The organism is Vibrio sp. 1288, assembly GCF_033344475.1.
In genome coordinates, this window is the sequence record NZ_JAWPOX010000008.1 from 1 (window position 1) to 56,188 (window position 56,188).

The following is a 56,188-nucleotide window of genomic DNA, read 5'->3' on the forward strand; positions in this document are numbered from 1 at the left end:
AACTGTGACTGAAGCATAGGAGTTCCCTCCAATCGTTGCCTACTTTAAGTATAACAACAGTTAAAGGGAACATAGCCCCAACAAAAGGTAAGTAATCAGGAGTGGCAATGGTTGTTAAGTTAAACTTATCAACGGTATCGCCAAGAATCATTCTCGATTTAATTATTTCAATTTCTGTAGTTGCAGATGATTCGGCAGAAAAGAGTTCTCCCATGTCACCGACCATCGCCGAAATACCACCTGAACTTTTCTTTTCGATTTGTATTAACGAGTCGGCTTTGTAAATCGGAGTTGATAGCAACGCGACCGCGATACCTAATGTTGCAAAAAAGAGTGTAATACTGATGATAAACCATTTCGCGTCTATCAATATGCCGAAGAGCTTGCCTAGGTCGATCTCATCATCAGCAAGAGCAGATGGTTGTATTGTTTGGTTAGCCATTATTTTTTATTTCGCCAAGTGATCTGAATTTATATTTTTTTTGCCCATGCATGAGCAGCATTTTCAATCAGAGATAATGCATGCTCAAAGGCTTCTCTACTCTGTCTGTATGGATCTGGAATATCCACGGAACCTATCCAGTGACCAAATAACATTGCTTTACCTCTAGCCTCTGGTACCAGCTCCGTCAAAGCATCGATATGACCTTGTTCCATCACCAATATTAGGTCTTGTTTTGCGCACAACTTAGCGGTTAGCTGCTGCGCTTTGTGGTCTAGCAGGTAGATACCACGTTCTGACGCGACAAGTCTGGCGGTTTCATCTGCTGGCTTTCCGGTTAGGCGACTTTTTTCTACGGCAATACCCGCCGAAGAAATCTGTTTATCTGGGAGTAGTTGCTGTAGTAACCGCTCTCCTGTGGGAGAGCGACAAATATTACCTACACACACGACAAGAATGTTCGAAAACATGTTTTGCTCCTTATAGACAACGTTTGAATGACTTGTTTATGTTCAAACAAGCCCTTCAGAATGCTTTTTCTATGGCCAAGTCCTGACTCGAAGGACGCCTTCTGTAAGTTCATTGAAGCCTGAGATGGTAGGTACTAGTTGTGCAATAACGCGATTCCAACGACTGATAGGCGCCGCAGTGACATAAACGATGTCATACGGTTTCAGAGCAAATTCAGTACCAATAACGAGCGCTGCCGCATCGGAGACATCAAGTTGATATATGTCGCCCAGTGAACCTGCGTCTTGTGACCTCCTAATTACGAATACACCTGTCGCATCCGCTGATATCTGATTAATACCGCCAACGTTGCTCAAAGCTTCCGTAAGGCTCATGCCAGCGCGATCTATTTTCAGTAGTTTAGGATCGTTAACTTCACCCATAACGAAAACCTTTTGTGAATCATTTCTTGGCACATGGATGATATCACCTGGTTGAAGTAGCCTATTTTCAGTGAGGTCGCCTTCTTGCATCAGCGCATAAAGAGATATGTTTTCAACTATGCCGTTTCTTGTCAGTGTTACATTTTTCCAGTCGGCGTTTTCGGCTAATCCACCTGCACGGTTAATTGCATCTAACAAGGTGAGTGGGATGTTGGTGATTGGTTGTTGTCCAGGATTACTTACTTCACCAGTAATGTAGGATTTTTTCGAACGAAAAGCTGCTACGCTGACATCCACTTGAGGACTTTCTATGTACTTTGCTAATCGGCGAGAAATATCAGCACGAATTTGACGAACGTTTTTACCCGCAACTTCAACAATACCTATATATGGATAGAAGATAGTACCATCAGCATGTACCCAATTCCCCGCTTCAGCAGAGCTGCGATAAGAACCAGCAGGAATAGTTAGTTCTGGGTGATCCCAAATAGTAATGTTTAGTATATCTCCAGGGCCAACCTCATACTCATAAGCGCTAAGTTGGCGATCTAGTTCAGGGTTGGATTTGGCTTCTATCCCCAAACTTTTAAGTTGAGATACTTTATCAAGTGTAAGTGGAAAAACATTGAAATCAGAAGTGCGACTAACATTGCTGTCTTCGACGAAGTTTTTTCCATCTGTGGAAAGGTGACTACCGGGTACAGTACATCCAGAAAGAAGTACTGAGGAGAGCACTAAACTAGCTAGCTTTTTATGTTTGAAATTCATGTTTTTTCATTCATCTGACGTAAAGAGCGAGTTGCTGGTAGCAACATTCTTTTCCAGAAAAGACTTCACAACATAACCTTATAAGCACCACCTTCTTCTATTTATAAAGTGCTCAATAAGGGATTGATTGCATTTGGAGGCATGAACTCTAATGAATTTCAATGATTAGAGCAATAGACAATAATGCAGCAAGTGTCCAGATAAATATCGTATTTTTATGTTTTCACTTACAAGATTTCATATTTCGGATAAAAAACTTGTTCAATTAGCTCAAATTTTGTTTATTAGCTCTATATGTAGTGTTTTCTTTCTAAAATACAACCAAGAAAATCTACCGACTAATTATCTCGTTGTATTAAATAGGATTATCAAAAGTGTGACTCGGATCTCTTTTTTGTTTTGTTGTCTTTCGACATGGTCACTTCTTCGCTAGCCCCTTCCCATTCAAATACGGCAGGATGTGCGGACGTGATTCGCCAGCCAGTTTACTGGTGACTTCTTGCGACCAAGTACTCTGTTTTTGATTGCTCGAACGGTTTGCATAGTAGTTTTGCATAGTTTGGTCATACGTCTGAATATCATCCAAGTTTAGGTCTTGATACTGATTCTCATGCACCACGACATGCTTAGGTAGGCGAGGTTTTACTTCAGGGGCTTGATCTGGATGACCAAGACACATACCAAATAAAATGGCGGTATTTTTAGGTAAACCTAATAATTCGTCTACTTTTTGGGCATTGTTTCGTAAACCACCAATATACACACCTCCTAGTCCCATCGACTCCGCCGCAAGCAAGCAATTTTGTGCCATGATGCCCGAGTCTACAGCGCCTATTAGCGTTAACTCGGTAAAATCAGCTTGAACATCTGGGTTGATACTGGCGTGGCGTTGGTAATCAATGCAAAACACCAAAAACTCAGCCGCGCTTTCAACGTACCCTTGATTTCCGGCATATTGAGCTAATAGCGTACGTTTTTCTTTGTCGGTCACGCGAATAATTGAAACGACTTGCAACATGCTTGATGAGGACGCCGCAAGGCCGGCTTGAAGAATGGCATCTAATTGTTCGCTCTCAATCGGTTGTGAGGTGAATTTTCGAATTGAGCGGTGATTGAGAATTGTTTGAATCGTGCTGTTCATGGTGACTTAACATCCCCTGTTACGTTAAAGGCTGAAGACTCACCTTAGCGACATTTGATGAGTCGGTAAACTATCTCAAAAGAAAAACAATGCTTGGCGCATAAGTGTGAAGACGATTCGAGATTACACCACTCGTTCTGTTTGAGAGCGTATATACTGTTTTTAGAATCAATAATTTAAATGCAGTGGAATATATGAAAGAACTCATTGTTCATACAGTTACGGTGTTTATGGGCTTCTTTGCCATCATGAACCCTATCGCCAATATTCCCATCTTTTTGAGTTTAACTGCTGATGAAGATAAAGAAACCATCCGTTCCATTGCGCTCCGCTCGGTTTTTATTGCATTTATTATCATCGCGATATTTTCTATTGCCGGTAAGTTAATTTTTGATTTGTTTGGTATCACGCTTTATGCATTGCGAATAACAGGCGGTATTTTGGTGTTTTTGATAGGTTTTAACATGCTTCAAGGTGATTCGACGCATCAGAAAACCAAAGAGAAGGCGTATTCACCAGCTCAGCAACGGGCGGCATTGAGTATTGCAGTGTCTCCACTGGCGATGCCAATATTAGCTGGGCCTGGAACGATTGCTACCGCGATGAACTTTGCGACAGCGGGTGGTTTCGATCAAACCATTATTACTATCGTTTCTTTCGCTGTCCTCTGTGTGATCACCTATGTACTGTTTTTATTTGGAGACAAATTGGTCAAAGCGGTTGGACCAAGTGCTCTAAATGTTGTGACTAAAATGATGGGCTTAATTCTAGCGGTTATTGGTACTCAAATGTTCATTGATGGCGCGGGCGAAGCCTATAAAACGGTTTTCTCCTAGATTTCTCTTAGACCTTGCCACCTTGGTTAAGCCCGCAATTACATTTCTAACGGGTACGGATTTTTTGAACTTTAGTTTTCATTTTCTAAGAGAGAAATAAATAGACTTCACCTATTTCAATAATAAGAATATTCAATTGTTGTGATTGCACGAATTTCATTACTCTTTTGGCAAGGAGAATGGGGGAAATATGGCAACAAAAGCAATTGTAGTAGAAGGTGGCGCGATGCGAGGCGTCTTCGCAAGCGGAGTGTTAGATGCGTTTTTAGAGCAGAGTTATAAACCGTTTGATTTTGCAATCGGTGTATCTGCTGGTGCATCAAATTTGATTGGGTATTTGACCGACTACCCGCATCGCAGTATTAACGTCATTACTAAGCTGGCCACAAGCAAACGCTTTTTTGACCCGACTCGCTTCGTTAAAGGTGGAGACCTCATCGATGTGAAGTGGTTGTTTGAAGAATCTAATCGCTTGTATCCCGTCGATGAAAATAAACTGTTTAATGGCGTTCCTTTTCTCGCAGCGACAACAAATGTAGATACAGGGCAGGCAGATTACTATCGCGTGACACCTGATAATTTTCACCATGCGATTGAAGCGACAACAGCATTACCGATTGCCTACAAGCATACCCCTTGTTTTTCTGGTGGTTGTTATACCGATGGTGGGGTCGCGGACTCTATCCCAGTGCGTGAAGCTTATCGTCGAGGGGCTCGCGACATAACCGTAGTACTCTCTCACCCGCTGAATTATGCCAAAAAGCCAGTTAAGACCACATGGCTGATGAAGAAACTTTTTGCGGAGCACCCCAAAATGGCGGATGCGATGTTAAGACGTGCAGATAACTATAATCAATCATTAGAGTTTATTCGTAACCCTCCACCAGGAACACATGTTAGGGTAATTGCCCCACCAGATAATTTTCATGTTCAGCGCTTATCAATGCGACAATCCGTTTTACTAGAAGGGTATGAAATGGGACTGATTGAGGGGCGAGCGCATCTCACTAGTTTATCTGGTGTTCATGGTTTAGACCGGGAAAGCTGTCATTTTTGCGTTTGATTATAAAAGAGCCTCATCGTGAGGCTCTTTTTACTTAACGTTCAAAGGGTGATTTAGTTGACTTTATCCCAAGCCATCTCCCAGTGTGAACCTATTCCAGGCTCGTAATGATTTGCGCTTTCTTTCCACTGCATACAGTAACCAGAGTATGGGAAAGGTTTACATTGATAAATGCCCCCGTCGCTGGCAAGCACTTTTGTGCCCGCCGTGTAGCTAGATAGTCCTTCAGGGAAGACAAAATCGTACTCATCAGATGGTGGTGGAGTAACTGACTCTTCTTTTAAGTGAAAGTCGAGTGTTTGCTGATCCACCAAGTTGCCATCTTTATCCTTAATACGTGTTACGAGCATATGGTGACCCGGCTCCGATTTACTTAAAGCGAGCGATATCGCCTCTACCGAGCCGTCTTTCATTTCGTTTGCCCAACTTGCAAGTGGTTCGCGATGGTGATTGTAAACGGTGAGTTCTGCATTTAAATCGCCTTCAGCAGTTAGTGTCAGATCCAACGTTGTCGGTGTTGACTCAATGATATATTCGTCTGCTAAGCCATCTACTGTGAGTGAGTATTCTGGAACAGGAGTTTCAATGTTATAGCCGATCTCTACTCGCTCAAGGCCGCTATTTGCTTGCAGATACACCGGATTAGTACCATAAACAGGAGTGAATTTATCCTCTGCATACTGCCCGGCTTGCAGTTTTGCTTGTTCTTGGTTTAGCTTAGTCGCGAGTGCGTAAGACCAGTTTTTCGCTTGGCCCATTGCTGCATCGGTAATTTCTAGTTCAGTTCTATACGCTATGTTTTCACCTGCTTGATCAAATACGCGCGTATAAACCGAATCCCCAATATTTAAATCCATTGTAGGAATAATTTGACCGCCTTGCTTCCAATCTGGAATAACGGGACTGTCACCATCAAATTTCACATCGATCACGTTATAAAATGAGGCTGCAGTGTCGCCAACATCCCATACTGCCAGGATGACATGGTATCCCTCGCGAGTAGGCACATTACATTGATGGCTTACCTGTTTCGGGGGTTGAACCATATTGCCGTCGACGACACAGAAAGGAGTTAGATCAAAAGAGTCTCGTGATAGTGAAGCGTTTGGGTTCCAATCAGGCTTGGTGATGTAATATTTCCAGTCGCGCGTCACGTGGTTAGCGGTAAATGTCCATTCAAAAGTTTGTGTACCTGCTTGAATAGTGCGTTTTACCCAACGGTCGGCAGTTTGCTCATCAAGGGCAGCTGCTAAAGCGGTTTCGGCACTCGCTATTTTACCATCGCGAGGCCCTGTTTCGGGAAAGCCATCAGGGCCTTCAACGCTTTGCGGTTCATATTGAATCGCACCGCAGTTATTATTTTTTTCGTTAGTATCTGGCGTTGGATACTTACATAGTGCCGAGCGACTTGCAGCGACACCACCATTGGTTTCTGATACATAACCGTGAGCCGCAGCACCTGAGCTAATGCTTGCAAGTGCTAACGCGAGTACGGATTTGGTTGGAAATGATTTCATCACATGTCCTCTGTTATGGCTGACAAACTAGTGTCACACCCCGGCGCATGCTGAGCATAAAGCAACGCTACAGAAATTGGACTTCTGTAACACTGCGTCATGGTAACCCCGCTATCATGAGCATTCTTTTAGATTTTTAAATGCTGACAGACCGGAAGCTTTGCGTCCCACCCTTTCGAATGGTTTGCCGAAATGTGATTGAGCAGCCAAAATTTAGCTTAAGAATTTACATGTGGAAAAGTAAACGTCACTGACATGGAATCCTGTTCTCAAATTGAAAGATAACGATATCTTAACCTCGTCAATATTGTGCAGTGTTGTCTTGCAAGATATTGATTTTAATTTTGTCTTTATCTTTTTTTATAGTCATCGTGAATGAGTGGGGATTTGTTGGGGATAAGTGGAGAGGAATCGTGCTAAGGGTGGAAGAAGTTCTGTCTAAAGGGCGGAGTGTACCGCCCTTTGAATGGTGTTATTTCGGCATGATCACAGTATCAATCACGTGAATGACACCGTTTTTAGCTTTCACATCGGTTGCAATGACATTTGCATCGTTAACCATGACTTTATCGCCCATGGTTTTAATCATCACATCTTGCCCCTGAACCGTAGTCGCTTTGTCTAGCTTAACAACATCGGCAGCCATCACTTTCCCTGGGACGACGTGATAAGTCAAAACAGATACTAACTTGTCTTTGTTTTCCGGCATTAAGAGCATGTCGACTGTGCCGTCTGGCAGTTTTGCAAAAGCGTCATCCGTTGGTGCAAAAACAGTAAATGGGCCTTCCCCTTTGAGAGTGTCAACCAAGCCCGCTGCTTTTACCGCAGCAACAAGCGTATTGAAAGAGCCGTTTTCAGCGGCAACGTCGACAATATCGGCTTTCATCATGCCATGCTCATGAGCCTTGACGGGAAGCATAAAAGATAACGTCGCCATCAGTGTCGCCGCGATAACTAAGATACGTTTGAACATAATGTGTTCCTTACTAGTTGAGGGTACAACGGGTTCCCTGGAGTGTGTTTGCATTTGTACGCATTGTGATTGAGAGATGATCATCGCGTCCTACTTTCTTTTGAGGGTCTAACATGTCGCGCAAGAATTCGTCTGCCTTCTTGTTTCACATCGGCTCGTTTCCGCCACGTCCATAAGCGCTCTCTTGCTGCCTTAGCTGCGTTGTCTGGTGTGATAATAGGTGCAAGGTAACGGCTATCTGGCTGCAACTGATACATGACAGCTTCCATCTGGGTCATTGTCCAAGGCTCGAATAAAAGAGGGGGAGGAACCATTTGCAATTCAGGTACCCACTTGTAGATGAACGTGCCGTCAGGAGCATGTTCTTGGGCTTGCTTGATCGGATTATAAATACGGATTGTGTTAGTCCCGGTTACTCCTGCTTGCATTTGGAATTGTGGGTAATGAATTCCGGGCTCAAAGTCGAGAAACAGTTGCGCTAAATGCGTTACACCTACTCGCCAATTCATGTTCATGTGGTGAGTAAGAAAGCTAACCAGCATGGCACGCATGCGAAAGTTAATGTAACCAGTGTGGTGCAAACAGCGCATGCAGGCATCAATCAAAGGTACGCCAGTATGCCCGGATTTCCATGCTGCTAACTTTTCTTCATCGAAAGTACTACTTTGTTTAATCAATGGTTCGTAAGCCCGATTAACGCAGTAAAACTCCATGTCGTATTCCGATTCGAATTTTTGGATGAAGTGACAGTGCCAATGAAGCCGTGAAGACAATGCAATTAAGCTGCGACGAAACCCAGCCACTTGCCAGTGTTTCAAAAGGTATTGATAAACTTCACGCAAGGATATGTTACCCCAAGCGAGGTATGGAGAAAGGCGAGTACAGGCTGTACGTGAGGCAGTGGGACTAGAAATGCTTCGATAGTAATCACGACCTCGACGATGAAAAAAGTCCTCTAGTGTTTTCCAAGCGAGCCGGCTTCCTCCCGTTTGCATTCCTTTGCATTTTGATAGCCAGGATGATGGTGGCGAAAACGAACAGCCGAGAGTTTCTGCATCCAATGAATGCAATAAGTCGGTTTGGAGCTCAATAGGGCTTATTGAGGCTCTCATGACAGAGTCCCAATGTTTGTCCCAACCTTGCCGGTTTTTTGCACCTCTGATAACAGCACCGTGTTCGAACTCAAACCAGTCGATGTTCTGCTCATACAGCCAAGCGGCAACTTGTTTGTCGCGCTCAAAGGTGCAGTTGAGTCCTATTTCTTGGTGAGAAAAAACAGCGTTGATTTGATATTGCGCTTGAATTGATTGGAAACATGCTAAGGCATCGTCATACAGCACCGTGATTCGATGCCCATACGCTTTGAGCGTCTCATCCATGTCTTGCAGTGATTGCCAAACAAATCGCCAGTGGCGCTCAGAATAGTGTGGGTTGTTCAATAGCAATGGTTCAACAATATACAAAAGCACAGTTGGGTGCTTTGTTGATAATGCTTGAGTTAGTGGTTGATGGTCAGTCAGCCTTAAATCTCGTTTTAACCACACGACATTGATTGTTTGCATCGGAATCCTCTTTGTTTCCGATGTTGTACGCAAGTAAACCGAAGAAATCTCATCCAATGATCGGTTTTATTCCACAAAACGTAGAGGTAACTTTTAGGGAGGTGACACATGGCAATACCATTGAGTAAGTTACAAAAATACTTCTATGTAGACAAATTGGTCATTCATTCGCTTGATCTCGCATTGTACCAGGCATCTGTCGTGATTGATGGAGAAGCGCAATTTATCACTGATGACAACGGTATCTTTTTGAGGGCTCATTCCCTGATCGAGATGCAAAAGAAGTGCAGGAATATCAAGGCAAATAAGCAGGTTTTAGTGCATCAAAGTGCTTATGATGAAATGGTGGGGCTACCCGAAGGCAAAAGAGACAATAAACTAGAGGTATTGGTGAGGGATACAAAATTGTATTGAAAGAGTATTGGTGCGTAGTAAAAGCGAGCCACCTTACGGCAGCTCGCTAAATATAAGGAGAGTTGGGCTTAGTCTTGTTTACGCTGCGCTTCTTTTTGCGCGTACTTAGCGGCACGTCGGGCTTCTCTTTGCTTGGCACTTTCACCACCAACATGCTGCTCGCCTCGCTGCTCTGCAAGAACAATTTGTTTTTCACGCTCGCGGAATCGAGCAATTTGTTCTTCTGAGTGTGTGCCGTGACATTTTGGACAGCTCACGCCTTGCTCGAACAATTCTGACTGTTTGTCTTCTTCAGTGATCGGTAGACGACAAGCGTTACATAAATCGTAATCTGCTTTTTCTAGCTGGTGGTTCACTGCAACACGCCCGTCAAATACGTAACAATCGCCTTCCCACATGCTCTCTTCTTGAGGAACTTCTTCAAGATATTTAAGAATGCCGCCTTCTAAGTGGTAGACCTCATCAAAGCCCTGCTCTTTCATGTAAGCCGTTGATTTTTCGCAGCGGATACCACCGGTACAGAACATCGCAACTTTCTTGTGTTTTGCCGGGTCCATGTTTTCTTTTACATAGTCTGGGAATTCACGAAAGGTTTCAGTATTTGGGTTTACAGCGCCTTTGAATGTCCCGATCTCGATTTCGTAATCATTACGTGTATCGACAACAAACACTTCAGGATCAGCAATAAGATCGTTCCACTCTTGAGGTTTCACGTAAGTACCCACTACGTGGCGAGGGTCTATACCTTCAACACCTAATGTTACGATCTCTTTTTTCAATTTCACTTTGGTGCGATTGAATGGCTGGGTCTCAGAATACGACTCTTTGTATACGGTGCCAGTCAAACGAGGTTCGTTGTTTAGCCACTCCAGTAGCGTATCAATACCTGCACGATCAGATGCAACAGTACCGTTGATACCTTCACTTGCCAGTAGTAATGTTCCGCGAATATGGTGTTTTTCCATCAACGCAAGTAATGGCTCGCGTAGCTCTTGATAGTTATTCAGCTCAACAAACTTGTACAGCGCACAAACTACATACTGACTCATGAGGTTTCCTTTAAAAATACAGGTGGTCAACGACCTTAAAATTTTAGCGGCACGAAGTATACCTGACTAAACTAGTCGGAAATACGGACAAATTATACGGATATTATGAGTAGGCGGGGCCTGGCGGTCTTTGATAGGAGGAGCATGTCCGCAGGTGAAGCCGCTATGTGTTCAAATTATAAGCATTAATTATAGTGGGTTAGGTAGGTTGGAGCCGATACTTTTGGTTTAGATTTATGCTGTTATTCTGTTTTAGGCCCTTCAAAAAAGTTAGGCGCAAGAAGCACCAAATAATCACCGGAGTCATTGACAAGGAAAGGACATGTCGCAGTTTTATACATGAGGTGGTGAGGGATAAAGGTTTAGGGACAAAGAGTGAATGACTGATCGCCATTGTTCATAAACCGCTATAAAACGCCTTTTCACCACATACTGAAAAGGCGTTTTTCTAACGTCTGCCGTGCTTATTTCAACGTAGCTGCGGTCTGTTTACCCATGGCTATGAGCCTATCGAGAATACGTTCACCGTCGGCACGTAAACCGTTGTGCTCGTACTCATTGGTGATCCACGCTTTTGAATTTGGTATTAACGCGAGCGTCTCTCGACTGATATCCATTTCAACAAACATATCATCGGCGTAAACGGCGCAACTGACAGGCACTTTGTTTTGAGCCAGCTGTGTTTGATCGTACAGCGCAGCCCAATCTTCTTTCGCGGCTAATATTTCTGCGGCGTCTTTTAGTGGCTTGAGGTTAACGTATTGGTCGAACATCCATGGGAAGACCATTTCCCCCGTAAAGTAAAATGGCTTGCCAGATTCATAATTAAACTCTGATCGGGTTTGGCGAACGCGGTGCGCACTCCAATTCGACGCGAAGCTTTGACAGTAAATCGATTCATGCAAAATGGCGTAGATCGGGTTGGTTTGGAAGTTTTGCTGCGCCAACATATCGTTTAAGAACTCATAACGAAGTTGTGGTTTGCCGTTCACTTCAATCAACGCGCTTTCTAGCCAATAGTAAGTTGGTAAGAAAGTATCACTCACACCAAAGTTGATGCCGATTTGTTGAAATTGTTCCACCGTGAAGCGTTGACCATTTGGTAGGTACTCTTCATTTTCTAGCAAGTGATTCGCAATGTTTTGGCAAAGTTGCTGTGCATTGGGAAATTGTTGGAAGAACGCTTGGTTTTTCTCCATGGTGCGTTTGAAAGTGGCTTCATACACATCGTCGGCATGACGCGAGACTGATGGCACGCCACCTGTGATGTAGCTTTGTAGCAAGCTGTCTGGGAACAAAGACAAATAGGTGAGGGAGCAAAAACCACCAAAGCTTTGACCTAAGATCGCCCATTTTTCGACGCCAAATTGCTCACGAATGTATTCCGCATCACGAACAATGTTGTCTGCGCGGAAGTGGCTTAAGTAGTCTGCTTGTTGCTGCGGTGTGAAATGAGCCAGAGTCTGATGATTAATCACCGAACTATTGCCCGTACCGCGCTGGTCGAGGAGCAAAACTCGGTACTCTTGCAGCGCGCGTTTTACCCAGCCGTTATTGCCGTTTTGACGCGGAGAGGGAAAGCCAGGTCCGCCCTGAAAGTAAACCAACCAAGGTTTGGTCGATTCTTCATCGCCAACTAGGCAAACCGCACGGGCGAAGACTTCAATGGTGCCTTTGCTCGCGTCTTGGTAATCCAGAGGAACGGTAAAACTGTGGGGAGTGTAATGCAATCCTGCGTCGATAAATGATTGAGCGTTCATTGTTATCTTTATTTCCTTATTGAGGGGTAGCGCTACTTTACTGCGAATGGCATGAAGAACCAATGCTATTTCCCAATCGCCTCTTCAGTTCTATACCTTGGTCAAATCAATGTAAGTTCAAGAAAATGAAACGATTAGCGACTGGTGCAACTGGTTGAGTGAGCTATGCTCAATAGAGTTGCGACAAAGTAAGAGCATGGAGGAAGTCGGATGAAAGTGTCACTGGCTCGATGGACAATTGTGACTTGTTTAATAAGCGTACCTACTTTTGCCGTTGTTACGCCCAACCCACCTCAGTTACAGGCAAAAGGTTACGTATTAATGGACTTTCAATCCGGTGCCATTATTGCCGAGCATAACGGGCGAGCAGGCCTTGCTCCGGCGAGTTTAACCAAGTTGATGACCGCTTATGTCGTTGGACAAGAAATCAAAGCGGGGCGTTTGAAATGGGATGATGTTGTCACCGTGAGCGAAAACGCGTGGTCGGCCAAGTTTCCCGGTTCTTCTAAAATGTTCATCAAACCGAAAGATGAAATTAGTGTTGCGAACTTAATGCGCGGCGTGATCATCCAATCAGGAAATGATGCGTGTGTTGCACTGGCTGAGCATGTTGCAGGCAGTGAACGCGGCTTTGTCGCCTTGATGAATGGTTGGGCGGAGAAATTAGGACTGCAAGACACCTATTTTGTGAACTCCCATGGTCTTGATAGTGATGGCATCCAAACCTCACCAACCGATATGGCAAAACTCATGCAGTCGATCATCAGCGATGTTCCTGATGTGTATGCGCTATACAGTGAGAAAGTCTTCAAGTGGAACGACATTACACAGTACAACCGCAATAAATTGCTGTGGGACAATTCCATTGATGTCGACGGGGGCAAAACCGGCTACACCAGCAATGCGGGATACAGCTTGGTGAGTTCGGCCAAAGAAGGAAGAATGCGCCTTATCTCGGTGGTGATGGGCACGCCAAGTAAACAGGCTCGGATCAGCCAATCGAAGAATCTACTCAGCTATGGTTTTCGTTTTTATGACACCAAGCAAGTTGCTAAGCAAGGCCAAGTTGAGTCTAAAGTTCGCGTTTGGAAGGGAAATACCAATCAAGTTGAGGCGATCTTTGCTAAAGATGCCTATCTCACTCTGCCTCGTTCAATGACGGCTGGGCTTGATAAGAGTGTGGTGTTAAATGAACCGTTGATTGCGCCGATCGCGCAAGGAGATGAGATTGGTAAGGTCGTTTGGAAAAGTGATGACAGTACCGTGGCGAGTTATCCCTTGGTCAGCAGCCAAGCGGTAGAAGAGGGCTCGTGGTTCGCTCAGCTTTGGGACAGTCTGGTGCTGTGGGTGAAATCGTTCTTTAACTAGAATAAAAACGAGCAGAAGTGTCTTTCTGCATTTTTTTGTTGATGGCCGCCCTGCTATAACGCTGGGCGGTGTCTTATTTAACGGTTTATTCCGACAAGGTGATGATTGGTAAATCGTCCCAAATCTTACTTTCATCCGATGCGCCACCGGAGAAGTTCCAAGGGCCTTTGTCTTGCTCTAGCGGACGGTAAGTTGCCGAAAGGCCGTCTAAGTCCCAAGTCGTGACATAGAAGCGGATACCATCGAGCGAATCTGGGCGGCCTAGTGCATCGCTAGCAAAGTCCATTGAAATGGTGTTGTTGGCTTTGTCTACTGTCACTGTTGGTGCTGGCGTTACGGCTTCTCCCCATGTCGTCGCATTTGCTCCTTTGGTGTTGTAAATCGAGCTTTGCCAGCCAAAAACAACCGCATTGCGACTCCAGGTTCCGCTTGGCATAGAAGCGTTGATCTTCGGTAGCTCAGACAAGTTGGTTGCCGTTTCTTCCGGTAAATCCATAAAGATGGTGAAACCCACGTGGTCGAAGCCGTTTGGTGGTAACCAAGTGTCGGTGATTTTGTCCATAGTGAAGGTCAAACGTACGTTACTGCCAACGGTAAATACCTCAGCTTTGTTGATTGCGAGTTGGCTATTGTTTTTATCGAATGTTGGATCCGTTGGTAGCGAATAGTTACCGTTAGGACCGCCCATGCCATCTTGCGCATCACCCGCGTCATCAATAGTGTCGTCTGGCGTGTTTGACCAGCTTAAGTCCGACACAAAGTTAACATCTTCAATGCCAGCTTTTTTCTCAGTAGAATAAATCGCGAAGCGGTGTTGTTGTTCGCCAATTGCAAAGTGACGAGTCGACAGCGTGACACTAAACTGACCATCAGCGCCTGCAGTAATGGCTTGCGCTGTTTCTAAGTTACCATCGACGACAAGGTTCAACTTCTCGTTGGCGTTCGCACTACCCGCGATAACAATATCACCAGTGATGGTTTTTCCTTCCCAACCCTGCGCCAGTTGGATGTTGAGGTCTGGGGTATCTACCGATTGGGTATCGTTAGTTTTTGAGTAAATCACGGCAGATTTGGCTGGTAGCTCAAGGGTTACGTGACCGTTTTCATCTGCGATTAACTGCTCTGGAGCGTCTACCCAGTTCGACATGATTTGTTGTTTGAAGACGGTGCCACCAACTTGTTCTACATCGAGTTGGTTCATCAACATCGGCGAGTTGGATGTATTCATCACAACCAAGACTTCGTCGTTATCCAACGTTCGAGTAAAGGCGAACACGCCCGCGCCCGCTTTATCGCTGCCAATCACTTTCATTTCGCCGCGTGTCATGACTTTGTTTTCAGTGCGTAGCTTGGCAAGTTCTTGAATAAACAAGTACATCTCACTGTTTTGGTCGAATGAGTCTACGTAGTTGCCATCTTCACGATACCCTCCGGCGAACATCGCATCACGCGCCGCTGACATCGCTTGCTCTGTACCTTGGTAAATCACAGGGATGCCCGGCACTGCCATCATTGTGATCAGAGCTTGCTTCATATCGTTGACACTGCCTTGCGATAGAAAACGTGGCATATCGTGGTTATCAATGAAGTTCGGCATGATGTATGGATTTGGGAACATCTCCATCATTTTCTCAAGACGGAAGCGTAAGTAATCGGTCGGTTGCCCTGCTGCAAATACGCGCGTCATGGTCGCTTGCAATGGGAAGTTCAGTACCGAGGTTAACTGCTCCGGCGAGCCGCTTTCGCCGATGTAAGTCAGCATCTTCTCTTCGCCTTCTGTGTTGTAAGGCGTAGATGTTTCGAAGACTTCACCAAAGGTCAGGAAGTTATCGCGACCAGTATCAACCGCTTGAGTCATCACACCATCGTCGGCGTGCAGGAAGTCGTTCCAGAAATCGTGCTCAACAAACTTCACCGTATCGATACGGAATCCGTCGACGCCGACTTCGCGAATCCATTTTCGGTAGCTCTCTTTTAGATAAGCGCGTACTTCAGGATCGGACGTATTAAGGTCATCCAAATCAGAGAGCTGCCAGGTTTTTTCTTGTACCGGATCGTTGTGGTCGGTGATGCTTGGCGTCCAGTGGTAGCTGCCTGTGCCATCTTCTTTACACTCATTCTTGTTGAGCGGGTAAGGCAGTTCTTGCCCTGCTGGCAGCGCATTTTCAATCAAACGGAAACCTTGGCAAGGTAGGCTAGGGTCGTAATAGTATGGGTCATCGTAAGTGAAGAAGTTACCTACGTGGTTGGTCACGATGTCTTGAATCAAGAACATATTACGAGCGTGCACTTCTCGCGCTAACGCTTGGTAGCTTTCCATGTCACCAAAGTGCTCATCCACTTTTTGGAAATCACGCGCCCAGTAGCCATGGTAGCCGCCGTAGTTTTGCTCGGCATCCCACCATTGGTTTGCCACTGGCGGTGTAATCCAGATAGAGGTAGCGCCTAGGTCTTCGATGTAGCCCAGTTTGTCACTGACACCAACCAGGTCTCCACCACTGAATTTCTTGTCTGAGGTAGGATCGTATTCATTCTGACCTTGATCGTTAAGCGTGTTGTCGCCGTCGTTAAAACGGTCGATCATCAAGAAGTAAATGATCTGGTCTTGCCAATCAGGAGATGCCACGTGGCTTCCTGTATCGGTTGGCGTAGTTTCATCGCTACCACAGCCAGAAAGAGCTAGGGCGATCGCTATAGGGAGTATTTTTATTTTATTCATAGGGTTAGGTAAGGTTTCAAACACGGTTTTTGTCTCCGTTGTGCAGCAATGCGGAAACGATAAATCAAAGGTTTGAAATTGAGAGTGTCATTTCACGCCAAAAAAGACGTGAAATGATGTCACGAAGAGACGATTTTGATCTGACCGACAGTTTTAATTGAGCGGTTGCACAATAGGATATTGTATCGGGTAATGCTCTTTCGCGAGCTCGTTGCCGGATTCATCATAAAGGCGGAAACGGCACTGCTTTGTAGTTTGAGTGAGCGATAATTGCAGCACCCAACAAGCATAATGTAGCGAGTGTTTGGTTAAGCGCATTGCGTGAGGTGTGGGGTCATCATCGGCGTAACAGTCAATCCTCGCAACGTTTTCAAGTCGGCATGCCAGTTCGATAAAGAGCGTATATTGCGCCCCAATGTTAATAAGTTGCCGAGTCGGGACAATATATTCCGTTGCGCCAATTAAAAGCCCCTTAGAAACTACATAATCACGCTGGTGGTTATTCTCAATGTAACGCTCCCCATCGACTTCGTAACACAGGCGAAAGGTAAGGGGATGCGCCACCGGAAGTTCGGTCGTTGCCCAGAGTTCGGTGCCATGACTTAAAAAACGCTCGAAGAAGGCGGGGTAGCGCCGCCATGCGCCATCACGGTCACGGCATTCTACCGAGACCACTTTTTCAAACGCAATATTGTCCACTTCCATCCAGATTTTGCCGACAGGTTGGTCGATGTGGTTATCGTCGAAGGTATTGGCTTTGGCGTAGTACAAGCGGATCGGTTGCTGATTTAGCTGAGTTCGGTTATCCAAACATTGTTGGCGATACTGCATGGGTGAAAACGGATACCAACGACGAAAAGTGCGGTGAAAGTTCGATGGTTCTTCGTAACCAAGTTGATAGGCGATTTGCTGCGTTGTGAGTTGGGTGTCGGCAAGCAAAGTGAGTGCTTGCTTTCTTTTCGCGAAATCAACGCATTGAGAGTAGCTCATTTGCTTCTCTTGCAGTCGACGTTGCAAGGTGCGTTTGGAGACGCCCAGTTGCCTTGCCGCTTGCTCTAACTTGAGCGCGTAATTGCTGTTTTTGATGAACAAGGCGTTCAAAACACTCAGTAATTCTGGTTGCTCAATTGGCTGGTGAGAAAGCAGCAAATAAACATGTTTCACCAGGTCAAACACGCTTGAACTCGTTTTAGAATCTCGCGTTTCCCTTAGAAAAATATCGGCCGCGAGTGGATTGCTGGCTTGAATTTGTACCTGTATTGATTCGCTTAGCTCAAGCATTTCCAATTGCATTTTGAGCAAGCCAAACACCGACTCCGCCCAATTTGGCATATCGGCCGTTCTGCATTCGACTTGCAGATGGATTTGGGCATCACCATGTTGCAATGTGACGTACAAACGGCGGTCGAATAATGAAACACTTTTACTCCACCAAAGCAGCCCTTCTTGGAGGTTAGGCGCTTCTTTCAACATCATGCATTGCAAGGCAACCAACTTCTCAATGTGCCAATATTCGCCGGCAATTCGAAGGTGATTGTGACCGAGCTTTTTGCACAGAAAGGATGTAATAACGTTATCTTGAGGCAGCATGAGTTGAGTTTGGTTGCGAGCAAACATGCATTATTGCTAAAAAGATGAAGAAGTTCAGTGAGAACGCTCAAAGCCTTTCTTATCGTTTTATTTTCAAATTTATTTTGAAAATGTTTTTAATCGAAATCGGTTTTTCCCTTTATCTCATGAGGTTATGCTGTTACACAGCTTAAGTTCATTAATTGGAGAACCTCATGGATATCGTACAAGCTGCAAAATCTCGTTACTCAACGAAAGTGTTTGACCCAACGCGCAAGCTACCTCAAGAAAAAATCGACGCAGTTAAAGAGCTGATTCGTTTTAGTCCATCGAGTGTGAACTCTCAACCTTGGCATTTCATTCTGGCAAGCACAGAAGAAGGCAAACAGCGCATCGCTAAAGCGGCGCAAGAGAACTACGCGTTTAACGCGGCGAAGATTCTCAATGCTTCTCACGTATTGGTGTTTTGTGCAAAAACAGGCATCGATAACGACTACATTGAAGCGCTAATGGTGCAAGAAGAAAAAGATGGTCGATTCCCAACTGAAGAAGCGAAAGCGGCTGTGCGCGGTGGTCGTAGCTACTTTGTGAACATGCACCGTTTTGATCTGAAAGATGCGAACCATTGGATGGAGAAACAAGTTTACCTCAACGTGGGTACGTTGCTGCTGGGAGCTTCGACGCTAGAAATTGATGCAGTGCCAATTGAAGGGTTTGATCCCAAAGTGCTGGATGAAGAATTTGGCTTGCGTGAAAAAGGTTACACCAGCGTTGTGATCGTGCCGCTGGGCTACCACGCGGAAGATGACTTCAACGCGAAAACGCCAAAGTCTCGCTGGGACACAGAAACCGTATTCACCGAGATCTAATTCGAGCTTACTTACAGGTGACGTAGAACCCTGTAATCAATATATAAATCGCAAAAGAGTGATAAAACGATGATCCACTTAGTTGCAGAAGTGAAAGCCTACCCAGACAGCAAGGATCAGGTGGTGAATTTGCTTGCTGGTTTACTAGAGCCAACTCGTCAAGAAGAAGGCTGTTGCCAATACGAGTTGTATCTTGACGAGAAAGTTGAAGGCCTATTTATGTTCCAAGAAATCTGGGCGTCGCAAGAGGCCTTGGATAAGCATTTGCAAAGCCCGCATATGGCGACGTTTCTTGAAACATTGGAAGAGAATGATTGGGTTGAATATACCCAGATTCGTCCTCTTCGATTTATCGCCTAATGACAGAAGGTTGCCAGCACGTTGGCGCGTTGCTGGCAGCATTTTTGTTGGATAAAGTCGCGGAAAGTCCGAATCGTTGGCGTCAATAATCGACGATCGGCACATACCATGTAGAGCGGCACTGGGCCGCAATCCCATTCTGGTAACACTCGCACCAATCTTCCCTCGATTAAGTCTCGGCTAATGTCCATCAATGATTTATTCGCAATGCCTTTGCCTTTGATCGCTAACCGGTGTGGCAAGTCACTATCGTTGCTCAACAAGTTACCGCTGACCACGATTTGTTCTTTCTCGCTGCCACGAGTGAGCGTCCATTTGTTGTAGACCGAATCCGCAACCATGTAGCACAAGCAGTTGTGTTGCGTTAAATCGGCAGGAGAGGCGAGTTCTGGATGTGTAGCTACGTACTCTGGCGATGCACATAATATCCGTTCGTTTGACCCACACAATGCCAATACGACCAGATTGGAGTCGGCCGGTTCGCCGTAGCGAATCGCAATATCGACAGGCTTTGTGTACATATCCGTCAAGCTATCGGACAGCTCTAGTTTGATGGAAACATTTGGGTAGAGATCGATGAACTCATCCACCCAATCGAGCAACATATTGCGACCAAAATCGGAGGGTGCAGTAATGTGCAGCTGACCAGACAACTCCCCGCGCGCACTTGAGATCTGATCCAACCCCTCTTGCAATGTTGCCAACGCTTGCGTGGTTTTGTCTAAAAACAGTTCGCCCTCTGAGGTTAAACGCAGGCTTCGGGTGGAACGCACAAACAACGGGAAACCGATTTGCCCTTCAAGACGCTTAATCGATGCGCTAATGGCGGCAGGTGTCATGTCCATACTGTTAGCGGCTTTTGAAAAGCTGCCTTGGCGCGCGGTTTCGACAAAAATATTGAGGTCGTTGAGGGCTTTCATAATGAAAAGGGCTTTTAAGAAGTTTGGGCTACTATAGGGGAGAGTCGTAGGCCAATTCAAGGTTAAAACATTAGGTTGCACGGCGAGTTTGAGTTAGATTAGCGCGCAACTTCACTTTACCGGATCAATAGCATGAGCCAACAGCAGCCGAATAACCCACTTCACGGGTTGAGTTTAGAGAAAATCGTCACCCGACTAGTTGAACACTTTGGTTGGAATGGCATGTATGAGCGCGTTCGTGTGAACTGTTTCAAGAAAGATCCGTCGATCAAATCTTCTCTGAAGTTTTTGCGTAAAACGCAATGGGCAAGAGACAAAGTCGAAGCGCTGTACATCGAGACATTCTGCTAACCGCTCTATAGTCTGCAGCAAGCGGCAAGTAGATTCTTAGTCTCGCTATGGCTCGCTAGAATGACTCTAGTTTTCTTATTGCGTAAGTTGGAATGGTACCTCAGCATCATTCCCGATAGCGATGAAGAAGCGCTGTCGGGAACCTCGCCTTTAATCTCTCGTTTATTGCTACTCCAAATGATGCGTACTACCCACGGTTCCTTCCAAGTCTAAAATCGACTGGCGAACGTGATCTGGAATCGCAGCTTTAACGTTGTTCTTAAAATCAAACATCACACCAGTGGCGGTCGCGATGGTCGCAATTTTACCCCACTTCTTACTCAGCACTTGGTACTCCATCGTGATGCGATCTTCTTGCATGTCGATTACGCGAGAACCGACTAATAGCGTGTCTGGGTAAGTAACAGGCAATTTGTAGCGGCATTGAGTCTCGCTCAGTACTGGTCCAATTTGCGAGGTCTGCAGGTCGACCAGCAGGTTAATTTTGTTGAAGTAATCTAAACGTGCGGTCTCGAAGTAGCGAAAATAGACCACGTTATTAACGTGTTGCAGAGCATCCATTTCACCCCATGCGACTTTTATCTCTGTGATAACGGGAAAGTCCTTTAACAGTGTGTCCATTTTTATTGCTCCTTTTTCATCTGCTTTGCCACAAATTGCGACGCGACTTATCACTTTGAGCATTTATTCTAGATGTAATCATTTAATATGTAATAAAATTGTTTTTAAAATGTGAAATGAAATAGTGGTTTGATTATGTAAACTAGAAACTTTACATAATTGAGTTGAAGGCGTAAGTTTAACTAAGAGTAACCAGATAGGAGGTGTCTCATGATTGAACTCAAAGGTTTCAACCTCGCAAGAGTTGAGAAACGCATCGATTGGACAGGTGAGCTGTTCAGTTTGAGAATATCTGGCGCGCCTCTTTCCTTTAAAGCTGGCCAATTCACCAAGCTTGCTTTGCTTGATGATGAAGGTCAGCCGATCAGCCGCGCTTACTCTGTGGTTAATGCGCCAAGCGAGCAATTCGATTGGTTGGAGTTTCTAATAGTAGCCGACCCTCAAGGACAACTTTCTCCACGGCTCCAAAAGCTTAAATCTGGTGATAGCATTTATGTCGGTGCCACCGCACATGGCGATTTAATCCATGATTCTATTCCTAAACAGGCTCATGACCTGTGGCTGCTATCTACAGGTACGGGGATTGGACCGTTTTTATCGCTGCTGGATGATATAAACTTACCGCCTCACAATGAGCGCATTGTTCTGGTTCATGCCGTTCGTTTCGAAAAAGATCTGGTTTATAAATACCTAATTGAACAGCTTCAGCAACGATATGAAGGCAGATTAAAGTATATACCGATAGTCAGCAGGGAAGTGGTTGATGGTAAATTACAAGGCCGAATTCCTGAACTCATCGAATCGGGTTTACTGTCCAACGCCGCTGATGCGCCATTCTCAGCTCAGCGTAGCTTTGTCATGATGTGTGGGAATCCACAAATGATCAAAGATACCGTGCCCGTTTTACAAGAGCTAGGCTTGGAAAAGTATCGCCATCAAACTGGGGGAAATATCATTTACGAACGTTACTGGTAGCGTTTTGTTAAATTGATACGGTTATGCTCAAGATGTAATGATTACTTTTGAGATACGACCGCGATTTAGTATGTTCTTAGTTGAATATTATGTTGGCAATACCTAAACTGCGCTCACCATTGCGCGTCTGTACACTCAGTCATTCTCGCTTAACCAATTACATTGAGGTGACTGAAGTCCATGTATGCTTTTATCGCGAGCAAGCAACAGAGAATCATTGCTGGTTTTATCGACCTGCTCTTTACGATGGTGGTCGTGTTAATAATTGCATTGAGTATTAACTCTTTTCTTAACGACTTTCAGCTCTCTTTAGCAGATAACCTCACGCTTGTTCGTGAAACTCAGGCGTTTTACTTGCTTTCTTTACCAACGGTTTTAATGATCAACTGGAATGCATTGAGTCATGGGCAAACCATTGGTATGCGCATGATTGGTATTAAAGTTGTAATGAAAAATGATAGTAAGGCAACGAAAGTTACAGCAGGGTTAAGGCTTGTTATTAGCTACTTGCTGGAGATGCTCATTCCGGGGATCCCGTTGGTAAATTTGGCATTGTTGTTCTTTCATCCGGAGCGACGATTGTTGCATGACTTGATCGCCAATACTAAAGTTGTCCAAGCTTCCTAATTTTTGATCAAAAAAGCCACGTGAAGTGGCTTTTTTAATATCGATAAAGTTAACCAGATTTACTGTTGATTAACATATTTCTTAAAGCGAGCTTTGGTTTCTGCGTCTGCTTTTTGGTACCAGAAGTGCAGCATCTCTTCAGCTGTCGAATCCGCTTTAACCGCAGTTGCTCTCACTTGCTTCATATCCGCAGGAACCTTTGCAGGAAGCGTGACTGGCTGCATGGTTGCTGCGCCAGCAAAAGCCACGGCTGCTGCACCGCCAGCTTGGTTATAATCTTCGATTTCACGTACGTAATCACGACCGATTTGCATACCCGGTTTGAGCAACTTGTCTTGGTCAACCGCGATTGCGTTGCCAGAATCATCAACCAGTTTCCAATCTAAGTCTTTGATCTTCTCTTCCGCATCACGTAGGTTGCGGTATTCTGGCATTTGTAGAGTGAGTTCGGCATTGGTCGCGTCAAATCGTGTAACGATAACATCGCTTTCAACACTTAAACGGTCATTACCTTGGTTGAAGTAAGGGGCGAAACGAAATACGACTTGGTTAAGGCCATCAGGTAACGTCAGTGTTCTTTCAGAGGCGAAAAAACCACCCGAAAGATCTGCTTTTTCACCGTTAGCCGCTAATACTGAAACGTTGTCAGGAACACTCACGGTTACATCTGCGAATGCCATGCCACTCATTGCGAGAGCAAGCGCACAAGTTAAAGGCTTGATCAATTTCATTGTTTTTATCCTAAGCAAATTAGTGGTCATCGAGAGTGCATCGTTCATTGCCCGATTGCAACTCCCAAGTGTAATAAGTATGAAAATTTAACAAGAACGTCATTTTTATCGCATTTATTACGACGAAACTGTGATCCAAATAGAATCAAACCGCTGAAATGCAGCGGTTTGATATCATAAGTTATGGATTAAATTTCTTTCTAACTTATTGATTTATTAAATGCCAGCACCGTGTCCAGGTTCTGATTGGTCATCAGAAGCGTCTTGTTGTTCTGCCATTTCTTCTTGCTGTTGTGCTTTCTCAATGCTCAACCACCAAACAAATAACTCATACCAAATTGCTAGGATAACGGCACCTAAGAACAGACCAACGATGCCGTAGAAAAGCATACCACCGATGGCACCGAGCAGAATCACAGGCATTGGCACGTCGACGCCACGTCCCATTAACATTGGTTTGAACAGGTTTTCAGAAAGAGCAGCAACTACGACCCAAACAGTAAACATGGTTGCTGTTGAGGTGTCTTGGGTCATGTACATGAAGCCAATCACAGGTAGCACAGCGAGCAACGCCGGGAGCTGAGCGATACACAAGATCATTAGAAGCAGTGTGAGTAAACCTGCTGCGGGAACGCCAAATACGAAGAAACCAGCACCGATCAACAGTGCTTGAATCGCCGCTACACCGACTACGCCAAGCAGTACGCTTTTAATTGTCGCAGCGATAAGCGTGGTCCAGCTTTTTGCGTTTTCACCAGCGGTTCGAATCGCGATGGTTCTTAGGCCTGATGCTGCAGATTCAGAGTACGTCATGAAACCTGCTGCAATCGCAAGTGACAAGATTGAAAGCAGTAAACTTCCCAATACGCCCCCAAGTGTACCCAGTAAAGATGTGAGTCCTGCCTTTATTTGTGGCATAAAGGTTTGAATCGCTTGCTCAAGATTAGTAGCGAATAGGGTCCACACTTCGTAGAGCTTATCACCCACGATAGGCCAATCCGCTACGGAAGGTTTTGGCCCTGGTATTTTCACTTGTCCATTTTGTAGTACTTCAAGCGCGTGCGTTGCACCATCCACAATGGAGCCTGATACCATAACAAGTGGCGTGACAAGGAGGGCAATACCAAGTAAAGCAATGGTTGTGGCTGCCAGACCTCTGCGACCACCATATACACGCTGCAATTTTTGGGTAAGCGGCATTAAAGCGACGGCTATAATAGCGCCCCAAATAACCGGAAGGATGAAGGGTTTGATGATGTCGTACGTAAACATCAGCAAGACAAAGATCAAGCCAATGCGTATTGCCGATTCCACCATATTACTGATGAAAAGCTTACTGTCGATTTTTACCGATTGTTTATCCATTTTTGTTTACCTGATGATCAATGTTAGAACTGACGAGACTTGAAACAACAATCGCCATATAAAAAACACCTGTGATGGCCTCTAAATACACCACGACTTGAGCCAGTGGTGTTAGAGGACTAATGTCGCCATAACCGAGCGTGGTTAAGGTAACGAAACTGAAATACGCTGCATTGGAGAAGTTCTGCCCCCAAGAAATCGCTTCCATACCGGTAAAGGCTTCAGGCGAAAACTCAAGCAGAATGAGGTAGGCAATCGCCCACATCAGACCAAGCAGCAAGAAAAGCGCGACCGAGCCAATGACTTTGTTGCTGTTGACATGGCCGGTGAAAAGAATCTGTCTTGCGATGGATTTAAAAGTGCCGAAAAAGAACGCAAAGGTAAGGGCAAGCATCACCACATTCATCTCTCTGATGTCGAAAACGGTCTTGATCACAATCACAAGAACCCAAACACCAAACAGGCTGTAGAGGAAACGAGACCAGGTTTTGTCAAAGCGAAGGCTCGCAAAACAGACGATAAACGTCAGAACCGTGAAAGCCTGAAGTATGTGTTCAATCGTCCCTTCACCTACGACTTGTGCCATCGCACTTCCTAACAACAAAATCACTAGCGCTAAGGTTAGATAGAAGAAGTTGTTTTCTTCATTAATGTTTTTGAGGTTTTTACCAATGACCATGGCTCTTCTCACTTAGTTATTGTTTACTTTCTGCGGATGACTCTTTCATCACCATGATGGACGCAGAAAGCCCGAATCGAAGATCAACATCTTCAGGAAGTTCTTGTAGGGAGATTCGCACCGGAATACGTTGTGCTAAGCGAATCCACTGAAAAACAGGGTTTACGTTTGGAAGAAGGTTGTAGCCGACCGTGCCGTCTTTGGGCGCAATACCCCAACCAATCGAGTCAACCGTCGCGTCAATTGGCGTGTCTGGGTGAGACATCAAAGTGACACGCGCTTGGCTGCCAGGTTCGATTTGCGCAAGTTGGTTTTCACGGAAGAAACCAAATACCCAAAAGCTGTTTTTGTCGATCAGTGCGAGCAGTGGTTGGTTTGCGACCGCTTGCGTACCGTTTCTAATATCGAGGTTAGATACAAAACCATCGACGGTCGCATAAACTTTGGTAAAGCTGAGATTAAGGCGTGCTGATTTTAGTTGCTCTTCTGCAGATTTGATTTGCAGTAGCGACTCTTCGTAAGCGATTTCACGACGAATCAGATCCTTGTGAGAAACCGCGCCACGGTCTTTGGCACGAATGTCTTTTAAGCGGTCATATTCGATTTTTTTACCGCGAGAGCTAACAATGGAGCGCTCCAGTGCTACTTCGGCTTGAGATAACGCAACCTGGTAAGTCGCAGGGTCGATTTCAAACAGTAAATCCCCCGTTTTTACTTCTTGGTTGTCTTGCACCGCGACATTTACAATTGGGCCTGATACGCGAGGAGCCACTTTGATGACGTTAGCACGCACTTGCCCATCTCGTGTCCATGGGTTATTAAAGTATTCCTCAAACTTTTGATAGCCGAGCCAAGCTGCGCCACCAAGAATGACAAGATTGAGTGCGATTACTAATAGTTTTTTCATCTTGTTTGGCACCTAAAATTGAATATAAAAGCTGTCGATGGCCACCACATAACCGACCATGATGGCAATAAACGTCAGAGACGGAAAAGCGATGAAGCGAGACAAACGTGTCTTGTTCAATATCATCACCGTTATCCACGTGGCCGTGACGGCGAGAAAGAGCACGAGTAGCGTAGGAGAAAAGTAAACGTCTCCCCAAGAGAGTTCATGAGGCATTACCGATCCTCCGTTTTGTTTTCATCACTGGTCTCAGCCGGAGTTTCGAGTCGCAAAGGCGGCAATACGCGGTTTTCTTCATTTAAATAACCATCCCAGTCAGTTCGTTCTGTCATTTGCTTGGCAATAGATTCACTGATGAAAGGCTTGCCTGTTTGGGTTTGCCAGCCTCCACCGAGGGCTTTGTAGAGCGCGACAACTTGGTTCGCAACATTACCTTTGATCGTTGCGTAGCTGTCTTCTGCGCGGGTCATTTTTTCTACCGAGTTAAGCAGACGTTCGAATGAAATTTGTCCGTTTTCGTACTGTGTCATGGATATGTTGAACGCACGAATGGAAGAGTTGACCGATTGCAAGCGTAAATCTTTTTGCTGCAAATACAGGTCATATGCTTCGATTGCATTGGTGACTTCATTAACGGCTTGCAGTACCTTTTTGTTGTAGTTCGTCAGCGTTTCTTGGAAGCGAGCATCTTCGAAACGAATGTTATTTTTCACGCGTCCGTATTGGAAAATGTTCCAACTGAACGTTGGGCCAACCACCATGGTGAGCGAATCGCTAAAACTGAAACTGCTGCCATCGGGAACCGTACTGTCGATACCGATGGAACCGAACAACGAAAAGCTTGGGTACAGAGCGGTTTCTGCCACGCCAATCTGCGCACTTTGCGCGCGAGCTTGCATCTCAGAGACTTGCAAATCCGGACGTCGCATCACTAAGTTAGCATCCACTTGCGTATCCAAAAGCGGTGGACGTGGCACAATGGAGCGCTCGTCGGTGCCCGATAGCGCCGATTTTCTGCCCGTCGATTTGAACTGGGCTTCGTACTCAGCGATTTGCTTGTGCATCCCATCCGACTGTAGCAGTCGATCTACTTCTTCTGGTAACAGACCCAGTAGCAAAGCCAACACAGTACGTGATTGCTTCATTGCCACTTCGAGGCTCGGTAACGCTGCTTTGGTGGTGTAGAGTTGGTTTTTAGCTTGTTGAACGTCCAATTCTGTAACGTTGCCAGAGTCGAACTGCACCTGAGTAATACGTACGACACGCTCTTGAATCTCTATGTTGCGGCGAGACAGCAAAATACGTTCTTGGAATGTGCGATAGTTGATGTAATTGCGCGCCACTTCGGCGGTTATAGTGACCATGATGTCGTGATACGATGCGATGGATGCGTAGTAACCCGCTTCTGCCGACTCAATACCGCGAGCATACTTGCCCCAAACATCCATTTCCCAAGCAGCATCAAACGACAAAGTGGCGTTATTCACGCCCTGATCATTTACGTAGGCACGCGCTAGGTTTCCTGACACGGTTTGAACTTGTGGGTATTGCAAGCCAGTCGAAATACCAAGCAATGAACGTGCTTGGACAATTCGTAGCCCTGCGGCTTCTAAATCGAGGTTTTGTTTGCTCGCCAACTCAACCAGCTGATTAAGAGTTGAGTCATTAAATTGCTGCCACCATTGTTGTAGCTGTTGCTCTGATTGCTGCGTATCTTTGGCTGCTTTTTGCACCGACCAGTCACTTGGCAGTGGCGCCTGCTTTGGATGAACATAATCTGGTCCTACCGTGGTACACGCACTGAGTCCGAGCAAAGAAAGTATGGCGAGGCTTGGTTTGGTTAGTTTTGGAAGCATCATATCCCCACCTTTAAAAACGCTTCTGTTGTAAGTTCACCCAATCGATATCCTCGTAGGTTTGCTTGCAATGCTTGATTGCTTCGAACACGTTCCGTTTTAAATTCAGCAAGATATAAAAACCGGCTATCTCTGAATAAGCGTAGTCAGATAAATCCAACTCACTAAAAAAATCTTCCAGTTTATCTTCGAATGTTTGGTAATCCTGACTGTATTGGTCGAATACGGAGTCGAGTTCTTGTGTTGCTTGATGGCTGGCTAAAGCGCCCGCCATCAAAGGAATGATGGAATCGCGGTGCTGTTGGCGAAGCTGAGTAATTAGTGGATTGGTCATCAACTTTTTCTCGGCGGCCATTAAGATGTTGATGTGATTACTGAGTACATCACACGCTTTGCTAAACGCGCCGATCGCTTCTGGCGTGGTTTTATCAAAGTTTTTGTGGTTGATTTTCGAACCCCACACTTTGAGCTTTTTCGATGAGACATTGAGCGTCACCAAGTGCAAGGCCCGTTTGAGCGGCGTAACAACCGAGCTGGACTGCTGTTGATAGGTAGTGAAGAGCTCTCGGGTATGTCGGAAGTAGCGTTCTTTTATGGTCAAAAAGAGGTGTTCTGGTCGTGAGCTAAACGGGAAGTAGTGCGCGAAAATAATCATGAACACCACCATGTAAAACAACAGCATGATCGTCATGAGGATCCCGAAGTGATAGAACATGTTGTTATCTAAACCGAGAACAAACAAGCCCACCATGTAGAAAATCGTCACTGGCCCGTTAAACAGATAAAAACCGATAAAGGTGTAGATAAAGATAAACAGGCCAAGTTCTAATCCGAGATCCAATTGCGGAAGGATGAAGACGTAAGAAGGTACCGCGAACAAGAAGCCGAAAGTGAACAGCACAAGCAACAAAATTGGGTGCACAGGCACGAACGACAGCAAAGACATAAACATGGTCGAGAAGACCACGAACGAGTAGCCGCCTGGTGGATTGAAATAAATCCAAATCAGTCCTGCAACCCAATAGGTAACAAAGGTTTTGACCGCAGTTTTAAAGTTTTCTGCGTCCCACCATAGAAACTTGCCTTTCGGTTTCGGCAGTGGCACGTCAAAGGAGACATTATTCGTCACAGAGTCAATACAGCTAATGCTCTCAGCTAAACGTGACAAGTTTTGATGCATCAGTTCCAATAGGTGACCAAGCGTAAGCGCAGAGCCTTTCTCTAGGTGAGCTGCGTCCTCAAGCAACGCTTGGTTGTATTTGACTTTGAATTCCTGAGCACGATAAGCGGGTTCTTTTTCGTCCCAGACTTGTTGGCAGGTATCAAATAGCGCGTCAATTTCCGCCACGGCTTGATCAAAGTTGCTGATGCTTTCACGGTCTTGCTGGTGGCTAAAGTGGCTGTGCGCCGCGACGGTCAATTGTTGCGTTACTTGCTTGTTCAAATGAACCGCCAAGCGCCACTCTTTCATGTAGGCCGATACGTCACTGCATTCCACACTGACCGTAGCAAAGCGCTGTTCGAGCGCATTTTGAGCGGCAAACATCTGTTCGATGAGAGTGTCCACGCTAGGTTGTGGCTCTTCAGCTTCTGGATTTTCTTCTCCGCCTTCTTGAGGAGAGATTTGCCCTGCCGATTTTTGCTCGAAATTTTGCAAGATAGCGGTGAACAACGCGCGTTGTGCTTGGTTGAGTTGTTCGATGAGCTGCCTTAGGTTTTGTTCTGTTTTGGTCGGGAATAAGAAAGTCCCCACGAGTGTGTAAACCACCACCCCAAACACCGTCATATAGGCGCGGTCAACGCCATAAAGAAACGCACCCTCTGCGTCACCGCCATTGGACATCATCAACGTCATCACACCGGTCAGCATGAGTAGCGTTGGATCTTTTTGATAGGCATTACGGAAGTAAAAAATGAATGAGACCACAACCGACACGCTCAGCATGTACAACAAGCGGTCTTGAGCAAACAATCCCACCAGTAACAAGCCAACGACGGCGCCAACCAACGTACCAAACACGCGTAAGGTACCTTTGGCGAGTGATTCACGACGACTGCCTGTGGATGCAATCAGCATCACTGTGGTTGCGGCCGTCGATGCTTGCGGCCAACCCATGGCAAACGGGATCAGATAAGCCAGAGTCAGGCTAAGCGATACTTTAATAGCGAATTTTATTTTGTCGTTCATAGTGTCAAAGTTTGCTCAGGCTTATCGTTATAAGTTGATGAATTTCTTATATGAATAATCAGAATCTTGTTCTGAATAAATTCGGGGGGCGGAATATAGCGGGTGAAAAAGTGTGCTTTGTAAACCCTTTGTCAAAACAAAAAGTGCGTATTTGGCTTGATCTAGTGCTAGCCCTTGGCGTTATTGGCGAAACGCCTAAAACGAGCAAATTCGCGATCTGTGACGATTCTCATTTTTGAAACAAAATCGTTGCATTGTGTGAGCCAATTCTCACCTTATATTCTTTGCCTGGTACCAAAGCAGACCACTTGTACCATCTGCAATGAGCTTTACTGCTTTAAAAAGCATAGATGATGAATGGGTATTTGAGAGGGAAAGTTATTACTTTTTATCGGCTTGCTGATTGTTCGTTTGTTTTTTTGGATCGAGATAAAAAAACCAAAGCGATCCCACCAAGAATGATGCCGCTGGTTAAAAGAATATGCAGTGAAAGAGGCTCGTGGAGTACGATGCTGCCGAGTAGCAAAGCAATGGCTGGCACGGAAAGTTGGCTGACGGCGGCTTGAAGTAAAGAGAGCTTACGCACGACTTGGTACCAAAGTGTATAACCAAGGCCAGAGGCAATGGCACCAGATGCGATAGCGAGCAACATTCCGCTCAAAGAAAGTTGGATTGAGGACAAGATTAATGGCGAAAGGAGCACGCCAATTATTGATGCAGCGATGAATCCCCACGTGATGCCACTACTTGGAGAAGGCGCTTGTTTACCGAGCGCAGTAAACGCAGCCCAACAAACGCCAGAAATCAACATGAGAAGTGCAGAGCTAATATCGGGGCGCGTGGCAGATGGCAACATCAACCAAACAAATCCAACAATTGAAAGGCCGATACCGATGATTTCGAGAAACTGAAAGCGCTCACCTTGCCACCAATAGATTGCCAGTAACGTAAGTTGCACGGCACCAAACAAAAGCAAAGCACCGGTTCCTGTCGCCAGTTGTAAGTACGCGAAAGAGAAAAGGGCAGCGTAACCAAATAACGCCACGCCAGCAAAAAAGCGAAAGCGAGAAGTTGGCCGATCGGTTTTCCACTGACCTCTCACGACAAGCAATGCGATTAAGATAACAGCGCCAGATATCAATCGAACGAGAGTGAAGCTTCCTGCATCAATTAACCCTTCCGCCAATGCAAGTCGGCACAATAATGAATTGGCAGCGAACGCCAGCATTGCAATGGCAGTGAGTAAAAAGGTCGACATCCTTGATCCTTAGCGTGTAAATGAACAGCTAGTGTAGATCCAAAAGAACATTTTTATTAGTTGATAAAGTGATTAGTTATAGCTATCAGAGCAAGAAAGTCATTAAAAATAACCAGAGAAAACCTGACCTTAGCCTGAGTCTTACTGTGGTTGGGAAGGTTGTTTGTACAATGACTTAATGGTGTTTTTCAACCATAGCAATTTGGGATTGTACGCATTGCGTTTATGCCAAATCATGGTAAATGGAATCAGTAACTTGTCTTGTTGAGCTTGGTCTAATGGAATTGGCAAGCACACCAAATCGAGATGCAGCTTTTCTGTGTAACTTTTGCAATAGTGCGGCGCGGTGGTGATCATGTCATGCGTCGGCTGCGCTGCCATAAAAAGGGATTGCTCAAAGTTGGACATCGTCAGCCCGATAGAGCGCTGTAGCCCTAGTTCCGTTAATACTTCATCCAACGCCCAAGTTTCACTTTTTTCCCAAACAATATTGATGTGTTGGTAGCTCAGAAAGGTCTCGAGATTCCACTCTTGCTGTAATGCCGGATGATCTTTATGTAAATACACTATCGGCAGGTCATAAAATAGAATCTCAAAATCCAAGAAATACGGCAGAAGATCCAACGACTCTTTTGATCTCGGGTGACTCTCTCGGCCGGTAAAACCGATATCCGCCTCGCCTCGAATGATGGCGTCGAGTGAATCGTAATCCCAGTTACTGGTTTTTACTTTCGCTTCAGGGTATCGCTGGTGGATAGCGACGATGAGTCTGTCCAGCACTGTGAGCACTAATGGCGACTCAATCGTGATATCAAAACGCACTCCTTTAGGCGTAATATCGCTGCGTTTTTCTGCAATTTGGCTGCCAATTTGCAGCCATTCTGCGAGATCTTGCTCCATGCTTTGTGCCAAAGGCGTTGGCGCAAGACCTTTAGGTGTTTTGACAAACAAAGGATCATCGAACCAATGACGAAGTTTGTTGAGCGACTTACTTACGGTAGAGGGCGTAACGTTCAGCTTTTTCGAGGCTTTCGAGACGCTTTGCTCTTGCAGCAATAATTGCAGAGTGAACAGTAAGTTTAAATCAAGTCGCGCTAGGGATTTCTTCATAATGGGTATCGTGAACAGGCTTTGGAATCAATAGTATTAGAGCAAGGCTGATTACGCTACCTAACACTAAGATAAACACCAACATATTCAGTGCACTAACGCCGATGAAACCCATAAACCAAATATAGAACGCGGAACTACAAACTTGAGCAATGCCCAGTAGTGAGCTCGCCACGCCAGCTTGTTGAGAGAATGGGCTGAGCGCTTGGCTCATGGCCACGCCAAAGCCACAAGCGAAGCCAGCGCAAATCAGCCCAAGTCCGAACACATAGTAATGAGATTGTCCATCATGGAAATAGGCAGCACTGAGCACGATGCCTGCACAAGCGAGCAATACTTGAGAGGTCATCAATAAGGTTCGCTGCTTAAAAATTCCCAATGCCAATGGTGCCGAGAACGAAATCAACATACTGATCGTCGCAGTACCAGCCATGATGGAAGAATAGCCACCGCGATCAAAACCAAGCATGCTCATCACGACAATTGGTGAAGCGTTAACAAAGGTCAGAATGGTGGTCACTCCAAGTGCAGTAATGATCAGCCTACTGATAAAAAATCGCTCGAAGAAAGTCTCTTGATGGCTCTCTGGCGCTGTCTGTTCTTCACCTTGTTGGCTGGGTAGTGATTCCTTGAGAACAAAAATGGCCAATACACTGACGAGAATGCCCATTCCTGCCATTGTGGTAAACAAACTCGGCCAAGGAAATTTCAGCATAATCAAGTGACCAATCACGGGTGCGATCACTGGAATGATACAGGTGATGCCATTGAGCATCGACAATACTTTCGCGCGGCGTTCATCGTCTAACGTGTCGCGTAAAATCGCGAATGCGACGACATAGCAAGATCCAGCCCCGATGCCTTGGCAAAAGCGAGCAATCAAGAAAGTGTTTGGTTGCTCAGCCATCCCGCCGAGAAAAGACGCGAGCACGAAGATCATCGCGCCGACGACGGCAACAGGCTTTCGTCCCACAGAGTCTGCAATTTTCCCCGCGAATAACATGGTGGTAGCCATGCCAGCTAAATAGATCGAAAACGCAATATGCAACTGAGATTCACTGGCGTTGAGATCTGACGCAATTTGAGGCAAACCAACAAGATACAAATCAATGGCAGTAGGGTAGAGTAAAACGAGTGCAAAACTACAAAGTAAAAAACGGGACATGGAAACCTCTCTATCGAATGGCGAGGATAATAGAGTGCTAAACGTTTGCCTGCGAGTGGGAAATACGACACTAGGTATTTCTATTTACGACATACCCTGTATGAATTGAGCATAAAAACAACAAGGAAGATTATGATTACTATTGAAAAGTATTCGCCTGAGCGACATGAACAAACTTGCGAACTTAGCGTGCTAGAAGAGCAATCGCAGTTTACGGTCGCGGATGCGGGTGAAATGCTTACGCGTCTTGAACCTACAGAACTTCCGCATCTGATTTTGACAGACGATGATGTGGTTGGCTTTTTTCTATTTGATGCAGCTTACAGTGAGAAATACGATTTTTGCCCGGAAAACAGTTTAGGCGTGCGGGCTTTGCTGGTGGATCTCCGTCATCAAGGCAAAGGCATCGCCAAGCAAGCCATTCAACAGTTTGCCGATTTCGCCAAACGCCATTATCCCGAGTTTGATGCGCTTTATCTCACTGTGAATTGCCGCAACATACCTGCTTATCAGTGCTATTTAAAATCAGGGTTTGAAGATACCAATGAGCTTTACCACGGCGGCCCAGTTGGACCGCAGCACATTATGAGACAGCCGCTTTAGCTATGAAAAACCAAGGATGGATATATGAGAATTGAAATCGACAATTTAGAACGGCCGCAAGTGATAGCGCTGTTGGAAGGACATTTACAGGACATGTACGCCACGTCACCACCAGAAAGCGTGCATGCGTTAGATTTAGATAAGCTCAAAGCGCCAGAAGTGACGTTTTGGACCGGATGGAAAGGTGAGCAACTGCTTGGGTGTGCGGCGATTAAAGAGTTGGATGACCAACACGCGGAGCTGAAATCCATGCGCACCACGCCTACGGCAAGAAACCAAGGTGTGGCATCTCAATTATTGATTCATGTGATTGAGCAAGCGAAGCAAAAAGGTTTGCAGCGCTTGAGTTTAGAAACGGGCTCGATGGAGTTTTTTAAACCAGCGCGCCTGTTGTATGAAAAGCATGGCTTTGTGTACTGCGAGCCGTTCGGGGATTACGAACTCGATCCGAACAGTCAATTCATGACCCTAGAACTGAGTTAGGGCCATGAATTTTTAGAAGCTAAATCCAATCGATTTAGAAATTCAGATTCAAGTTGATGGTTGGCGACAAGAGGCTTGAACGCTCGTCAGCCAATCGCTTTCTCTTCTCTTTCAGTCTCTTGGCATTATCTTTGTCTGGATTGCCATCAAGCTGATTATCGATGACCGAGATTTCAGTATCGATTTGTTGGATGCGTTGCTGGCGTTGATATTCTTGATGACCTAACTGGTAGTTCTCAATAAACTCTTTGCTGCTGCATACACCGTAATATTCTTTGCCTTCGATACCGACAGTGTACCCATTGTCTGGTGAGCAATATTGGATAGTGCCTTTATCAAAGCCTTCTTTCCATTTCGCTCGGTCGGGTGTCACACCCGCTTCACCACAGTCTTCGGTATAGCTATTGATAATGTTTGGATCGTTGCCGTCTCGGCCATCTTGATAACCTACGTTGTACCAGTTTGCCGTTTTGCACTCATCCGGAGACATGCTGGCGCAACCTGAGAGCAAAGTCAGTAAAGCCAGGGGGATTAGCGCTCTTTTCATCAGTGACTGTCCTTTAAATAAAATCGAATTGATAACTTGAGTTTAAAATGAACACTGTTCATATCAATGGTTGAAATCATTGTATTCACAATTGTGGAGACTCATTAATCTAAGTGATAAATTTATTATGCTGAATAGAAGTGTGTTTGATTAGTATTATCCACGAACTGCGCCTTTGCTGCATCAATCCACTAGCCTTGGCCCCAAATTAAGTGATAATACCAACATAAAGATAAACACCGTCAATGAGGCTAAGACATTGAGCGAACAACCCACCGTCCTTATTATCGAGGATGAATCTGCTATCGCAGAGAACCTGATTCATGTATTAGAGATGGATGGCTACCACGTAGAGTGGTTTGCAACAGCAGGAGAGGGCTTAGCTTTTTTGCAGCACAACTCCGCAGCGTTACTTGTCTTAGACGTAGGCTTACCGGATGGCAATGGTTTTGAATTATGCAAAACCATCCGTGAGTTTTCTGATATTCCCATAATCTTTCTCACCGCAAGAAGCGATGAAATTGACCGCGTAGTCGGTTTGGAGATTGGCGCGGATGATTACGTGACTAAGCCATTTAGCCCGCGCGAAATGTTGGCTCGCATTAAACTTCGAATCAAAGCTAAAGCGCCAATGATGGAGGACAAACCAGAGCCTGTAGCTGTTCCAGAACAACCTCATTTGAACCATGATTTAGTTGCGCAGAACTTCGACTACGGTGTTGGCGGGCAAATGCTTGGGCTGACCGCGGTGGAGTTCAAGATCCTCGATAAACTGATTTCTGTCTCTTCCAATGTATTGAGTCGAGAGCAACTTATGATCGCGGCAGACATGGCGCCAGAGGCTGCATATGAGCGTAATATCGATACCCATATCAAAGCCATTCGCCATAAGTTGAAGCCGTTTGAGATGTCTGAACGCATCTGTACCAAACGTGGCTTTGGTTACTTTTACTGCATTAAAGGTGAATGATGAATCGCTGGCCGAAGATCCCGCTTGGACTCAGACTGTTTTTTCTCTACTTCATCTTAGTCGGGATGACGGCTTACATGGTGAGCAAAACGGTTGTCCAAGAACTTAAGCCAACCGTGCGCCAAACCACCGAAGAGACGCTGGTGGATATGGCGAACTTACTCGCGGTATTGGCGGAAGAAGACGTCGCGAATGACAAGTTGTCTGAGAGTCGCTTCTCCAAACTACTAGCGGCTTATGGGCAGCGAGAGCCTCAAGCGCGCATTTGGGAAATCGGTAAAAAAGCGATTAACCATCGAATTTACATTACCGATAAACAAGGCATTGTGATTGCGGATTCTTGGCAGCAAGACGTAGGCAAAGACTACTCGCAATGGAACGATGTGTATCTCACGTTGCGTGGTCAATACGGCGCGCGCAGTACCATCGAAGACCCGAAAGATCCGCTCTCAACCGTTATGCACGTGGCTGCGCCCATTTACCATAAAGGTGAAATCATTGGCAGCGTGACGGTGGCAAAATCCAATCGCTCAGTACAACCCTTCATCGATCTTTCTAAACGCAATGTGCTGTTTTGGATGGTGTGGATGAGTGGTTTAGTGCTATTGGCAGGGGCATTGTTTTCTTGGCGAATTCACTCGGCACTGAACAAGCTAGAAGACTACGCGACCAAAATGGGTGAGGGTGAAAAGGTCTCTAAGCCGACATTTCGTATCTTTTATGAGTACGGCACGCTAAGCGACGCATTGGAGAAAATGCGCAATCAGCTCGATGGTAAACAGTATGTGGAAGAGTACGTACAGATGCTGACTCATGAGCTGAAAAGTCCGTTATCAGCAATTAAAGGTGCGAGTGAAATATTGCAAATGCCATTGCCTGAAGAAAAGGTCACGCGCTTTGCTGGCAACATTGAGCGAGAAAGCGATCGCATGCAGTCATTGATTGATAAGTTGCTAGAACTTGCTCGTCTTGAAAAGCGCCCTGAACTAGAACAAGTCGAAGCTATCTCGCTAAAACAAATGGTCAATGAAGTGGTTGAATCGGCGGATGCGCGTTTGAGTGCTAAGTCGGTCACTGCCAAAATCCAAATTGATGACCATCTCGCCGTGCTTGGTGATGCCTTCTTACTGAAACAAGCCGTTTTTAACTTGATGGACAATGCGCTGGATTTTGTTGATTCGGAGGGATGCATTGAATGGAAAGCTGAGGTCGCGAAAGAGAAAGTGTTCTTGTCGATTTTCAATTCAGGTCCTCACATTCCCGACTATGCAATGCCTCGTTTAACCGAGCGCTTCTACTCCCTCGCTCGGGAAAATGGTGTTAAGAGCACTGGGCTCGGGCTGAATTTTGTTGAGCAAGTGATCAAACTGCACAAGGGTAAGTTGCAAGTCGAAAACGTCGATTCTGGCGTGAAAGTGACTCTTGTTTTACCAACTCCATAGAAACTCCACATTAGCTCCATTCGTTCTCCAAATTGCTGACTTAGATTACTCCCATCAGCAAATGGAGAATGAAATATGAAAAAGATCCTCAATAACCAACTCGGCACGAAGTTCGCCTTCGTGCTGTTTTTGTTTGTCTTACTGCAAATCCCGCTTTCAATGGTCACAGGGCTGATCTCAGAACGCTCATATCGCCAAGATGAAGTCAGAAACGACATCGCACGCAGCAGTAGCGGCGAACAGCGCATCATTGGTCCATTCATCATGGTTAACTACACCGAAACCAGTTACCGAGATGACAAAGTACAGATTAAAGAGCGTCGTAAATTTCTTTTACCTAGCACTTTTGATATGAGCGCGAATCTGGACAGTTTTGAAAAGTACCGAGGTATTTACCGTGCGCGTTTATACAAGGCACAAGTGGCGCTGAAAGGCACTTTTGATGCAGACGATCTTGCGGCGTTGCAGGGGCTTGATATTGAAAACATGAGCCTAGTGGTTGGCATTGAAGACAGCCGTGGATTGATTCGTTTGGATGACATGACCATGGCGAGCTCTTATATCGAAGTCGCACCGGGAACGGGGTTAGATCAGTTACCACAAGGCTTCCACAGTGATCTGACACTTGCAGACCTAAACGCAGAACAACCTTTGGCATTCGATCTTAACTTCTTGTTGCAAGGGATGGGGCAGCTTCAAGTCACACCAATCGGCAGTCAAACAACGGTTGAGCTCTCTTCAAAATGGGCGCATCCAAGCTTTATCGGTGATTACTTACCGGTGTCATCAGAAGTATCTGAAGATGGATTTAACGCACAATGGGCGAGCAATAACTTCTCTACCAATATCGCGCAGCTGTTCCAAAGCTGTTTGTCATCGAATCACGCTTGTCACGAGCTTGAACAGCGACAAATGGGCGTAGATTTGATTGATCCCGTGGACCACTATTTGAAATCCCATCGAGCTGTGAACTATTCACTGTTGGTTATCACATTAGTATTTGCGAGTTTCTTCTTACTGGAGCTGTTCCAAGCGCGTCCGGTTCACCCAGTGCAATACGGTTTTATTGGTCTGGCTTTAGCGCTTTTCTATCTATTGCTGATTTCGATGAGTGAACACCTCGGCTTTAACTGGGCGTATGTGGTGTCGGCAGTCGCATCGACCGGGCTTTTAAGTGTGTACGTGAGCGGTATGTTGAGCAACACCAAAAACGGCGCGATCTTCGGAGCGTGTTTACTCACTCTCTACGGATTACTGTTTGGCTTGCTACAAGCAGAAAGCTACGCATTGGTTATGGGGACATTGCTGTGTTTCGCGATTTTGAGCTTCACTATGGTCATTACACGCAACATCGACTGGTACGCACGAAATAAGAAAGCAGAAGAAAGTGCAAAGGCGAATCATGAAGATGTTTAAACGAGCAATTCTCACTGCTAAGCCAAGCGATATGGTGGAAGAGACGTCTGCTATCCACCTGCGATTTTCTGCAAAAAATGGACTAAAAAGCTTGGTGTGTTTTATCGCATTGGTCGTTATCGCGCTCTATGTTCGAGACAGCTTTATTCGTCCGACATTTGGTGATGTTCTCGTTGTGGTTTGGCTCTACTACTTTCTTGCAAGCTTGTTCTCCATGCCCGTTAACTGGCTTGTTTCACTGGTGGTGTTGATTGCGTTTGCTGTTGAGTTAGGGCAATTGTTACAGGTCGCGGTTTGGCTTGGTATCGAATCTTCATCGCCTCTGGCTGTGATTTTGGGCGCCACATTTGATTGGAAAGATCTGCTAGCTTACTGCATCGGAGGTCTACTGTGTTGGTGGATGGAAAAGAAATGAAAACCGAGATGAAAGCCATCGCGCTGCCAGACCGACTTCGCTATTCCAAACGAGGTATTCGTAATAGGTTCAAAATCAGTTTACTCAAGCGCGTGTACCTTTGGTCACTGACTAATAGAGAACTGCTGTAAACCTCACCTCTTTATATGAGGCAGAGACATTTGAAATGTAGTTGGTGTAACTGATAAGCCGGTAATGAAGTAGAAATGAACCACAAACGCTGCCCGAAGGGTTCGGCTAAAAGCGTTTTACTCTTTGTTGAGAGGTAATTGCTTAGAATGACTAGGTGGCAAACCTCTCGCCGCGATTAAAACGCTTTTATCTCGAACAAAATTTAACCATGAAAGTTCAATAGACCCTAACTAAGACATCTAGCTGCTACTTTTAATTAGCTTTCAAATGAAAGTTTCTCGCCGAACGTCTCTTTCCAGTCTTTATCGAACTGTTCAACCGCAGGTTTTACTGCTGGATGTGCGAACATTTGTGCCGCCACATCAGTTGGCAATGTAATGGCTTCGATGCCCAGTTTCATCACCTCCATCGCTTGTTGAGTGTTCTTGAAGCTGGCTGCCAAAATCTTCGCTGGTAGCTGGTTTTGATCGAGCAACAATTGAAGATCCGCGACCACTTCAACACCGTTGCCGTTCATCGCATCAATGCGGTTTACGTAAGGTGCTAGGTAGTCTGCACCGCACAGTGCCGCAAGGAAACCCTGTTGAGCTGAATAGATAGCGGTAGCAAGAACCTGAATTCCCTCTTTTTTCATTAGCTTAATTGCCGCTAAGCCGGTTTCTGTTGCTGGCACTTTTACCACCATATCGTAAGGCAATTCATTCAATTGGCGTGCTTCTGCCACCATGCCTTCGACGGTTGAACTCACGACTTGAGCGTGAAAGCGAGGTGTACCGCCAAGTGCTTCTTGCATGCCTGCTAGGGTTTCATTCAGTCCCTGTTTTGACTTCGCCAAAATGCTTGGGTTTGTCGTCACGCCTTTTAGCGGTAGGCACTGGTTAAAGCGTTTTACTTCTGCCACATCAGCAGTATCTAAATAAAGTTCAATCATGGTTTCTACCTTAAACAAAATCTTCGTTTTGATGATGGGATCACTATAGATCTGACAATCGAACGAGATCTTGATTTTGATCAATTGAAATTTCATTTGAAACTATAATAATTTCATTAAATGAAAGTTAAGTGAAACTTGTAAACGCTCAAATGAAGCTTTCAGTTCGAACAAAGAAAAGCCGCTGATAAGACTTGACCAGTAAGAAACGGATTAAGTACACAGCGGTAGCACAGACCAAGAGGCAAGCAGAGATGTATTTCAATATCCAACGATTCTCTACCCATGATGGCGATGGCATTCGTTCCATTCTTTTTCTTAAAGGATGCAGCTTGTCTTGCCCTTGGTGTCAAAACCCAGAAAGCCGCAGCGAAAAGCATTCACTGTTGTTTGATCAGCGAAGCTGTATGGAAGGTTGCCAGCTGTGCGTTTCTGCTTATCAAGCCACAACTCTAACCACGGAGGGTAGTGAAACGATGGGTGATGGTATTCAACGTATCGACAACCAGATCATCATCAATCGCAAAGCCATCAAAGAAGACCAATTGATCGCGCTGCGAGACGTCTGTCCTACGCAAGCACTGACTGTCTGCGGTGAAGAGGCGAAATCAGACATGTTGTTCGACACCTTAATGAAGGACAAACCTTTCTACGACCAAAGCCAAGGTGGCGTGACTGTCTCCGGTGGTGAGCCACTCATGCAAGCCGATTTGGTAGCAGAACTCGCGCAGCGTCTGCACGACAACCAAGTCTCTACCGCTATTGAATCGTGCATGCATGTGCCGTGGAAGAACGTCGAAAAAGCCGCGCCGCATATTGATTGCTGGTTGGCAGATTTAAAACACACCGATGAAGAAAAGTTTCTTAGTTGGGCGAAAGGTTCACTAAAACGCATCAAAGACAATTTCCGAAAACTGGCACCTATCGCGAAACGCATTGTGATTCGCGTTCCCGTTGTGCCGGGGTTCAATGACACCATCGAAGAGTTGAAAGACATCATCGATTTTGCGGCTTCACTAGAGAGCTGCCAAGAACTTCACTTGCTGCCGTACCACACGCTCGGCATCAATAAATACCGTTTGCTCGATATGCCTTACGAGTGTTCTGACAAGCCATTAAACAAAACAGAACTGCTAGAAAGCGCCATGCAATACGCAAGCGAAAACACCCAACTTAACGTGATTGTAAGAGGTTAACTATGGACCTGAATTACCTTCCTGAGCGTATCAAAGCGCACAAATCGGCACTGGTAAATATCGTAACGCCACCTGTCTGTACCGAGCGCGCAGAGGCATACACTCGTGCTTATCAAGCAAACGAAGACAAACCTGTTATTGTTCAACGTGCGCTAGCACTGCAAGAGCACTTACGCACTCGTACTATTTGGATTAAACACGATGAGCTAATCGTCGGTAACCAAGCGAGCAAAGTACGCGCTGCGCCTATTTTCCCAGAATACACAGTGCGTTGGATTGAAGCGGAAATTGATGAGCTAGCTGACCGTCCTGGTGCAGGCTTTGCTGTTACTGAAGAAGATAAGCAAAGCATCCACAGCATCACACCGTATTGGCGCGGTAAAACCGTTCAAGACCGTTGTTATGGTTTGTTTACTGATGAACAGCAAGAAATCTTAGCCAGCACCATCATTAAAGCCGAAGGCAACATGACTTCGGGTGACGCGCACCTTGCGGTGGATAACGAGAAAATCTTGAAGCTAGGCATGAACGGTTTGCTAGAGGATGTTCGTCAGCACCGTGCTAACAATGATGTTTCGACCTTTGAAGGCTTGAAGAAAGAGCAGTTCTACAAATCAGTCGAAATCGTACTGCTTGCCATTCAAGATCACATGGTGAGCTACGCTGAATTAGCAGCAAAAATGGCGTTAGAAGAGACGCGCCCCCTGCGCAAAGCTGAATTAGAAAGCATTGCTGCAAACTGTTGTCATGTAGCAAGCCACGCACCAGAAAACTTCTGGCAAGCACTGCAATTGAGCTACTTTGTTCAGTTGATGCTACAAATCGAATCGAATGGTCACTCGGTTTCTTTCGGTCGTATGGACCAATTCCTAAACGAATTTTATGTTCGCGATATCGAAAACGGCGCGATTGAAAAAGACTTTGCACTAGAGCTTTTACAAAGCTGCTGGTTGAAGTTGCTTGAAGTAAACAAGATTCGCTCTGGTGCACACTCAAAAGCATCGGCAGGTTCTCCGCTGTATCAAAACGTGTGTATCGGCGGTCAGAAGTTGAATGAAAAGGGTGAGCCTGAAGATGCAGTGAATCCACTTTCTTGGGCGATTCTGGAATCTTGTGGTCAGTTACGTTCGACGCAACCTAACTTGAGTGTGCGTTACCATGAAGGTTTAAACCAAGAGTTCTTAATGGGCTGTATTGAAGTGATTAAATGCGGCTTCGGTATGCCAGCGTTCAACAACGATGAGATTGTTATTCCTGAATTCATCAAGCTTGGTGTAGAGAAAGAAGACGCTTACAACTACGCATCTATCGGCTGTATCGAGACCGCAGTTCCGGGCAAATGGGGTTACCGTTGTACGGGCATGAGCTTCATTAACTTCGCTCGTATCTTGCTAGCTTCATTGAACGAAGGTGTGGATGCAACAACGGGTAAAGCTTTCTTGCCACACGATAAGTCATTAGCAAAAGGTAACTTTGAGAACTTTGAGCAAGTGACAGCTTCTTGGGCAGAGCAAATCCGCTACTACACCCGTAAATCGATTGAGATTGATACGGTAGTGGACAGCGTGCTTGAACAGCAGGCACAAGACATCTTCTGTTCAACGCTAGTGGATGACTGTTTGGCTCGCGGTAAAACCGTGAAAGAAGGCGGCGCGAAATACGATTGGGTATCTGGTTTGCAAGTCGGTATCGCAAACTTGGGTAACAGCCTAGCTGCCATCAAGCACCTTGTTTTCGATGACGCGCAAATCACCCAACCAGAGTTGGCAAAAGCATTGGCAGAAGATTTCGACGGCATGGAGAACGAACAGCTTCGCCAACGTCTTATCAACTTTGCACCAAAATACGGTAACGATGATGACGCGGTAGACCAACTGCTCGCAGACGCGTACCAAGTGTACATTGATGAGCTAGAGCAGTTCGTTAATACGCGTCATGGGCGTGGCCCAATTGGCGGCGGTTACTACGCAGGTACATCAAGTATCTCGGCAAACGTCCCATTTGGTGCTTCAACCATGGCGACGCCAGACGGTCGTAAAGCGAAAACACCACTGGCAGAAGGTGCAAGCCCGTCATCTGGCTCAGACCGTTTAGGTCCAACAGCGGTATACAACTCGGTTGGTAAGATTCAAGCGAATAAGATCCTTGGTGGCGTGCTGCTTAACCAGAAGTTGAGCCCGGCAGCGGTTGAGTCTGAAGGGGACAAGCTCAAGCTTTCTATGTTGATTCGCACCTTCTTCAACCACCACAAAGGCTGGCACGTGCAGTACAACATCGTCTCTCGCGAGACCTTGCTAGCTGCGAAGAAGAACCCTGAACAATATCGTGATCTTGTTGTGCGAGTTGCAGGCTACTCAGCCTTCTTTACCGCGCTATCACCAGATGCGCAAGACGACATCATCGCACGTACTGAGCACGAGCTGTAAGTACAATCACTAACTAAAACGAAAGGCACCGATTGGTGCCTTTGGTTTGAATACTTAATCCGCAAATGACTATACCTGAACGCATTAAAGCTTGTGCAAAATGGTCACGCATTTCTTCGTGACGTTGTCGTATTCTTTCGTCATGTAAGCGGTAGTGATCGCGCCCTCTTTCATGAAGCAAATGGCATCGAGTAATGAAGCGTTGTCTGATTTGAGATAGCGTTGAATTAGCTCTCTGACTTGCTGCTTATGGTAGCGGCAATACGTTGCGATCTCGCCACTGTCGTCACTAAATTCCGCGGACGTATTGATGAAAAAGCAACCGCGAAACTCGCCCAATTTTTCTTCAGAGCCATGAAACCAGCCGTTGAGTGCTGTAAATAACTGATCGATCACCTCCGCGCACGTTTGTGCTGAAGAAAGCTTTTCCTCCAACCATTCCATAAATACTTGGTGGCGTTGTTCTAATGCGGCGATGATAAGCGCTTCTTTGCTCTCAAAATGGTTATATAGCGTGCGTTTAGCCACGCCGGAAACATTGAGGACTTCATTGATGCCAATAGAGTTGATGCCTTGTTTATAAAACAGTGACAAAGCTGTGTCGATCAATAACTGTTTCTTTTTGTTCATAACTACGTCCTCAAAAAGTTCCATAAACACATATTGACAAAGGTAGACAGATTTGTCTATTTTATTTTGTAGACAATTCGGTCTACTTTGAGGTGTTTATGAATAATTTAATTTTATCGTTGGTTGCCGGGCTTGGCGCTACGTTGGCTATTGGCGTATTGTCCTACGCTGAGGTATCACTGACGGAGGTTGTACTCCTGATGGCACCATTTGGTGCTACCGCAGTACTGGTGTTTGGGGTGCCTAGCAGCCCTCTCGCTCAACCAAAAAACGTGATCATTGGTCACTTCATTACGGCATCTATCGGTATTGCGTTTAGCCAGTATGTTGACGTCACGCCGGTCACGCTCGCGATTGCGACGGGGCTAGGTGTGTCTGCGATGCTGATTACGAAGACCACTCATCCACCTGCGGGGGCAAATCCAATTTTGATCATGGCGTCTGGGCAGGGATGGAGTTTTCTCTTCACGCCTGTCCTGATTGGCGCGGTAGTGATTGTTCTGGTCGGTAAAGGGTTACAGTTGCTACAAAGTCAGTACTTAAACCCTCGACTGAATGGTCAGAAGACCTAGTCGGATTGTAGTTAGAGCCGCGAAAGGGAGTGATCTCTTTTGCGGTTTTATCTTTTGTCGGTTTGCAAAAACAAAATCTGATTCTCTCTTGGTATTCAGTCGTATACATCAACATGGTAGTTAAATTGGTACAATGCGATGAACAGAATCCACCCTAAGAAACTATTGCACAGTAAATGGACGGCAATTTCACCTAAAAACAAAGAGAAGCATTTTGTCGTGACGGAAATGGAACTAGATGAAGATGGTAACGTTGTGAGATGTGTCATCGAGGCAGTCATGAGTAAACGCGACCGAGAGATGAACTGGCAAGACCTAAAAGACTCTGAGCAATGGATGCAAGGGTGGAAGTGAGTGACGCTTCGTTGTTGGGCGAATCAAGCAGAAACGTGCGTTGCGAGTAGGCAAAAGTGGTGCTATCTGATACGTTGATAATTCGTTCTAACGCCCACTCAAAGGATTAATTATGATTGATTTCGACAATTCCTCTGTATTTAAGCTTAAGCCGATTGACGTTTCTAATGCCAGAGAAGACTTCCTTAAGTTCTTGATTGATGGTGAGACTATTTTCGCTGCTTTTAAAACAGTTCGTGACCAAGTGGTGTTTACGAACAAGCGAGTGATAGCGGCAAATGTGCAAGGGATTACCGGCTCAAAAGTGGATTACACTTCTTTGCCTTACAGTAAGATCAATGCATTTTCTATCGAGACCTCTGGTACTTTTGATTTGGATTGTGAAATCGAGTTCTTCATGAGTGAGGTGGGAAGAGTGCGTTTTGAAATTAAAGGCTCGTTTGATTTGATTTCTTTCAACCGTATGGTTAGTGAGTATGTACTAGGTTAAGGGATTAGAAATGAGAGCTTCGCTGAGAGACAAAATTATAGAGGTCTGTGACAAAAAGATCGCGAGTAAAGGTGAATTGGTTGGTCTCTCATTTTATGCGTTTTTCGCTAATAAAAATGACGACCCAGAGCTGTTGATGGAAGCGGCTACGTGGTGGATTCAGACTCATCAGCTCGACCACTTCGAAAAAGCAGTAAAAATAAAATCAATGGTCGAGTCGGGGAGCTAAATTAAAAAAAAGAAGTAAAGAAAGCAGACAAATGCTAATAACGTTGCGGACAAAACAGGGTAGATAATGTAAGAGTCCTGCTTGTTGGTTCGTTGAAAACATAGCGAAACAAGTAAGACGTTATAAACAACAAGTAACAAGCTGATCATGGTTCCGCTGTTTAGTGTCATACTTGATAGCTGAGTTAAGAAAAACGCCAATAAAAGGTAATCGAAGACAATGAGCCATAAAAAGGCTTTCTTTAGTAAGTCGCTTTTTCTTTTTTCGGATGATGTTATGTGCATATAGAACTCAACTAAAAAGTCACAGTAACAGAGGCTTTGGTTAGAGAGGTCACCATCAGAGTGGTGACCTTTTAAGATTATAATTCTTGAATTTTTACTTCGCTGGTGGCGGTATCGCCGGAGTAATTGATGACTTCTTGACGAATGACTGGTTGGTTGAATTCAGCCTTATCTTTCGCTTTTTGCAGTTCGCTTTCTTGGTGGTTGCCAAAAAGGGTCTCAAGCACTTTAGCGGCAGGAGTCGTTAAAACAAACAGCTCAATACGACGGTTTTCGCTAGAATCTGGCTCATCAGGATTAAGCAGCGCTCTATCTGACATACCCGTTACCTGCATTACTCTATCATCCGGCATACCGCCTTCAACTAACGTATTTCTTGCTACGTCTGCTCGAGAGGCTGATAACGCCCAGTTAGATTGACGACCAAAACGCTTTTTAAATGGAATTGCATCTGTGTGTCCGCTGATGATCAGAGGGTTGTTAACACGATGAAATACAGGTGCTAGTGCGAGCAGTAAATCTTCAAAAAAAGGAGTAAGTTCTGCACCACCACGGCTGAACATATGCTGTTTGTAATCATCTTGAAGGACGATACGCAAACCTTGTGGTGTCACCGTGACGTTTACATTTCCCTGCGCATTAATTTGGGCAGTCATTTGCTCAATTACTTTCGCTAGTGCGGCAAGTTGCTCTTGAGTATCGAAGTTACCAGGAATCAAAGAATCAATTTCTGGTCCATCCCCATCACCTTTAAAGTAAGAGCTTACTACATGGTTGGAGTTGTGTTTACTTGGCACAGAAGAGTCCTGTGCCAAGTCGATAGGAGAAATACTTTGTGACGTATCAAATGGGTTGCCGTAACTCTTGTCGAATACGCTTGAACTATGCAAGTGGGCAACAATCGCTTTACGCTCTTCTTTGTCTACCACCTGCATAACCCAAAGTACAAGAAACAGCGCCATTAGGGCGATCATGAAGTCAGCAAACGCGACTTTCCACGCGCCGCCATGAGACGACTCATCATGGCTGTATACTTTGGCACGTTTGAACACTACATGCTCTTGTTTTTGCATTATCCCTCCTGTTCAGCTAACCACTTCTCCATTTGGTTGAATGTTGGTTTGATGTCTAGCTGAATATGTTTACGACCAGCGTCAATGGCGAGCAATGTCGGCTTTTTCGCTACGTAGGCAACCAAGGTTGCACGAACGCACTCAAAAGCAGTCATATTACGTTTTACTCGCTGAGCCATGGCGTTACTTAGTGGATCTAAGCCACAGTAACAACCGAAAATACCAATGAATGTACCAACGAGAGCTGCCGCAACGTGATAACCAATCATAGCGATTGAGCCATCAATAGCTTGCATGGTGATAATGATGCCACCAACTGCTGCAAGAATACCGAAGCCAGGTAGTGCTTCTGCTGTACGCTGTAGTGAGCGTGAAGGTAAAAGCATTTCGTTCTGTATTGCTTCGATTTCTTGCTCTAGCAGTCCCTCTAATTCATGAGGCGACATCTGTCCCATTGCCATTAAACGTAAATTGTCAGTAATGAAAGAAATTAGGCGATGATCTTCTGCGATCGTCGGGTAAGCGAGGAACATAGAGCTTTGCTCCGGAGCCTCAATATGAGAATCCAGAAACTTGTATCCGCGGTTTCTCGCTGTCTCTAGCAAGTTGTTGAGTAGTGCCATTAATTCCATGTAGTACTCATGCTCTTCTGTTGGACCTTTAATGGTCGCTGGCACTTGGCGACGCATTTCTTTCAGTACATGAGGCGGATTACCGATGATCAAAGAACCAGCAGCGGCGCCAATAATGATAAGGAATTCGGCTGGCTGCCAGATAGCACCTAAGCTACCACCGGCCCACATATATCCACCGAAGACGCACACCAGGATAGTGAGCACTCCAAAAAACTTTTGCATCTTGTGACTCCTAAGAGGACATTAATTGGTTGAGTTGTTTCAGCGCTTGTTTGTGAAGCTGACATATACGAGGTGGTGTCAGATCCAATACCAGAGCTATTTCGTGTAAGTTGAGTTCATGTTGATAGAACAGAGTCAGGAGCAGTTGATCGCGCTTAGGTAATTTACCCAAAGCACTGTCTAAACTACGACGAATATGTTCATGTTCCATGCCATCGTATTGCCCGCCAATGTAGCTATCACCGCTGCTCTCCATCAGTTGGTCAAGGCTTTGCATCTCGCCTGCGAGAGCGGCATTTTGGCGGTTGTAATAATCTTGCTCATTCGTCCCTAAAGCCTGGATGATTTCGGCATCCGTTGGCATTCGACCTAACGTTCGAGTGAGATCTCGAGTCACGTCGTTGAGCTCGTGGGCTTGTTGACGAGTCTTACGTGAACGCCAATCTAGTCGGCGTAATTCGTCTAAAATAGCTCCCCGAACTCGACAAACGGCGAAAGCAGGAAAGTGAGGATCGTCAACATCGCCATATCGGCGTCCAGCCTCGACTAGAGCGATAAGGCCTATCTGCTGCATATCTTCAATACTACAGTGAGAAGTGGCATGAACGCGCAGCTGGTTAACTACGCGTTTTACCATGACCTGATGACGTTGTAGCAATGCGTTTTCATCAATTGGTCGTGACGGTGTTGTCACTTCCTCTTCTGTGGTGTAAGTGTCTTGTACATTCATGTCTAACATGGTTGTGCTCCGTTATTGCACAACATATTTAGTCAACAAAACATCGTCGATTTCTCGGACGATGTCTGTTTTAGCAAAAGCGAGTAGAAGCGTTTGCTTCACTTCGTCTTGCAGAATATCGATGGCACCCGCTTGCTGTAACTGATCAAACGTTTTGTCGCTAAACAGTTTTAATAGAGAGTTTTGTACCATAGGCATGTATTCATCGATCTCTTTGATACGCTCTGGACGGCGTGTCTCAATTGCCAGTTCTAGCATCACAAAGTGAGTCTGTTTCTTGCCTTTAACGGTCAAAACGACTTTGTCCAAAGGATGGAAGCTAGGACCTTTACTTGTCGGTTGTTCTGTGACCAAAAAAGACAGTGGAGAGTCTTCGATCAGTGAACCAGAGTCAGGTGACTCTTGAGCGTGTTTGTTTAAGTACCAGATTCCGCCCATAATTGTGACGGCCGAAACGAGGGCACTGGTGATGATCATGGCGATAAACAGGGCGATCATTTGTTGTTTGGTCATAACCTTTTTCCTCGAAGATTCACTAAGCTTGAGTGCTTAGCCAGTGTTCTGAATAGTTAGTTGTTGTCGTGGTTTGGAATGCACCAGATTCTCGTGCGGCGAAAATATTGGCGTCTTCTTCGTTTGCATGTGGGTCATTTCGACCTTGGTTTTGATCAGAGCCAACATTGACATCGACATGAACGAAGTTTTGCTCTTGTAACTCAGTACGCAATCGTTCCGAAACTTGCATTAAAGCTTCTCGTGTTGCTGCGGCATTGGCGTTGATGTGGACACTTAATCGGTCACCTTCAACACGTACAAGTAAATCCAGTTTCCCCAAGTCTGGTGGGTCTAGGCGGATTTTTGCTTCTTGTACATTTTGTTGAGCTTGGAGCGTCACGCGATCATGTAATACTTGCATCATTTGCTCTCCCCACTTTCCGGCAGTGGTATCAACACGCACTGCTGCCCACTCAGAGCCTTGAGCTTGAACATGACTCGTCGCAATCGGTGAATGTGCAGGTTGTGTTGTAGGAGCTTGTGCTTGAAGTAGAGAGGCGGTTGGTTGCCCTTGAACAGGTTGATTCAAAAGAGTTTGAAACTCAGCACCGGAGATAGGCAAACGCGAACTCGATGAAGTCGGCAGACTTTGCTTCACATCTTGTTTTGATGATGTGTTTAACATAGCGTTAGACGAATCTTGAGTAACAGACTTAACTTCGCTCGCAGTCATTAAAGATGACGCTTTTCCTAGTTTCTCAGCCTGCTTCTCTGCCATGGTAATCATACCCTGGGTTAAAGCTTGAGCTTGCGCTGCAAGATCAGTCGATTCTGTTAACCCTGGTGTACTGGTCAAGTTGGCATCCGGATCTGAAGCTGAGCGGTCATCAGTATCAAAACCATGACTTTGTACTTTGTTTGCGCTGTTCAAAGTAGAGGCCGTAAGGTGAAAACTCGATACCGCTGACGCAGAGTTAAAGTCTTGCTCACCATTCTGCTTGTTCCCTGATTTAAAACCATGAGAAAAGCCGTGTACCGAGTTCGCTTGCTTGATGTGACCCTCATTGTTAGCTGGCGAATTACCCGAGTGCTGAGTTGAAGAAGGTATGATCATTGAGTTAGCTCCATGGTCATTGCTAATTGATAGGCCATAGCGCGTTCTTGATGGTCATTGACCATGTTCATCTCTTTTTTCAACTCGTTGGTCGACTTCTCTAATACTGCGAAGGCATTAGCGTGCACTGTTTTCGCTCGCTGGATTTCAGGTGCAAGCTTAGGATCTTTCAAAAAAGGCTTGTGACTGATCAAAAGCTCTCGCAACTGCAAGTCGTACCGCTTGAGCGCATGCCAATCGGCCGTTTTTGCGGCGAACTGGATGAGCTGAGATAAATGACGGAATCGCTCTGGCGATACTTTATGCTTGTTGTCCAAAATTCATCCAACCTTCACGAATGTTACCCATTACACGCTCAACGTTAACCAAGCGATTTGCATCGTTTTGCACGCTAGCGTAATAAAGTTCGACTTGGCAGAAGTCATACAGCTGGCGTAGGTTTTCCGCAATTTCACCGCCGTTTTCATCATCTAAAGCACTTGTTAGTCCAATCAAGATGTTCATGCATTTGTTGATTCCATTCCCTTTCTCAGCCAAACGATTTGCGGCTAGGTGGCCGCGAATACGTTCAACTTCATCGAGTAGGCCATCGATTAACATGATGACTAATTGGTGTGGATTTGCTGCTGCCGCTTGAGCGTCGAGATCGACTTGTTGGTACGAATCGTAACCAGAATCCATAAGCATGAATATTTCTCCTAAATTTGGAACCAAATGTCTTATTTTTGAGCATTAAACATGGACATGGTTTGGTTCATTTGGGTCATAATTGAATTCATTTGAGTGAATTGTTTGAGATAGCGGTTGTACGACATTTCGTACTTACGCTCTAAATTGGTTTGTTTATCTTTGATTCGGTCTAAGCTTGACTGTATTGCGTCTTTACGCGTGCTGAAGGTACCTGATGAGAACTTCAAGAAAGGTTCTACCATCGCGTCAAGAGAATCTAGCAAAGCGTCATCCCCATTAAACAACGCCTCTAAGCCTGCGCTGTTTGTTTGTTGAGCTTCTTTGAACTTTTCTTGATCAACTTTCATTTTACCGTTGCGGTCTAGGCTCACGCCGATTTCGCTTAGGCGCATACCATTGTGTTCACCTCGGATTAACCCCGTTAACTGACTCTCAATAGAACGCAATGTCGAGTCGCTAGCGAGCACGCCGCGTTTCTGATCTTCACCGCCAATTTGGGTGTACTGATCGATAGTCGAAACAAGGGCATTGTAGGTTTCCACAAACTTATCTAGTTGTTCTTTAGTGCCTTCGCTATCAGCTCCAATTTTTAAACCGATTGGAGAATCTCCCGCGGCTTGCGGTTTAGATACGGTAATGTCAACACCGTCGATGACACCTTCAAAAGTATTACTTGCGTTGGTTAGTTTCAGGCCTGAGTCTTTTGCACCTAGCCACATAACCGCATCTTGCGGAGCGTTGATTTGCTTGAGGTTGGTGAAGGCGTCTTCAAACCACGCTTGGCCAGTACCCGATGCAGATACGTTGATCTTATTTTCGACACCAGTCTCAGTGCTCGATAGCATAAAGTGTGTTTGACCATTCGAGCGAACTAGAGTGGCGTTAACGCCAGGGTTGTCCGTGTGATTGTTAATCGCACTGGCTAAATCGCTGATCGTTGCAGTGCCGTCACCATTAACATCAACGGAGGACAAGTCTAGAGTCATTGTTTCACCGTTGATGGTGAATTCTAAAGATCCAGTAGTTGGTACTTCTGTCGTCGCCTCAAGGTCTGCAGGCATTCCTGTAGATACTTGATGCGCCGTTGCCACTTTTTCTACAAAAATCTGATAGTTACCCGTTAGCGCTTTAGCATCCGCGTTTGCAGTAAAGTTACCTTCTTGAGAGAGTGTCGCACTGTTTTTGATGATGCTGTTTGTGCTGTTATTCATCTCTTTCATTGCAGTACGAAAATCACGTAGTGCGCTTTCAACTTTATTAAAAGCTGACAGTTGTGACTGGTACACATTAGCTTGCGCTTGGTAACGGTTTTTGAATGGGTTTGTGTCCAATTGTGCGAATTGGGTTGCCATTTTTACTGGGTCTAAAGAACTCATGAGGTGTGCTCCTCTCATCTCTTATTGGCTTGAATACTTTGAATGCTACGCCTTAGTTTAATTATCAGTGGCAAGATGCGTGCCGTATATTAAATTCAATTAAAACAAAGGTTTAAAGCTATTTTGTTTTCTTGGGAGGAAGTGGTGTTTCCACCTTGTTTGTTCCGCCTTCCTCCATGGAAAAAGTAATTTCCTTATAAGAAAAGGCGACCTAAACAAAGAAAATATTTAATTGTATTGACGGTTCTAATTAGGAGAGATGTTTTAATTAGACGTTATATTCAGCCTTTACTTCAGCTTGATTCAGATAATTCTTACAGAGTGCATTAATTGCGTTCTGATATTATTTTTGATAGTGCGATGTGCAAGTGTTCTCACTAAAAATTAAATTTTTTACGTTTCAAAGAATGTCAGTTATGAATGAATTTGCGTTACGATTGATGAAATGTGCTCGTGCATATGAAGAGTTCATTAACAAAAAACTATTAAGTAAACAGAGCATCAATTCTGATGAGATAGCTAGTATCTTAAAGGAAGCTAAGTTCAATTTTCCTGAACTTAGAGATAGTAAAATAGGAAGTAAATTAGAGACGATAGAATTAGAACTGTTTAATAAGGTTTTATTCAATATTATGTTGAAGTTCGGATTCAGAGTGCCTGAATCTCACAAAGATAATACGAGCTCTATTTATATTCGTAGATAAAAATAAAGCCTTCCATAGGAAGGCTTTATAATTAAGACGATTTAAATTAAGCGCACTATTAACTAAGTAATTAGCGTAGTAGTGACATTGCCATGCTTGGAAGCTGGTTAGTTTGAGACAGAACAGTTGTACCTGCTTGCATCAACATTTGGTTCTTCGTCATGTTTGAAGACTCTACTGCAAAGTCTGTATCCATGATACGACCTTTAGATGCTGTAACGTTTTCTACCATGTTACCAAGGTTAGCCATTGTGTGCTCAAGACGGTTGATGTTCGCACCGAAGTCTGCACGAGAGCTACCAATTTTTTCTACTAGACCGTCAGCGCCGCTGATTTTGTCTAGTGCTGCTTTTGCTTTAGTCGCGTCATCGATACCATCTGTAATTGCTGCATCAGCAAGGATAGTAGTGATTTCACCGATACCTGCGCTTGCGCTTACAGTCAATGTTTCAGCAGAAGATGCACCGATTTGGAATGTTACGTCACCTGCACCGAAGCCGCCGCCTTTAAGAAGGTTTTGACCACCGAACTTAGTGTTGTCTACGATGTTGTTTAGTTCTGCAGTAAGCTGTGTGAACTCTTTGTTAAGAGACGCACGGTCTGTTGCACTGTTTGAACCGTTCAACGATTGTGTAGCAAGGTCGTTCATACGGTAAACGATGTTTGTCATTTCATCCATCGCACCTTCAGCAGTTTGCATCATAGAGATGCCGTCTTGTGCGTTACGCATTGCTACTGACATGCCGCGTGTTTGCGCTTCTAGACGGTTAGCAATTTGAAGACCAGCAGCGTCATCAGCAGCTGAGTTCACACGGTAGCCTGTGCTTAGACGTTCCATTGCTGTGTTTAGAAGTCCGCTTGTTGTGTTCATTGTGTTTTGAGTTACAAGCGAAGCGTAGTTAGTGTGCATTGATAAAGCCATCTTAGTCTCCTTAGTTAGTCACTATATCTTTCAGGCCTCGGGATATTCCCTTGTCACTAACTAGAGGCGGTCGGTCGGCTTTAATGATTAATTTGAAAATTAAAAAATTTCTAAAAAAGATAAAAATTGATGATTTTTAGTGATTTGTATTCCATGAAAACCGGGAAAATCATCATATAAGCCTAAATTTTTTAGTTAAGTTAAAGAAACTATTGCCCAATGATCTTGTGGTTATCCGTTATAAATAAAAAAACAGCACGAATAAATCGTGCTGTTTTAAATATAAATGGTTGAGTTTCAACTATTCCTCATCAAAAGACTGAAAGGAGAGAGAGGTTGGGATATCGCTGAAATAACCAAAATAATAACTGGCACCCAATAAACGATAGCGGTTAAGTTCCGTTTGACTCGCTACACGTCCGGCAACCCAAGTATATTTATGCTTTCTTAAGAACTTAGCAATAGGTAGGAAAGCGTGTCTTTCTTCTTTATCCTCTAGTGTGACTGACAATTTGATCATATCGGGACTAAAGTCTGCGACGCGCTCGAAGTTCACTTGCGATGTCGCGACTTCAAACCAAAGTGAATATGCATTCTCTTTTAACTTTTTGGTGAGTGTGGCGACTTTATCACGATCACATAACGTTTCATCAGCTTGAAGAGAAGGAATCACATGTTGAAAAGCAGAAGAGTGGAATTGAATCGTCTGTTCGAGAAAATAAACCCCAGGCTCCCACAGTAATGCATCCACGCGAATCGGCACGACAACATTACTAATCAAGTCGTGGTGAAAGGCTTCTAACTGAAATTGTGTTTGTCTTAGTGCAAGGTAAAGACTGAACAAATCCAGGCAGTACTGCATTTGTTCAGAGAGTTTGAATTGATAGACACTTTGTTCTCCACGCATACCAAATCTCAACGTCAGGTGTTGGAATTCTACTTCCCCTGATTGAGCTTCCCTAATTGCTTGGCATGCGTGTTGGACATCATTGTGTTTTAAAGCATCAAAGACTAATTGATCGTCATCCGTGACGATATGTTG

Annotated in this window: 60 protein-coding genes and 1 riboswitch (1 of these 61 cut by a window edge); of the genes, 23 read left to right on the forward strand and 37 right to left on the reverse strand. The window is 45.1% G+C overall.

Features of this window, described 5'->3' with window-relative positions; all coding sequences use genetic code 11:
- The 4 genes from R8O11_RS07850 to nfsA form a co-directional block, all read right to left on the reverse strand.
- A partial coding sequence (locus R8O11_RS07850; protein ID WP_318194063.1) for a Wzz/FepE/Etk N-terminal domain-containing protein occupies nt 1-442 on the reverse strand: 442 nt, incomplete at its 3' end.
- Between the two features lie 29 nt (nt 443-471).
- Complete coding sequence (locus R8O11_RS07855) at nt 472-912, reverse strand: low molecular weight protein-tyrosine-phosphatase (RefSeq protein WP_064376871.1); 441 nt, start codon at nt 910-912, stop codon at nt 472-474.
- Nucleotides 913-981: 69 nt separating this feature from the next.
- Nucleotides 982-2,103, reverse strand: coding sequence for a polysaccharide export protein (locus tag R8O11_RS07860; RefSeq protein ID WP_033906671.1), 1,122 nt, complete (start codon nt 2,101-2,103; stop codon nt 982-984).
- A 418-nt stretch (nt 2,104-2,521) separates the two neighbouring features.
- On the reverse strand, nt 2,522-3,244 hold the full coding sequence (nfsA, locus tag R8O11_RS07865) for an oxygen-insensitive NADPH nitroreductase (RefSeq protein WP_033906672.1): 723 nt from the start codon (nt 3,242-3,244) through the stop codon (nt 2,522-2,524).
- A 194-nt stretch (nt 3,245-3,438) separates the two neighbouring features.
- Between nfsA and R8O11_RS07870 the strand changes: the two genes are divergently transcribed.
- Both R8O11_RS07870 and R8O11_RS07875 read left to right on the forward strand, forming a co-directional pair.
- The gene (locus R8O11_RS07870; protein ID WP_005374889.1) at nt 3,439-4,080 is read left to right on the forward strand and encodes a MarC family protein; all 642 of its coding nucleotides are present in this window, start codon (nt 3,439-3,441) and stop codon (nt 4,078-4,080) included.
- A gap of 190 nt (nt 4,081-4,270) precedes the next feature.
- Nucleotides 4,271-5,143, forward strand: coding sequence for a patatin family protein (locus R8O11_RS07875; RefSeq protein ID WP_033906673.1), 873 nt, complete (start codon nt 4,271-4,273; stop codon nt 5,141-5,143).
- A gap of 53 nt (nt 5,144-5,196) precedes the next feature.
- Here R8O11_RS07875 and gbpA read toward each other — a convergent pair whose 3' ends face one another.
- From gbpA to R8O11_RS07890, 3 genes are all read right to left on the reverse strand, one after another.
- Complete coding sequence (gene gbpA / locus R8O11_RS07880) at nt 5,197-6,660, reverse strand: N-acetylglucosamine-binding protein GbpA (protein WP_033906674.1); 1,464 nt, start codon at nt 6,658-6,660, stop codon at nt 5,197-5,199.
- Nucleotides 6,661-6,758: 98 nt separating this feature from the next.
- A riboswitch (cyclic di-GMP riboswitch) is annotated at nt 6,759-6,859 on the reverse strand.
- Between the two features lie 273 nt (nt 6,860-7,132).
- Nucleotides 7,133-7,633: a fasciclin domain-containing protein gene (locus R8O11_RS07885; RefSeq protein ID WP_005384595.1), complete on the reverse strand. Its 501-nt coding sequence runs from the start codon at nt 7,631-7,633 to the stop codon at nt 7,133-7,135.
- An 80-nt stretch (nt 7,634-7,713) separates the two neighbouring features.
- Complete coding sequence (locus R8O11_RS07890) at nt 7,714-9,195, reverse strand: deoxyribodipyrimidine photo-lyase (RefSeq protein ID WP_318194064.1); 1,482 nt, start codon at nt 9,193-9,195, stop codon at nt 7,714-7,716.
- 108 nt (nt 9,196-9,303) lie between these two features.
- Between R8O11_RS07890 and R8O11_RS07895 the strand changes: the two genes are divergently transcribed.
- Nucleotides 9,304-9,609 (forward strand): DUF6482 family protein, encoded by a 306-nt coding sequence (locus R8O11_RS07895; protein ID WP_033906677.1) that lies wholly within the window; start codon nt 9,304-9,306, stop codon nt 9,607-9,609.
- Nucleotides 9,610-9,677: 68 nt separating this feature from the next.
- Here R8O11_RS07895 and R8O11_RS07900 read toward each other — a convergent pair whose 3' ends face one another.
- The gene (locus R8O11_RS07900; protein WP_017634441.1) at nt 9,678-10,658 is read right to left on the reverse strand and encodes a rhodanese-related sulfurtransferase; all 981 of its coding nucleotides are present in this window, start codon (nt 10,656-10,658) and stop codon (nt 9,678-9,680) included.
- 464 nt (nt 10,659-11,122) lie between these two features.
- Nucleotides 11,123-12,418 carry an alpha/beta fold hydrolase gene (locus R8O11_RS07905; protein WP_033906678.1) on the reverse strand — a complete coding sequence of 432 codons (1,296 nt, stop codon included), beginning with the start codon at nt 12,416-12,418 and terminating at the stop codon, nt 11,123-11,125.
- Between the two features lie 210 nt (nt 12,419-12,628).
- Between R8O11_RS07905 and R8O11_RS07910 the strand changes: the two genes are divergently transcribed.
- A complete protein-coding gene (locus R8O11_RS07910) occupies nt 12,629-13,786 on the forward strand; it encodes a D-alanyl-D-alanine carboxypeptidase family protein (protein ID WP_024701007.1) in 1,158 nt (385 codons plus the stop codon).
- Nucleotides 13,787-13,871: 85 nt separating this feature from the next.
- Here the strand turns inward: R8O11_RS07910 and R8O11_RS07915 are convergent, their stop codons facing one another.
- Together R8O11_RS07915 and R8O11_RS07920 are read right to left on the reverse strand one after the other, a co-directional pair.
- A complete protein-coding gene (locus R8O11_RS07915; protein WP_318194065.1) occupies nt 13,872-16,529 on the reverse strand; it encodes an alpha-amylase family glycosyl hydrolase in 2,658 nt (885 codons plus the stop codon).
- A 129-nt stretch (nt 16,530-16,658) separates the two neighbouring features.
- A complete protein-coding gene (locus tag R8O11_RS07920) occupies nt 16,659-18,122 on the reverse strand; it encodes a helix-turn-helix domain-containing protein (RefSeq protein ID WP_172677726.1) in 1,464 nt (487 codons plus the stop codon).
- Between the two features lie 167 nt (nt 18,123-18,289).
- Here R8O11_RS07920 and R8O11_RS07925 point away from each other — a divergent pair, with 167 nt between their 5' ends.
- Together R8O11_RS07925 and R8O11_RS07930 are read left to right on the forward strand one after the other, a co-directional pair.
- The gene (locus R8O11_RS07925) at nt 18,290-18,943 is read left to right on the forward strand and encodes an oxygen-insensitive NAD(P)H-dependent nitroreductase NfsB (RefSeq protein WP_031411911.1); all 654 of its coding nucleotides are present in this window, start codon (nt 18,290-18,292) and stop codon (nt 18,941-18,943) included.
- A 69-nt stretch (nt 18,944-19,012) separates the two neighbouring features.
- Nucleotides 19,013-19,303, forward strand: coding sequence for a putative quinol monooxygenase (locus R8O11_RS07930; RefSeq protein ID WP_005480132.1), 291 nt, complete (start codon nt 19,013-19,015; stop codon nt 19,301-19,303).
- On the opposite strand, the gene R8O11_RS07935 is transcribed toward R8O11_RS07930, so the two are convergent.
- Entirely contained in the window at nt 19,300-20,223 is a 924-nt protein-coding gene (locus R8O11_RS07935; protein ID WP_005374928.1) for a LysR family transcriptional regulator, read from the reverse strand. The genes R8O11_RS07930 and R8O11_RS07935 overlap by 4 nt on opposite strands.
- A gap of 132 nt (nt 20,224-20,355) precedes the next feature.
- On the opposite strand from R8O11_RS07935, the gene R8O11_RS07940 reads away from it, so the two are divergent.
- On the forward strand, nt 20,356-20,574 hold the full coding sequence (locus R8O11_RS07940; protein ID WP_005374929.1) for a VF530 family DNA-binding protein: 219 nt from the start codon (nt 20,356-20,358) through the stop codon (nt 20,572-20,574).
- A gap of 168 nt (nt 20,575-20,742) precedes the next feature.
- Here R8O11_RS07940 and R8O11_RS07945 read toward each other — a convergent pair whose 3' ends face one another.
- Nucleotides 20,743-21,195 carry an acyl-CoA thioesterase gene (locus R8O11_RS07945; protein WP_005374933.1) on the reverse strand — a complete coding sequence of 151 codons (453 nt, stop codon included), beginning with the start codon at nt 21,193-21,195 and terminating at the stop codon, nt 20,743-20,745.
- A gap of 210 nt (nt 21,196-21,405) precedes the next feature.
- On the opposite strand from R8O11_RS07945, the gene R8O11_RS07950 reads away from it, so the two are divergent.
- Entirely contained in the window at nt 21,406-22,170 is a 765-nt protein-coding gene (locus tag R8O11_RS07950; RefSeq protein WP_318194066.1) for a ferredoxin--NADP reductase, read from the forward strand.
- A gap of 180 nt (nt 22,171-22,350) precedes the next feature.
- Nucleotides 22,351-22,797, forward strand: coding sequence for an RDD family protein (locus tag R8O11_RS07955; RefSeq protein WP_047102393.1), 447 nt, complete (start codon nt 22,351-22,353; stop codon nt 22,795-22,797).
- A 59-nt stretch (nt 22,798-22,856) separates the two neighbouring features.
- Here R8O11_RS07955 and R8O11_RS07960 read toward each other — a convergent pair whose 3' ends face one another.
- The 10 genes from R8O11_RS07960 to R8O11_RS08005 form a co-directional block, all read right to left on the reverse strand.
- Entirely contained in the window at nt 22,857-23,528 is a 672-nt protein-coding gene (locus R8O11_RS07960) for a DUF2057 domain-containing protein (protein ID WP_017634411.1), read from the reverse strand.
- Between the two features lie 216 nt (nt 23,529-23,744).
- On the reverse strand, nt 23,745-24,893 hold the full coding sequence (locus R8O11_RS07965) for an AI-2E family transporter (RefSeq protein ID WP_005386936.1): 1,149 nt from the start codon (nt 24,891-24,893) through the stop codon (nt 23,745-23,747).
- A complete protein-coding gene (locus tag R8O11_RS07970) occupies nt 24,886-25,572 on the reverse strand; it encodes a potassium channel family protein (RefSeq protein WP_017634413.1) in 687 nt (228 codons plus the stop codon). The genes R8O11_RS07965 and R8O11_RS07970 overlap by 8 nt, the downstream gene beginning before the upstream one ends.
- Nucleotides 25,573-25,588: 16 nt before the next feature.
- Nucleotides 25,589-26,479, reverse strand: a complete 891-nt coding sequence (locus tag R8O11_RS07975) for an HlyD family secretion protein (RefSeq protein ID WP_158155511.1) — start codon at nt 26,477-26,479, stop codon at nt 25,589-25,591.
- 12 nt (nt 26,480-26,491) lie between these two features.
- Nucleotides 26,492-26,695 (reverse strand): DUF1656 domain-containing protein, encoded by a 204-nt coding sequence (locus R8O11_RS07980; RefSeq protein ID WP_005374946.1) that lies wholly within the window; start codon nt 26,693-26,695, stop codon nt 26,492-26,494.
- The gene (locus R8O11_RS07985; RefSeq protein ID WP_053307950.1) at nt 26,695-28,338 is read right to left on the reverse strand and encodes a TolC family protein; all 1,644 of its coding nucleotides are present in this window, start codon (nt 28,336-28,338) and stop codon (nt 26,695-26,697) included. Before R8O11_RS07985 ends, R8O11_RS07980 begins: the two co-directional genes overlap by 1 nt.
- A 10-nt stretch (nt 28,339-28,348) precedes the next feature.
- Nucleotides 28,349-30,523, reverse strand: a complete 2,175-nt coding sequence (locus R8O11_RS07990) for an FUSC family protein (RefSeq protein WP_318194067.1) — start codon at nt 30,521-30,523, stop codon at nt 28,349-28,351.
- A 388-nt stretch (nt 30,524-30,911) separates the two neighbouring features.
- Nucleotides 30,912-31,781 carry a DMT family transporter gene (locus tag R8O11_RS07995; protein WP_215810077.1) on the reverse strand — a complete coding sequence of 290 codons (870 nt, stop codon included), beginning with the start codon at nt 31,779-31,781 and terminating at the stop codon, nt 30,912-30,914.
- A gap of 141 nt (nt 31,782-31,922) precedes the next feature.
- Entirely contained in the window at nt 31,923-32,891 is a 969-nt protein-coding gene (gene yidZ, locus R8O11_RS08000; RefSeq protein WP_213895960.1) for an HTH-type transcriptional regulator YidZ, read from the reverse strand.
- On the reverse strand, nt 32,866-34,056 hold the full coding sequence (locus R8O11_RS08005; RefSeq protein WP_064354948.1) for an MFS transporter: 1,191 nt from the start codon (nt 34,054-34,056) through the stop codon (nt 32,866-32,868). Before R8O11_RS08005 ends, yidZ begins: the two co-directional genes overlap by 26 nt.
- Before the next feature lie 132 nt (nt 34,057-34,188).
- Here R8O11_RS08005 and R8O11_RS08010 point away from each other — a divergent pair, with 132 nt between their 5' ends.
- Together R8O11_RS08010 and R8O11_RS08015 are read left to right on the forward strand one after the other, a co-directional pair.
- Nucleotides 34,189-34,659, forward strand: coding sequence for a GNAT family N-acetyltransferase (locus tag R8O11_RS08010; protein WP_318194068.1), 471 nt, complete (start codon nt 34,189-34,191; stop codon nt 34,657-34,659).
- Between the two features lie 24 nt (nt 34,660-34,683).
- Nucleotides 34,684-35,142 (forward strand): GNAT family N-acetyltransferase, encoded by a 459-nt coding sequence (locus tag R8O11_RS08015; RefSeq protein WP_005386911.1) that lies wholly within the window; start codon nt 34,684-34,686, stop codon nt 35,140-35,142.
- A 34-nt stretch (nt 35,143-35,176) separates the two neighbouring features.
- Here the strand turns inward: R8O11_RS08015 and R8O11_RS08020 are convergent, their stop codons facing one another.
- The gene (locus R8O11_RS08020; protein WP_005374970.1) at nt 35,177-35,689 is read right to left on the reverse strand and encodes a DUF2799 domain-containing protein; all 513 of its coding nucleotides are present in this window, start codon (nt 35,687-35,689) and stop codon (nt 35,177-35,179) included.
- Between the two features lie 259 nt (nt 35,690-35,948).
- Here R8O11_RS08020 and R8O11_RS08025 point away from each other — a divergent pair, with 259 nt between their 5' ends.
- The 5 genes from R8O11_RS08025 (at nt 35,949) to R8O11_RS08045 (ending at nt 40,063) form a co-directional block, all read left to right on the forward strand.
- Nucleotides 35,949-36,659, forward strand: coding sequence for a response regulator (locus R8O11_RS08025; RefSeq protein WP_054579370.1), 711 nt, complete (start codon nt 35,949-35,951; stop codon nt 36,657-36,659).
- Nucleotides 36,659-38,101 carry a two-component system sensor histidine kinase CreC gene (gene creC / locus R8O11_RS08030; RefSeq protein ID WP_132936475.1) on the forward strand — a complete coding sequence of 481 codons (1,443 nt, stop codon included), beginning with the start codon at nt 36,659-36,661 and terminating at the stop codon, nt 38,099-38,101. Before R8O11_RS08025 ends, creC begins: the two co-directional genes overlap by 1 nt.
- Before the next feature lie 75 nt (nt 38,102-38,176).
- The gene (creD, locus tag R8O11_RS08035; RefSeq protein ID WP_318111272.1) at nt 38,177-39,517 is read left to right on the forward strand and encodes a cell envelope integrity protein CreD; all 1,341 of its coding nucleotides are present in this window, start codon (nt 38,177-38,179) and stop codon (nt 39,515-39,517) included.
- Nucleotides 39,504-39,932, forward strand: coding sequence for a DUF2809 domain-containing protein (locus tag R8O11_RS08040; RefSeq protein WP_318111271.1), 429 nt, complete (start codon nt 39,504-39,506; stop codon nt 39,930-39,932). Before creD ends, R8O11_RS08040 begins: the two co-directional genes overlap by 14 nt.
- Nucleotides 39,929-40,063, forward strand: coding sequence for a hypothetical protein (locus R8O11_RS08045; RefSeq protein WP_258649527.1), 135 nt, complete (start codon nt 39,929-39,931; stop codon nt 40,061-40,063). The genes R8O11_RS08040 and R8O11_RS08045 overlap by 4 nt, the downstream gene beginning before the upstream one ends.
- A 257-nt stretch (nt 40,064-40,320) precedes the next feature.
- Here the strand turns inward: R8O11_RS08045 and R8O11_RS08050 are convergent, their stop codons facing one another.
- On the reverse strand, nt 40,321-40,995 hold the full coding sequence (locus tag R8O11_RS08050) for a fructose-6-phosphate aldolase (protein ID WP_027726626.1): 675 nt from the start codon (nt 40,993-40,995) through the stop codon (nt 40,321-40,323).
- Between the two features lie 254 nt (nt 40,996-41,249).
- On the opposite strand from R8O11_RS08050, the gene R8O11_RS08055 reads away from it, so the two are divergent.
- Entirely contained in the window at nt 41,250-42,191 is a 942-nt protein-coding gene (locus R8O11_RS08055) for a glycyl-radical enzyme activating protein (RefSeq protein ID WP_318194069.1), read from the forward strand.
- Nucleotides 42,192-42,193: 2 nt separating this feature from the next.
- Nucleotides 42,194-44,617 (forward strand): formate C-acetyltransferase/glycerol dehydratase family glycyl radical enzyme, encoded by a 2,424-nt coding sequence (locus R8O11_RS08060; protein ID WP_318111267.1) that lies wholly within the window; start codon nt 42,194-42,196, stop codon nt 44,615-44,617.
- Nucleotides 44,618-44,701: 84 nt separating this feature from the next.
- Here R8O11_RS08060 and R8O11_RS08065 read toward each other — a convergent pair whose 3' ends face one another.
- Entirely contained in the window at nt 44,702-45,247 is a 546-nt protein-coding gene (locus R8O11_RS08065; protein WP_318194070.1) for a TetR/AcrR family transcriptional regulator, read from the reverse strand.
- A gap of 98 nt (nt 45,248-45,345) precedes the next feature.
- Here R8O11_RS08065 and R8O11_RS08070 point away from each other — a divergent pair, with 98 nt between their 5' ends.
- The 4 genes from R8O11_RS08070 to R8O11_RS08085 all read left to right on the forward strand — a co-directional run bounded on the left by R8O11_RS08070 (nt 45,346) and on the right by R8O11_RS08085 (nt 46,892).
- On the forward strand, nt 45,346-45,819 hold the full coding sequence (locus R8O11_RS08070; RefSeq protein WP_005374998.1) for an HPP family protein: 474 nt from the start codon (nt 45,346-45,348) through the stop codon (nt 45,817-45,819).
- A gap of 138 nt (nt 45,820-45,957) precedes the next feature.
- Complete coding sequence (locus R8O11_RS08075; protein ID WP_005374999.1) at nt 45,958-46,173, forward strand: TIGR02450 family Trp-rich protein; 216 nt, start codon at nt 45,958-45,960, stop codon at nt 46,171-46,173.
- Between the two features lie 112 nt (nt 46,174-46,285).
- The gene (locus R8O11_RS08080; RefSeq protein WP_005386881.1) at nt 46,286-46,663 is read left to right on the forward strand and encodes a PH domain-containing protein; all 378 of its coding nucleotides are present in this window, start codon (nt 46,286-46,288) and stop codon (nt 46,661-46,663) included.
- Nucleotides 46,664-46,673: 10 nt separating this feature from the next.
- Entirely contained in the window at nt 46,674-46,892 is a 219-nt protein-coding gene (locus R8O11_RS08085; RefSeq protein ID WP_017634431.1) for a DUF6500 family protein, read from the forward strand.
- Here the strand turns inward: R8O11_RS08085 and R8O11_RS08090 are convergent.
- The 9 genes from R8O11_RS08090 to fliD all read right to left on the reverse strand — a co-directional run bounded on the left by R8O11_RS08090 (nt 46,889) and on the right by fliD (nt 53,520).
- Nucleotides 46,889-47,176, reverse strand: a complete 288-nt coding sequence (locus tag R8O11_RS08090) for a hypothetical protein (RefSeq protein WP_005375002.1) — start codon at nt 47,174-47,176, stop codon at nt 46,889-46,891. The genes R8O11_RS08085 and R8O11_RS08090 overlap by 4 nt on opposite strands.
- Nucleotides 47,177-47,253: 77 nt before the next feature.
- Nucleotides 47,254-48,249 (reverse strand): flagellar motor protein MotB, encoded by a 996-nt coding sequence (locus R8O11_RS08095; protein ID WP_005375003.1) that lies wholly within the window; start codon nt 48,247-48,249, stop codon nt 47,254-47,256.
- Nucleotides 48,249-49,106 carry a flagellar motor stator protein MotA gene (motA, locus tag R8O11_RS08100; protein WP_005375006.1) on the reverse strand — a complete coding sequence of 286 codons (858 nt, stop codon included), beginning with the start codon at nt 49,104-49,106 and terminating at the stop codon, nt 48,249-48,251. Before motA ends, R8O11_RS08095 begins: the two co-directional genes overlap by 1 nt.
- 10 nt (nt 49,107-49,116) lie before the next feature.
- Nucleotides 49,117-49,845, reverse strand: coding sequence for a FliA/WhiG family RNA polymerase sigma factor (locus R8O11_RS08105; RefSeq protein WP_005375008.1), 729 nt, complete (start codon nt 49,843-49,845; stop codon nt 49,117-49,119).
- Nucleotides 49,846-49,857: 12 nt separating this feature from the next.
- Complete coding sequence (gene fliL, locus R8O11_RS08110; RefSeq protein WP_005375011.1) at nt 49,858-50,358, reverse strand: flagellar basal body-associated protein FliL; 501 nt, start codon at nt 50,356-50,358, stop codon at nt 49,858-49,860.
- A 22-nt stretch (nt 50,359-50,380) separates the two neighbouring features.
- Complete coding sequence (locus R8O11_RS08115) at nt 50,381-51,454, reverse strand: flagellar hook-length control protein FliK (RefSeq protein ID WP_017820536.1); 1,074 nt, start codon at nt 51,452-51,454, stop codon at nt 50,381-50,383.
- Nucleotides 51,451-51,771, reverse strand: coding sequence for a hypothetical protein (locus R8O11_RS08120; protein WP_005375013.1), 321 nt, complete (start codon nt 51,769-51,771; stop codon nt 51,451-51,453). Before R8O11_RS08120 ends, R8O11_RS08115 begins: the two co-directional genes overlap by 4 nt.
- The gene (gene fliS / locus R8O11_RS08125) at nt 51,755-52,141 is read right to left on the reverse strand and encodes a flagellar export chaperone FliS (protein ID WP_005375014.1); all 387 of its coding nucleotides are present in this window, start codon (nt 52,139-52,141) and stop codon (nt 51,755-51,757) included. The genes R8O11_RS08120 and fliS overlap by 17 nt, the downstream gene beginning before the upstream one ends.
- 32 nt (nt 52,142-52,173) lie before the next feature.
- Nucleotides 52,174-53,520, reverse strand: a complete 1,347-nt coding sequence (gene fliD, locus R8O11_RS08130; RefSeq protein WP_005375015.1) for a flagellar filament capping protein FliD — start codon at nt 53,518-53,520, stop codon at nt 52,174-52,176.
- Between the two features lie 416 nt (nt 53,521-53,936).
- Here fliD and R8O11_RS08135 point away from each other — a divergent pair, with 416 nt between their 5' ends.
- A complete protein-coding gene (locus R8O11_RS08135) occupies nt 53,937-54,224 on the forward strand; it encodes a hypothetical protein (RefSeq protein WP_005375016.1) in 288 nt (95 codons plus the stop codon).
- 70 nt (nt 54,225-54,294) lie between these two features.
- Here R8O11_RS08135 and lafA read toward each other — a convergent pair whose 3' ends face one another.
- A complete protein-coding gene (gene lafA, locus R8O11_RS08140; RefSeq protein ID WP_005375019.1) occupies nt 54,295-55,146 on the reverse strand; it encodes a lateral flagellin LafA in 852 nt (283 codons plus the stop codon).
- 301 nt (nt 55,147-55,447) lie between these two features.
- Nucleotides 55,448-56,188, reverse strand: the 3' portion of a protein-coding gene (locus R8O11_RS08145) for an EAL domain-containing protein (RefSeq protein WP_005375023.1). 30 nt of this gene lie beyond the right edge of the window; 741 of the gene's 771 nt are visible here — the last part of the coding sequence; its start codon lies beyond the right edge, outside the window; the stop codon is at nt 55,448-55,450.

Bases quoted from the DNA above. Each gene is read 5' to 3' on its own strand.
- R8O11_RS07945 (WP_005374933.1), bottom strand. From the start codon at position 21,195: ATGGACACACTGTTAAAGGACTTTCCCGTTATCACAGAGATAAAAGTC.
- R8O11_RS07910 (WP_024701007.1), top strand. From the start codon at position 12,629: ATGAAAGTGTCACTGGCTCGATGGACAATTGTGACTTGTTTAATAAGC.
- R8O11_RS07960 (WP_017634411.1), bottom strand. From the start codon at position 23,528: ATGAAATTGATCAAGCCTTTAACTTGTGCGCTTGCTCTCGCAATGAGT.
- nfsA (WP_033906672.1), bottom strand. From the start codon at position 3,244: ATGAACAGCACGATTCAAACAATTCTCAATCACCGCTCAATTCGAAAA.
- R8O11_RS08065 (WP_318194070.1), bottom strand. From the start codon at position 45,247: ATGAACAAAAAGAAACAGTTATTGATCGACACAGCTTTGTCACTGTTT.
- R8O11_RS07885 (WP_005384595.1), bottom strand. From the start codon at position 7,633: ATGTTCAAACGTATCTTAGTTATCGCGGCGACACTGATGGCGACGTTA.
- R8O11_RS08070 (WP_005374998.1), top strand. From the start codon at position 45,346: ATGAATAATTTAATTTTATCGTTGGTTGCCGGGCTTGGCGCTACGTTG.
- R8O11_RS08135 (WP_005375016.1), top strand. From the start codon at position 53,937: ATGAATGAATTTGCGTTACGATTGATGAAATGTGCTCGTGCATATGAA.
- R8O11_RS07965 (WP_005386936.1), bottom strand. From the start codon at position 24,893: ATGGATAAACAATCGGTAAAAATCGACAGTAAGCTTTTCATCAGTAAT.
- R8O11_RS07870 (WP_005374889.1), top strand. From the start codon at position 3,439: ATGAAAGAACTCATTGTTCATACAGTTACGGTGTTTATGGGCTTCTTT.
- fliD (WP_005375015.1), bottom strand. From the start codon at position 53,520: ATGAGTTCTTTAGACCCAGTAAAAATGGCAACCCAATTCGCACAATTG.
- R8O11_RS07985 (WP_053307950.1), bottom strand. From the start codon at position 28,338: ATGATGCTTCCAAAACTAACCAAACCAAGCCTCGCCATACTTTCTTTG.
- R8O11_RS08050 (WP_027726626.1), bottom strand. From the start codon at position 40,995: ATGATTGAACTTTATTTAGATACTGCTGATGTGGCAGAAGTAAAACGC.
- creD (WP_318111272.1), top strand. From the start codon at position 38,177: ATGAAAAAGATCCTCAATAACCAACTCGGCACGAAGTTCGCCTTCGTG.
- creC (WP_132936475.1), top strand. From the start codon at position 36,659: ATGAATCGCTGGCCGAAGATCCCGCTTGGACTCAGACTGTTTTTTCTC.
- R8O11_RS08080 (WP_005386881.1), top strand. From the start codon at position 46,286: ATGATTGATTTCGACAATTCCTCTGTATTTAAGCTTAAGCCGATTGAC.
- motA (WP_005375006.1), bottom strand. From the start codon at position 49,106: ATGCAAAAGTTTTTTGGAGTGCTCACTATCCTGGTGTGCGTCTTCGGT.
- R8O11_RS07930 (WP_005480132.1), top strand. From the start codon at position 19,013: ATGATCCACTTAGTTGCAGAAGTGAAAGCCTACCCAGACAGCAAGGAT.
- R8O11_RS07855 (WP_064376871.1), bottom strand. From the start codon at position 912: ATGTTTTCGAACATTCTTGTCGTGTGTGTAGGTAATATTTGTCGCTCT.
- R8O11_RS08115 (WP_017820536.1), bottom strand. From the start codon at position 51,454: ATGATCATACCTTCTTCAACTCAGCACTCGGGTAATTCGCCAGCTAAC.
- yidZ (WP_213895960.1), bottom strand. From the start codon at position 32,891: ATGAAGAAATCCCTAGCGCGACTTGATTTAAACTTACTGTTCACTCTG.
- R8O11_RS07995 (WP_215810077.1), bottom strand. From the start codon at position 31,781: ATGTCGACCTTTTTACTCACTGCCATTGCAATGCTGGCGTTCGCTGCC.
- fliS (WP_005375014.1), bottom strand. From the start codon at position 52,141: ATGCTTATGGATTCTGGTTACGATTCGTACCAACAAGTCGATCTCGAC.
- R8O11_RS08055 (WP_318194069.1), top strand. From the start codon at position 41,250: ATGTATTTCAATATCCAACGATTCTCTACCCATGATGGCGATGGCATT.
- gbpA (WP_033906674.1), bottom strand. From the start codon at position 6,660: ATGAAATCATTTCCAACCAAATCCGTACTCGCGTTAGCACTTGCAAGC.
- R8O11_RS07875 (WP_033906673.1), top strand. From the start codon at position 4,271: ATGGCAACAAAAGCAATTGTAGTAGAAGGTGGCGCGATGCGAGGCGTC.
- R8O11_RS07890 (WP_318194064.1), bottom strand. From the start codon at position 9,195: ATGCAAACAATCAATGTCGTGTGGTTAAAACGAGATTTAAGGCTGACT.
- lafA (WP_005375019.1), bottom strand. From the start codon at position 55,146: ATGGCTTTATCAATGCACACTAACTACGCTTCGCTTGTAACTCAAAAC.
- R8O11_RS08015 (WP_005386911.1), top strand. From the start codon at position 34,684: ATGAGAATTGAAATCGACAATTTAGAACGGCCGCAAGTGATAGCGCTG.
- R8O11_RS07925 (WP_031411911.1), top strand. From the start codon at position 18,290: ATGGATATCGTACAAGCTGCAAAATCTCGTTACTCAACGAAAGTGTTT.
- R8O11_RS07990 (WP_318194067.1), bottom strand. From the start codon at position 30,523: ATGAACGACAAAATAAAATTCGCTATTAAAGTATCGCTTAGCCTGACT.
- R8O11_RS08045 (WP_258649527.1), top strand. From the start codon at position 39,929: ATGAAAACCGAGATGAAAGCCATCGCGCTGCCAGACCGACTTCGCTAT.
- R8O11_RS07970 (WP_017634413.1), bottom strand. From the start codon at position 25,572: ATGGTCATTGGTAAAAACCTCAAAAACATTAATGAAGAAAACAACTTC.
- R8O11_RS07950 (WP_318194066.1), top strand. From the start codon at position 21,406: ATGATTGAACTCAAAGGTTTCAACCTCGCAAGAGTTGAGAAACGCATC.
- R8O11_RS08060 (WP_318111267.1), top strand. From the start codon at position 42,194: ATGGACCTGAATTACCTTCCTGAGCGTATCAAAGCGCACAAATCGGCA.
- fliL (WP_005375011.1), bottom strand. From the start codon at position 50,358: ATGACCAAACAACAAATGATCGCCCTGTTTATCGCCATGATCATCACC.
- R8O11_RS08105 (WP_005375008.1), bottom strand. From the start codon at position 49,845: ATGTTAGACATGAATGTACAAGACACTTACACCACAGAAGAGGAAGTG.
- R8O11_RS07975 (WP_158155511.1), bottom strand. From the start codon at position 26,479: ATGAAAAAACTATTAGTAATCGCACTCAATCTTGTCATTCTTGGTGGC.
- R8O11_RS08040 (WP_318111271.1), top strand. From the start codon at position 39,504: ATGAAGATGTTTAAACGAGCAATTCTCACTGCTAAGCCAAGCGATATG.
- R8O11_RS08010 (WP_318194068.1), top strand. From the start codon at position 34,189: ATGATTACTATTGAAAAGTATTCGCCTGAGCGACATGAACAAACTTGC.
- R8O11_RS07935 (WP_005374928.1), bottom strand. From the start codon at position 20,223: ATGAAAGCCCTCAACGACCTCAATATTTTTGTCGAAACCGCGCGCCAA.
- R8O11_RS08085 (WP_017634431.1), top strand. From the start codon at position 46,674: ATGAGAGCTTCGCTGAGAGACAAAATTATAGAGGTCTGTGACAAAAAG.
- R8O11_RS07920 (WP_172677726.1), bottom strand. From the start codon at position 18,122: ATGTTTGCTCGCAACCAAACTCAACTCATGCTGCCTCAAGATAACGTT.
- R8O11_RS07895 (WP_033906677.1), top strand. From the start codon at position 9,304: ATGGCAATACCATTGAGTAAGTTACAAAAATACTTCTATGTAGACAAA.
- R8O11_RS08095 (WP_005375003.1), bottom strand. From the start codon at position 48,249: ATGCAAAAACAAGAGCATGTAGTGTTCAAACGTGCCAAAGTATACAGC.
- R8O11_RS07900 (WP_017634441.1), bottom strand. From the start codon at position 10,658: ATGAGTCAGTATGTAGTTTGTGCGCTGTACAAGTTTGTTGAGCTGAAT.
- R8O11_RS08005 (WP_064354948.1), bottom strand. From the start codon at position 34,056: ATGTCCCGTTTTTTACTTTGTAGTTTTGCACTCGTTTTACTCTACCCT.
- R8O11_RS07940 (WP_005374929.1), top strand. From the start codon at position 20,356: ATGAGCCAACAGCAGCCGAATAACCCACTTCACGGGTTGAGTTTAGAG.
- R8O11_RS07860 (WP_033906671.1), bottom strand. From the start codon at position 2,103: ATGAATTTCAAACATAAAAAGCTAGCTAGTTTAGTGCTCTCCTCAGTA.
- R8O11_RS07955 (WP_047102393.1), top strand. From the start codon at position 22,351: ATGTATGCTTTTATCGCGAGCAAGCAACAGAGAATCATTGCTGGTTTT.
- R8O11_RS08020 (WP_005374970.1), bottom strand. From the start codon at position 35,689: ATGAAAAGAGCGCTAATCCCCCTGGCTTTACTGACTTTGCTCTCAGGT.
- R8O11_RS07905 (WP_033906678.1), bottom strand. From the start codon at position 12,418: ATGAACGCTCAATCATTTATCGACGCAGGATTGCATTACACTCCCCAC.
- R8O11_RS07980 (WP_005374946.1), bottom strand. From the start codon at position 26,695: ATGCCTCATGAACTCTCTTGGGGAGACGTTTACTTTTCTCCTACGCTA.
- R8O11_RS08090 (WP_005375002.1), bottom strand. From the start codon at position 47,176: ATGCACATAACATCATCCGAAAAAAGAAAAAGCGACTTACTAAAGAAA.
- R8O11_RS08075 (WP_005374999.1), top strand. From the start codon at position 45,958: ATGAACAGAATCCACCCTAAGAAACTATTGCACAGTAAATGGACGGCA.